44 protein-coding genes and 1 pseudogene are annotated in these 55,774 nt (G+C 65.6%); 30 read left to right on the top strand and 15 right to left on the bottom strand.

The features are described from left to right. Positions 1-224: 224 nt before the first annotated feature. The 4 genes from HPC46_RS25195 to HPC46_RS25180 all read right to left on the bottom strand — a co-directional run bounded on the left by HPC46_RS25195 (position 225) and on the right by HPC46_RS25180 (position 5,222). Entirely contained in the window at positions 225-2,414 is a 2,190-nt protein-coding gene (locus HPC46_RS25195) for a carboxymuconolactone decarboxylase family protein (protein ID WP_179474920.1), read from the bottom strand. Positions 2,415-3,451: 1,037 nt separating this feature from the next. After that, on the bottom strand, positions 3,452-3,958 hold the full coding sequence (locus HPC46_RS25190; RefSeq protein WP_407665562.1) for a CAP domain-containing protein: 507 nt from the start codon (positions 3,956-3,958) through the stop codon (positions 3,452-3,454). Positions 3,959-4,019: 61 nt separating this feature from the next. Next, a complete protein-coding gene (locus HPC46_RS25185) occupies positions 4,020-4,475 on the bottom strand; it encodes an Rv1363c family protein (RefSeq protein WP_179474918.1) in 456 nt (151 codons plus the stop codon). 159 nt (positions 4,476-4,634) lie between these two features. Next, a complete protein-coding gene (locus HPC46_RS25180) occupies positions 4,635-5,222 on the bottom strand; it encodes an Rv1363c family protein (protein ID WP_179474917.1) in 588 nt (195 codons plus the stop codon). A 425-nt stretch (positions 5,223-5,647) separates the two neighbouring features. Here HPC46_RS25180 and HPC46_RS25175 point away from each other — a divergent pair, with 425 nt between their 5' ends. From HPC46_RS25175 to HPC46_RS25135, 9 genes are all read left to right on the top strand, one after another. Continuing rightward, positions 5,648-6,385 (top strand): MlaE family ABC transporter permease, encoded by a 738-nt coding sequence (locus HPC46_RS25175; protein ID WP_218894644.1) that lies wholly within the window; start codon positions 5,648-5,650, stop codon positions 6,383-6,385. Continuing rightward, positions 6,382-7,242, top strand: a complete 861-nt coding sequence (locus tag HPC46_RS25170; RefSeq protein ID WP_407665561.1) for an ABC transporter permease — start codon at positions 6,382-6,384, stop codon at positions 7,240-7,242. The genes HPC46_RS25175 and HPC46_RS25170 overlap by 4 nt, the downstream gene beginning before the upstream one ends. A 6-nt stretch (positions 7,243-7,248) precedes the next feature. Beyond that, positions 7,249-8,691 (top strand): MCE family protein, encoded by a 1,443-nt coding sequence (locus HPC46_RS25165; protein WP_179474915.1) that lies wholly within the window; start codon positions 7,249-7,251, stop codon positions 8,689-8,691. 46 nt (positions 8,692-8,737) lie between these two features. Beyond that, positions 8,738-9,766, top strand: coding sequence for a virulence factor Mce family protein (locus tag HPC46_RS25160; RefSeq protein ID WP_179474914.1), 1,029 nt, complete (start codon positions 8,738-8,740; stop codon positions 9,764-9,766). Further along, positions 9,763-11,091 carry an MCE family protein gene (locus HPC46_RS25155; protein ID WP_179474913.1) on the top strand — a complete coding sequence of 443 codons (1,329 nt, stop codon included), beginning with the start codon at positions 9,763-9,765 and terminating at the stop codon, positions 11,089-11,091. The genes HPC46_RS25160 and HPC46_RS25155 overlap by 4 nt, the downstream gene beginning before the upstream one ends. Then, the gene (locus HPC46_RS25150; RefSeq protein ID WP_179474912.1) at positions 11,088-12,395 is read left to right on the top strand and encodes an MCE family protein; all 1,308 of its coding nucleotides are present in this window, start codon (positions 11,088-11,090) and stop codon (positions 12,393-12,395) included. The genes HPC46_RS25155 and HPC46_RS25150 overlap by 4 nt, the downstream gene beginning before the upstream one ends. Before the next feature lie 38 nt (positions 12,396-12,433). Then, positions 12,434-13,525, top strand: coding sequence for an MCE family protein (locus tag HPC46_RS25145; protein ID WP_179474922.1), 1,092 nt, complete (start codon positions 12,434-12,436; stop codon positions 13,523-13,525). Between the two features lies 1 nt (position 13,526). Continuing rightward, positions 13,527-15,005: an MCE family protein gene (locus HPC46_RS25140; RefSeq protein ID WP_179474911.1), complete on the top strand. Its 1,479-nt coding sequence runs from the start codon at positions 13,527-13,529 to the stop codon at positions 15,003-15,005. 122 nt (positions 15,006-15,127) lie between these two features. Continuing rightward, positions 15,128-15,970 (top strand): haloalkane dehalogenase, encoded by an 843-nt coding sequence (locus HPC46_RS25135; protein ID WP_218894639.1) that lies wholly within the window; start codon positions 15,128-15,130, stop codon positions 15,968-15,970. Positions 15,971-15,988: 18 nt separating this feature from the next. Here HPC46_RS25135 and HPC46_RS25130 read toward each other — a convergent pair whose 3' ends face one another. Beyond that, the gene (locus tag HPC46_RS25130; protein WP_179474909.1) at positions 15,989-17,353 is read right to left on the bottom strand and encodes a wax ester/triacylglycerol synthase domain-containing protein; all 1,365 of its coding nucleotides are present in this window, start codon (positions 17,351-17,353) and stop codon (positions 15,989-15,991) included. A 219-nt stretch (positions 17,354-17,572) separates the two neighbouring features. Here HPC46_RS25130 and HPC46_RS25125 point away from each other — a divergent pair, with 219 nt between their 5' ends. Next, complete coding sequence (locus HPC46_RS25125) at positions 17,573-18,841, top strand: alpha/beta hydrolase (protein WP_179474908.1); 1,269 nt, start codon at positions 17,573-17,575, stop codon at positions 18,839-18,841. Here the strand turns inward: HPC46_RS25125 and HPC46_RS25120 are convergent. The 4 genes from HPC46_RS25120 to HPC46_RS25105 are packed head-to-tail and all read right to left on the bottom strand — an operon-like array spanning position 18,831 to position 24,268. Further along, positions 18,831-20,477, bottom strand: coding sequence for an oligopeptide ABC transporter substrate-binding protein OppA (locus tag HPC46_RS25120; RefSeq protein ID WP_407665563.1), 1,647 nt, complete (start codon positions 20,475-20,477; stop codon positions 18,831-18,833). The two genes, HPC46_RS25125 and HPC46_RS25120, sit on opposite strands and share 11 nt — an antisense overlap. A 49-nt stretch (positions 20,478-20,526) precedes the next feature. After that, a complete protein-coding gene (locus HPC46_RS25115; protein WP_179474906.1) occupies positions 20,527-22,368 on the bottom strand; it encodes an oligopeptide ABC transporter ATP-binding protein OppD in 1,842 nt (613 codons plus the stop codon). Beyond that, entirely contained in the window at positions 22,365-23,294 is a 930-nt protein-coding gene (locus tag HPC46_RS25110; RefSeq protein ID WP_179474905.1) for an oligopeptide ABC transporter permease OppC, read from the bottom strand. Before HPC46_RS25110 ends, HPC46_RS25115 begins: the two co-directional genes overlap by 4 nt. Then, positions 23,291-24,268 (bottom strand): oligopeptide ABC transporter permease OppB, encoded by a 978-nt coding sequence (locus HPC46_RS25105; protein ID WP_179474904.1) that lies wholly within the window; start codon positions 24,266-24,268, stop codon positions 23,291-23,293. The genes HPC46_RS25110 and HPC46_RS25105 overlap by 4 nt, the downstream gene beginning before the upstream one ends. 112 nt (positions 24,269-24,380) lie before the next feature. Between HPC46_RS25105 and HPC46_RS25100 the strand changes: the two genes are divergently transcribed. The 11 genes and pseudogenes from HPC46_RS25100 (at position 24,381) to HPC46_RS25050 (ending at position 33,655) form a co-directional block, all read left to right on the top strand. Beyond that, entirely contained in the window at positions 24,381-24,569 is a 189-nt protein-coding gene (locus tag HPC46_RS25100; RefSeq protein WP_179474903.1) for a hypothetical protein, read from the top strand. A 140-nt stretch (positions 24,570-24,709) separates the two neighbouring features. Further along, positions 24,710-24,955 (top strand): hypothetical protein, encoded by a 246-nt coding sequence (locus HPC46_RS25095; RefSeq protein ID WP_179474902.1) that lies wholly within the window; start codon positions 24,710-24,712, stop codon positions 24,953-24,955. An 83-nt stretch (positions 24,956-25,038) separates the two neighbouring features. Further along, a pseudogene (locus tag HPC46_RS25090) lies at positions 25,039-25,368 on the top strand (beta-class carbonic anhydrase); the annotation flags it as partial. A gap of 132 nt (positions 25,369-25,500) precedes the next feature. Continuing rightward, on the top strand, positions 25,501-26,430 hold the full coding sequence (gene cysD, locus HPC46_RS25085) for a sulfate adenylyltransferase subunit CysD (RefSeq protein ID WP_179474901.1): 930 nt from the start codon (positions 25,501-25,503) through the stop codon (positions 26,428-26,430). Continuing rightward, the gene (gene cysC, locus HPC46_RS25080; RefSeq protein WP_179474900.1) at positions 26,430-28,280 is read left to right on the top strand and encodes a sulfate adenylyltransferase subunit CysN; all 1,851 of its coding nucleotides are present in this window, start codon (positions 26,430-26,432) and stop codon (positions 28,278-28,280) included. Before cysD ends, cysC begins: the two co-directional genes overlap by 1 nt. Then, positions 28,277-29,005 carry a 3'(2'),5'-bisphosphate nucleotidase CysQ gene (locus tag HPC46_RS25075; RefSeq protein WP_179474899.1) on the top strand — a complete coding sequence of 243 codons (729 nt, stop codon included), beginning with the start codon at positions 28,277-28,279 and terminating at the stop codon, positions 29,003-29,005. The genes cysC and HPC46_RS25075 overlap by 4 nt, the downstream gene beginning before the upstream one ends. 89 nt (positions 29,006-29,094) lie before the next feature. Continuing rightward, positions 29,095-29,646, top strand: a complete 552-nt coding sequence (locus HPC46_RS25070; RefSeq protein ID WP_179474898.1) for a cupin domain-containing protein — start codon at positions 29,095-29,097, stop codon at positions 29,644-29,646. 110 nt (positions 29,647-29,756) lie between these two features. After that, the gene (locus tag HPC46_RS25065; protein ID WP_179474897.1) at positions 29,757-30,356 is read left to right on the top strand and encodes a cysteine hydrolase family protein; all 600 of its coding nucleotides are present in this window, start codon (positions 29,757-29,759) and stop codon (positions 30,354-30,356) included. Positions 30,357-30,744: 388 nt separating this feature from the next. Continuing rightward, positions 30,745-31,866 carry a hypothetical protein gene (locus tag HPC46_RS25060; RefSeq protein WP_179474896.1) on the top strand — a complete coding sequence of 374 codons (1,122 nt, stop codon included), beginning with the start codon at positions 30,745-30,747 and terminating at the stop codon, positions 31,864-31,866. A gap of 173 nt (positions 31,867-32,039) precedes the next feature. Further along, positions 32,040-33,122, top strand: coding sequence for a hypothetical protein (locus HPC46_RS25055; RefSeq protein WP_179474895.1), 1,083 nt, complete (start codon positions 32,040-32,042; stop codon positions 33,120-33,122). 59 nt (positions 33,123-33,181) lie between these two features. Beyond that, the gene (locus tag HPC46_RS25050) at positions 33,182-33,655 is read left to right on the top strand and encodes an Rrf2 family transcriptional regulator (RefSeq protein WP_179474894.1); all 474 of its coding nucleotides are present in this window, start codon (positions 33,182-33,184) and stop codon (positions 33,653-33,655) included. On the opposite strand, the gene HPC46_RS25045 is transcribed toward HPC46_RS25050, so the two are convergent. Further along, complete coding sequence (locus tag HPC46_RS25045) at positions 33,652-34,044, bottom strand: VOC family protein (RefSeq protein ID WP_179474893.1); 393 nt, start codon at positions 34,042-34,044, stop codon at positions 33,652-33,654. The genes HPC46_RS25050 and HPC46_RS25045 overlap by 4 nt on opposite strands. 92 nt (positions 34,045-34,136) lie before the next feature. On the opposite strand from HPC46_RS25045, the gene HPC46_RS25040 reads away from it, so the two are divergent. The 4 genes from HPC46_RS25040 to HPC46_RS25025 all read left to right on the top strand — a co-directional run bounded on the left by HPC46_RS25040 (position 34,137) and on the right by HPC46_RS25025 (position 38,131). Then, entirely contained in the window at positions 34,137-35,261 is a 1,125-nt protein-coding gene (locus tag HPC46_RS25040) for a TDT family transporter (protein WP_233716660.1), read from the top strand. 124 nt (positions 35,262-35,385) lie between these two features. Next, positions 35,386-36,273 carry an LLM class flavin-dependent oxidoreductase gene (locus HPC46_RS25035; RefSeq protein WP_233716662.1) on the top strand — a complete coding sequence of 296 codons (888 nt, stop codon included), beginning with the start codon at positions 35,386-35,388 and terminating at the stop codon, positions 36,271-36,273. A 9-nt stretch (positions 36,274-36,282) separates the two neighbouring features. Continuing rightward, the gene (locus tag HPC46_RS25030; protein WP_179474891.1) at positions 36,283-37,452 is read left to right on the top strand and encodes an alpha-hydroxy-acid oxidizing protein; all 1,170 of its coding nucleotides are present in this window, start codon (positions 36,283-36,285) and stop codon (positions 37,450-37,452) included. Between the two features lie 4 nt (positions 37,453-37,456). Further along, a complete protein-coding gene (locus HPC46_RS25025) occupies positions 37,457-38,131 on the top strand; it encodes a pyridoxamine 5'-phosphate oxidase family protein (protein ID WP_179474890.1) in 675 nt (224 codons plus the stop codon). Here HPC46_RS25025 and HPC46_RS25020 read toward each other — a convergent pair. From HPC46_RS25020 to HPC46_RS25000, 5 genes are all read right to left on the bottom strand, one after another. Next, positions 38,079-39,524 carry an MFS transporter gene (locus HPC46_RS25020; RefSeq protein ID WP_179474889.1) on the bottom strand — a complete coding sequence of 482 codons (1,446 nt, stop codon included), beginning with the start codon at positions 39,522-39,524 and terminating at the stop codon, positions 38,079-38,081. The genes HPC46_RS25025 and HPC46_RS25020 overlap by 53 nt on opposite strands. A gap of 28 nt (positions 39,525-39,552) precedes the next feature. Next, positions 39,553-39,702 (bottom strand): hypothetical protein, encoded by a 150-nt coding sequence (locus HPC46_RS25015; protein WP_179474888.1) that lies wholly within the window; start codon positions 39,700-39,702, stop codon positions 39,553-39,555. Positions 39,703-39,716: 14 nt separating this feature from the next. Beyond that, positions 39,717-40,010: a hypothetical protein gene (locus HPC46_RS25010; RefSeq protein WP_179474887.1), complete on the bottom strand. Its 294-nt coding sequence runs from the start codon at positions 40,008-40,010 to the stop codon at positions 39,717-39,719. 60 nt (positions 40,011-40,070) lie between these two features. Continuing rightward, positions 40,071-40,301: a hypothetical protein gene (locus tag HPC46_RS25005; protein WP_179474886.1), complete on the bottom strand. Its 231-nt coding sequence runs from the start codon at positions 40,299-40,301 to the stop codon at positions 40,071-40,073. Between the two features lie 114 nt (positions 40,302-40,415). Then, on the bottom strand, positions 40,416-41,738 hold the full coding sequence (locus HPC46_RS25000; RefSeq protein ID WP_179474885.1) for a flavin monoamine oxidase family protein: 1,323 nt from the start codon (positions 41,736-41,738) through the stop codon (positions 40,416-40,418). A 101-nt stretch (positions 41,739-41,839) separates the two neighbouring features. On the opposite strand from HPC46_RS25000, the gene HPC46_RS24995 reads away from it, so the two are divergent. The 5 genes from HPC46_RS24995 to HPC46_RS24975 all read left to right on the top strand — a co-directional run. Next, a complete protein-coding gene (locus HPC46_RS24995; protein ID WP_179474884.1) occupies positions 41,840-42,733 on the top strand; it encodes an ion transporter in 894 nt (297 codons plus the stop codon). 224 nt (positions 42,734-42,957) lie between these two features. Beyond that, on the top strand, positions 42,958-43,317 hold the full coding sequence (locus HPC46_RS24990; protein ID WP_179474883.1) for a hemophore-related protein: 360 nt from the start codon (positions 42,958-42,960) through the stop codon (positions 43,315-43,317). Positions 43,318-43,655: 338 nt separating this feature from the next. Next, positions 43,656-45,266: a PfaD family polyunsaturated fatty acid/polyketide biosynthesis protein gene (locus HPC46_RS24985; RefSeq protein ID WP_179474882.1), complete on the top strand. Its 1,611-nt coding sequence runs from the start codon at positions 43,656-43,658 to the stop codon at positions 45,264-45,266. 8 nt (positions 45,267-45,274) lie between these two features. Then, positions 45,275-51,718: a type I polyketide synthase gene (locus tag HPC46_RS24980; RefSeq protein WP_179474881.1), complete on the top strand. Its 6,444-nt coding sequence runs from the start codon at positions 45,275-45,277 to the stop codon at positions 51,716-51,718. Then, positions 51,715-55,774, top strand: a 4,060-nt coding sequence (locus tag HPC46_RS24975) for a beta-ketoacyl synthase N-terminal-like domain-containing protein (protein WP_325096763.1), incomplete at its 3' end; no start/stop codon positions are given. The genes HPC46_RS24980 and HPC46_RS24975, both read left to right, overlap by 4 nt.

Raw genomic sequence — 55,774 nt, 5'->3', positions numbered from 1 at the left:
ATTCCTTTGCTCGAGTGACTTTCGCGGGTCTCTCGAAGAATCACGCGATGACCTTCATTCATCCGGCTACGACACGCCGGTACCGCTGATCAGGTCCGACTCGTACACCACTCTGCTGGACGCAACCTACTGGCAACGGCATTGGTCACCGCGACCATGCCAAAGGTGCCCCGTTCCGCGGTCGATCGAGCGGGAAACGGGGCACCAGTGGGTGGTGCGCGCGGCTATACCGTCACAGCAGCGGGTATTTCCGAAGGAGCCGGGACTTCGAATGCGTTCAGCAACGCCGAGGCGCCGAGGTAAACGCCGGCCAGGTTGACCAGATCGACGACACCCTTTTGTCCGAACGCCGCCTCGGCGGCATGGTAGGTGTCGGCACTGACATAGTGGGTCGAGACGAGTTCCTGTACGAATTGCGCGGCGACCAGCTCACCTCCGGTCAGCCCGACCGGTGCCTCACCGGCAGCCAACGCATCGATCGCTTCCTGGGGAAGGCCGTACAGGGCCGCCACCTTCTCGTGCGCGTACAGCTCGTATGACGACCCCCATTCTCCACCGACCGACAGGATCACGACCTCTCGGACCCTGGCACTCAAGGTCGACGACGCGAAGCTGTTGCCGACGTTGAACAACGCCCCGCCGATGGTCGGGTTGTAGAGGTAGGCATTGAGCGGTCCGATGACCTGGCCCTCCGGACTGACGAGCTCGATGCCGGTGACCGCCTGTGTCGGCACGGCAATCGCTTTGATCTGGGCGTCCAGCGCCAGCTGTGCCGGAGTTGCGCTGTCCAAATCGAGCAACGGCAGCCGACCGCCCAGGTCGCCGCCGTCGGGCACGACCGGGGCATCCGGGGTGACCGGCACTGGCGCACCTGACGGCTCAGGCCCTTGCGCTTGAAATGCGTTCAGGGTCGCCGAGACGCCCAGGTACACGCCCGCCAGGTTGACCATATCGACGACACCGGTCTCCCCGAACGCGGCCACAGCGTCGTCGTAAAGGTCATCGCTGACGTGATAGGTCGACACGAGTTGTTGTACGAATTGGGCTGCGATCAAATCATTCCCAGTCAGTCCCACCGGTGCTTGACCGCTCGCCAATGAGTCGATCGCGTCCGCCGGAACACCGTAGAGGGCCGCGACCAACTCATGTGCGTAGAGCTCATAGCCCGAACCCCACTGTCCGCCGGTCGACAGGATGATGATCTCGCGGACTCTCGGGTTCAGTGACGACGACGAGAACGTGTTGCCGACGTCGAAGAGTGCCTTGCCGGTCACCGGGTTGTAAAGGTACGCATTGAGCGGCCCGATGAGCTCACCCTGCGCATCGAGGAGTTGGATGCCCGTGGCCGCCTGGGTCGGAATGGCGATGGCCTTCATCAAGGCGTCGAGGTCAAGCTGTGCGACAGTTCCGGTGTACGGATCGAAATACGGCAGCCGACCGCTCAGACCACCGGCACCACCGTCGCCACCCGTGGTGCCGACAGCACGGCCGTCACCGTTGGCGCCGTCAGCCCCGCTGGCCAACAAACTGGAGCCACCCTTGCCTCCAAGGCCGGCTCCACCGGCCGCGCCGCCGGCACCGCCGGCACCGCCGTCGGCAGCGCTGTCGGTGAGGGCGCCGCTTTCCAAGGTGATCACGCTCGCGCCGCCGGTTCCGCCATAGCCGCCCGCCCCGCCGGCACCGGCGGCTCCGCCGTTGCCGCCGTTGCCGCCATAACCCAACAGGCCCAACGCCGTACCGCCGGCACCGCCCGCACCGCCATTACCGCCGGCCCCGCCCGCGCCTCCCGGGCCACCATCCTCATTGCTGAGTAGCGCCGCGTCAGCGCCGACGGCGCCAACACCACCACTCCCGCCAGCACCGCCGTCGCCGCCGGCGCCACCGTGGCCGAACAACGCGAAAGCCCTACCACCGTCACCGCCGGCACCGCCTGCCGAACCGGCACCACCGTCGCCGTCGCTCTCACCGGTGGTGCCCGCTGCGCCGGTCACACCGGCGCCGCCGTCACCACCATCGCCACCATTGCCCCCTAGCAGGCCGCCGTTACCGCCCGTTCCGCCCGCAGCGCCCGAGCCGCCGACCCCTCCGACGCCACCGGTGCCGAACAGCAGGCCGCTGGCGCCGCCGTTGCCGCCGGCGACCCCAGTCACGGTGCTGGACCAGCCGTCTCCACCATCACCCGACAGCCAGCCGCCGCTCGAGCCGTCCGGGTGGGCCTCCGTGCCGTCCGCGCCATCACAGACCAATCCACAGCGCCCGCCATAGGTGAACGCCGAGTTGACCATCGCCGTCACCTGCTGGGCGATGAACGCAGGGTTGCGATTCGCCGTTCTGCGAGAGATGTCACGAGTAGCGATCAGCAGTGCGTCGACCACGGGACCGGTTGGAGCCGACGGCGTCGACGGTCTCGTCACCACGCGTGGGGTTGATGCCAGCGCCGGAGACGAGGCATCGGATGCCGTCGCAGTGACCGAGGATGCAGGCGATCCTGAGCCGCGAGTCCGGACCGTCGCACGCAGGTCTGTTCGATGATGGGCCACGGATGAGGTGTTCCGCCGAGTTGCGGGTGTCGAGCCCGAATGCCGCGTGGATACGGCAGAGCGTGCACTGCCCGACGGTGAACTCTTCGACGAATCGGAGCTGTTGTCCGAGGAGTCGGCCGCAGCGATACCGGCGCCTGTCGTCAGTGCCATCCCCAAACCGAACGCGACTGCGCCTACGCGAAGCCACTTCACCCAACTCTCGGCGTGATGCAGACGCCCGGCAACCGGAACGGGCGCGCTGTGCTCGGGTGCTTCGGCGAAACCGACGATCGCCGTTATGGTCGGGCTCGCGATGTTCGCAGCTATCGCTGGAGTGGGTTGAGCCCCTTCCATTCTGGTGCAGGATCGATCTGTGGAGCGGCGCAGTGGCGCAGAGCTTGTAGTAATGGGTCTCACTCCTCGCTGGGGATTCCATGACATCGGAAATGTTGCTTCGGTCACAACAAGCCGGCGTTGCTGTTTATAGACGCCGTGGCGGTCAACGGTCAACGAGCTGAGAGCGGCTACCCGGGTGTTGGTTATGCCCGTATCGGCATCGCCTTGAAAATCGGTTACTATCAGCACGTTTCAAGATGTCGCCGTCAGTGCAAACTGGTATCGAGCGCACCTCTATAGCCAAGGTTCGTACGGCAGTGGCACACCACATAGCTTCAGAAGCGCTGTGCGACAGTCTTCGTCGCGCGAGACGCACCAGAGACGTCGGCAAAAAGATTCTTCCTGAACCGGATTCGGTGCTAGCGGCGGTCTCCACCAGTATCACAGGTCCGAGGCAGCTTGGCGTGTGATGCATTCCAGAACGACGGGTGAGCCACGTGCACCTGTGTGCTCAATGCGTGCCGCCGACCGCCTGGAGCTGGCGGGGCAACGCCGGCCCTACGGGGAATCGCGCCGTGAGTCAGCCTGATCCGTCATCTTCCGGTGGATCCGGTGTCGGGCGCTTCGGGCTGTCCGTACACCGCCACGACCACGGTGCGGTCCAGGCTGTTCTCCGACCACACGCCGATCTCCGTGTTGGCGCAGTTCTGGATGATCGCCATGTAGTCGGGGTTGTAGTACCACTGGCTGATGAGTTCCGTACCGCTGAACGCGAGCGCGTGGTTGATCGCCAGAGTCTGGGCGGCCTTGCCGCGGAAACCAGCTGCGGAGGCCCGGTCCTGCGGCGATGATCCGTCCGACCCGATGTCTGCGTCAAGTGATCTGTTGTTGAGGACGTCGATCGTGTGCCATTGTGCGGCCAGTTGCAGTCGGGGATTGATCGTGAGTTTGGTGCGACAGCCCGCTCGATACTGGAGGACGTGAACCATTTTTGCCACGCTCCTGTTGAGGCTGATGTTGTCGGCTCGGGCAGGAGTAGGGCTGAACAACACTGCCGCGGTCCAGATTATCGCCGTCAGCACTGCCAAGGTTTGAGCCAAGGAACCCCATTGTCGGAGGGTGCGGCCCGCTGATTCGTGCATGTCCAACCTGCCTGGTCTGTCAACGAATTGGTGCGAAGTCGGAGATCAGCCATTGACCATCGACCTTGTCCAAGGTCACGCGAACGCTGGAAGCCGATTGGGTCGGAGCTTCGCCGCCGAACGTGATCGTCTGGTCGACGAAAACCAGTACTACTGAGCGATTCTGATTGATCGACACCAGCGAGGCAGCGGGCACGGCGGCCGTCGAAACGATCTGCTTTTGCTGGGCGCCGGGGATGACCACTTCATCAATGAGCGAGCGGTAGGCCTCGCGGAATGTACCGGTGAGCCGGGTCTCGGCAGCACGCAGGTCGGTGTCCGCCGTTTCTGAGCGGTATGACAGCAGCGATACTGTGACCTCGGCAGCGGTGCGGACCGATTCGGTTCTGGCGGAATTCATTTCCCCTTCAGTGGCCAGATTCCATCTCAGCCAGGCTGCGCAGAGCGTCAGTATCAGTGCGATGGCAGGCAACATGAACCGCACCACCGGGATCGCAGGGAGCCACCGGTACCCCTCGGCGCTGGGGGAGGGCTCGGTCGCAGGCGTCGCGGCTGGGCTATCACCGGCCGCTATGTCCAGGACACTACGGCTCGTCCTTTCGCGCCGGTGCGTGAGCTTCATGGGAATGACCTCTCAGGAAATGAAAGCAACATCGGACAGCTTGACGTCATTGCCGACCTTCTCGACCGCAAGTCGCATTCGCCATAGCCGCGCTGGCGAATCGACGCCTGCTAGTGATGTTTTCACTGAGACCGCAACCAGGACGTCGGCGCGATTCCCATGGACAGATTCGAGGCCGGCTTCTGCGATGGTTCCCTCGGTGTTGGACTGTGTGCGCTTGACGGTGTCGACAAAGCTCTGGGAGCGCTCTCGGAAGTCGGCCAAAAATGGTCCGGTGGATGAATCGATCAGGTGCTTGACGTCGGCTTCGACCTCGGCGTGTTTCACAGTCGTCAGCATGATCGCGCTTTGCCGGCCGGCTTCCAGAAAGTGCGCGCGTGCATCGTCGCGGCCGTAGGCCGCATGCGCTCGAATGCCCAGCCCCGCGGTCAATGCACTCAACAAGATGACCGCGGTCAACCCGAAGATGAGCAGGTCGCGGTGGCGGCGTGGGGTCGGCGTGGCGGGTGATTGCACATGATCGGGGCCGAAGGGGTTGTCGACGTGCTCGTCGACACCTTCGTCGTCATTGAGGCGTGCCGCGGGGTTCGTGACGTTCATGACGACATGCCGGACGGTGGCCGGTCGGATCGCGATGGACAGGTACCTGCGGCAAGGATGTGGTTTGCCCGGTGTCGTGTGCGGTGTATCGCGCGTCTCAAGAGCATATCGCAGTTGGTCTCGTCCGAGTGTTTGCTATTTCTGAACTAGCTTTGTCTATTCGGTGCCCGGAGTGCGGTCAACATCCGATTTTTCAGATAGCCGAACCGCGACGCGGCGTGGCCGCGTTCGTTCGGGCCAAACATGGCTGCTGACGTGCCAATACGCACCATCTGAAATGTGGTCGGTTGCAACACGTTGTAGGTGGAAAGCGATGATGCCTTAGCACGGGGCGCCGAAGCGCCGGCATCTGCGTGTCGCCCAGATGTCGTTGCTCAAGCCAAAGGAGGCAGGCGGTGTCCACCGTGGACGCACTTGCGAAACCCATGCGTGCTGTGGGCGGTTTCTTTGCCACGGCGGTGGACACCATCGTCCTGGCTCCTCAGCCGCCGTTCGCCTGGCGCGAGTTCCTCTTTCAGATGTGGTTCGTTGCACGGGTATCGATATTTCCGACGATCATGCTGTCGATTCCGTTCACTGTGCTGTCGGTCTTCATCTTCAACATCCTGTTGGTTGAATTCGGCGCGGCGGATTTCTCCGGGGCCGGTGCCGCATTCGGGGCGGTGACCCAAATCGGACCTTTGGTGACTGTGCTCGTCGTCGCCGGCGCGGCGGCGACTGCGATGTGCGCAGACTTGGGCGCCCGCACCATCCGCGAAGAACTTGATGCGATGCGCGTGATGGGCATCAATCCGATCCAAGCGCTTGTGGTGCCCCGCGTGCTGGCAACGGTCATCGTGGCGCTGCTACTGAATTCCGTTGTCTCGGTGGTCGGAATTGTGGGGGGATTCTTCTTCTCGGTATACGTTCAGCACGTCACGCCCGGGGCGTTCGTCGCCAGCATGACTCTATTCACCGGGATGCCGGAGATCCTGATCTCGCTGGCCAAAGCCGCGATGTTCGGCCTCGTCGCCGCCCTAATCGGTTGCTACAAGGGCATTTCGGTGGGTGGTGGTCCAGCAGGCGTCGGCACAGCCGTCAACGAGACGGTGGTCTTCGCCTTCATGGCCCTGTTCGTGATCAACGTGGTTATCACCGCGATTGGTGTGAAGGCGACGATGTGAGTCAGACGCGAAGTATCCCGAGTACGCGAGCGCCCCGGTTCCGCCGCGCCGTCCACGGCCTCATCGACGGCTGGAACCGGATCGGTGTCCAGACTCAGTTCTACGGCAGGACCATTCGGTCCACTGGCGACGCGCTGGTCCACTACCGCACCGAGGTCGCCACCCAGATCGCTCAGATGAGTCTGGGTACCGGAGCCTTGGCCGTTGTTGGCGGCACCGTCGTGATCGTTGCCTTCCTGACGATGTCGGCCGGCGCGATCATTGCCGTGCAGGGCTACAACCAGCTCGCCGGAGTAGGTGTCGAGGCGCTCACCGGCTTCGCTTCTGCCTACATCAACGTTCGGATCATCGCGCCGCTGGTAACGGGTATCGGGCTCGCGGCAACCATCGGAGCCGGAGCCACCGCACAGCTCGGGGCCATGCGCATCGCCGAGGAGATCGACGCGCTCGAGGTGATGGGGGTGCGTTCTGTGGCATATCTGGCCTCCACCCGGGTACTGGCTGGACTCATCGTCGTGATCCCGCTTTACTGTGTGGCCGTCCTGATGTCGTTCATCGCGGCACGGGTGGGCACCACCTTCATCTATGGCCAGTCGACCGGTGTTTATGACCACTACTTCAACACCTTCCTCAATCCGGTTGATCTTCTGTGGTCGTTTGTGCAGGCGATGGCGATGGCGTTGACGGTCATGGTGATCCACACCTATTACGGGTTCACCGCGTCTGGCGGTCCCGCGGGTGTGGGGGAGGCAGTCGGTCGGGCCGTACGCGCGTCGTTGATCGTCGTCGTCTTGGTGACGCTGGTGATCTCACTGGCCGTCTACGGGCAGACCGGCAATTTCAACCTCTCGGGATAGCCGACTATGTCTCGCAATAATGAATCGCGTATCCACCCCGCCTGGTGGACAGCAGCGCTGCTCCTCGGCGTCGTCCTCATAGCCGTGCTGACTGCTGCGAGTTTCAATGGTTGGTTCTCGCCATCGGTTCCGGTCACATTGGCCGCTGATCGTTCGGGTCTGGTCATGGAGCCGGGTGCGCGGGTGAAGATGCGTGGACTGGAGGTTGGCCGGGTCGCCAGTGTCAACAACAGCGGCGGCGTGACGTCGCTCAACCTGAAGATCTATCCCGATTACATCAAGGACATCCCCGCCAACGTGGGGGCCGAGATCGATTCCACGACAGTGTTCGGCGCAAAGTTCGTCGACTTGGTCTACCCCGAAAGCCCTACATCACAACGTATTAGGGCTGGCCAGGTGCTGCACTCACGCAACGTGACGACCGAGGTGAACACCGTGTTCGACAACCTGGTCGGATTGCTCGACAAGGTGGATCCCGCCAAGCTCAACGCGATCCTGTCGGCGTTGGGAGAAGGCTTCCGAGGGCAGGGGCGGGCTATCGGGGAGGCAACCAGCGCCGCCAACGAAGTGCTCTTAGCGGTGAATCCGCGCAGCGAGACGGTACGTTCCGACTGGCAGGCGCTGACGGGGTTCAGTGACGCGTACGGTGCTGCTGCCGGCGACATCCTTGCGGCGGTTGACTCGTTCAACACAACCGCGGTCACGCTGACGGACCAATCGGCCGCCTTGGACTCGTTGTTGATCAACGTGATCGGACTGGCCCGCACCGGAACATCGCTGATCGGATCGAGCAAGGACAGCCTGGTCCATGACGTCGACGCACTCGAGCCGACGACAGCATTGCTGATGAAGTACCACGGTAACCTGACCTGCACGCTGTTGGGCGCCAAGTGGTTTCTCGACAACGGAGGTTCCAAAGGGGTTGGCGGCAACGGCTATTCCCTCATCCTGGATGCAGGATTGACATGGGGTCAAGACGGCTACCACTACCCCGACAACCTGCCCATCGTGGGCGCCAAGGGCGGGCCCGGTGGTAAGCCGGGTTGCGGATCGCTGCCGGATGTCTCCGAACAGTTCCCGGTGCGCCAACTGGTGACCAACACGGGTTGGGGAACCGGCAACGACATCCGGATCAATCCTGGTATCGGATTCCCAGGATGGGCGAACTATTTCCCGGTCACTCGCGCGGCGCCGCAGCCGCCCAGTGTTCGCAACAGCGGGCCGTCGGCTCCGGGGCCCATCCCGTACCCGGGTGCGCCACCCAACGGTGCGCAGCTATATGCGCCTGATGGCACTCCGCTCTGGCCGGGGCTGCCGCCGGCGCCGCCACCGGGTGCACCGCGGGATCCCGGACCCGCGCCGGGGTCGGAGCCATTCGTTCCGCCGTTTCCGGCCCAGACGCAGCCAACGCCGGTGCCGACCGGCCCGCCCGTCGCTCCCGGGTCCTAATGGCCGACCCACACAGGACCAACGCGCACACAGGACAGAGGCCAGGATGAAAGACCGTCTCGTAGCTACCCTTTGGCGGCTCGGTGCGTTCGTCACCGTATGTCTGTTTGGCTTGTTCGTGTTGATCGCGGTCTTCGCGCAATTGCGTTTCGACCCCCAATACACCTTCAGTGCCGTGTTCACCAACGTCGGCGGGCTCAAGGGCGGCGATTTCGTCCGGATCGCCGGCGTGGAAGTCGGCAAAGTCAAGAAGCTTGTGATCAAACCCGACGCGTCAGTGGCGGTCACGTTCGGTATCGACGACTCTGTTCTGCTCACTGAAAGCAGCCGGGCGGCGGTCAGGTACGACAACCTTTATGGCGACCGCTACCTTGCGCTCGAACAAGGGCACGGCGACGGGGAGCCCCTCAAAGCAGGCGCGACGATTCCGCTCGGCCGGACCTCACCGGCGCTGGATCTCGACACCTTGATCGGCGGTTTCCGGCCGCTATTCCGGGCGCTGGATCCCGACCAGGTGAATGCCCTGTCCTTCCAGCTGATTCAGGCGTTCCAGGGCCAGGGCGAGACGATCGGCTCCCTCCTGGCGCAGACCTCGGGCCTGACCAACACACTGGCTGATCGCGATCAGCTCATCGGTGACGTCATCACCAATTTGAATACGGTCTTCACTTCGCTCGGCGACAGCAACAAGGACTTTGCCCAGGCCATCGACAAGATTGCTTCGCTTACCGACGCCTTGGCTGATCGCCGGGAGGACATCAGCAATTCGGTGGCCTACGCCAACGCCGCATCAGGCTCTGTTGCCGATTTTCTTGCCCGCTCACGACCGGCGCTGCAGAAGATCGTCCACGAGACGGACCGCACATCGACGATCGTGATGAACGACCACGACTACGTCGACAACCTGATCAACACGCTCCCCGATGCCTATAAGGCGCTCGGCCGGCAGGGGCTCTACGGTGACTGGTTCGCCTTCTACATCTGTGAGGCGATCATCAAAGTGAATGGCAAAGGCGGCCAGCCGGTTTACATCAAGGCTGCATCTCAAACGACTGGTAGGTGTACTCCGCGATGAGGCCCATGAGCGAACGTAATCCCCTGATCGTCGGTCTCGTCGGCTCCGGGATAACCGGCGCCATACTGCTTGGGGCGCTGAACTACGACAAACTTCCGTTCATCGCCAGCACCAAAGACTATTCGGCCTACTTCGCGGACGCCGCCGGACTACGGCCCGACGCACCGGTGGAGGTGGCCGGCGTGCGGGTGGGGCAGGTAGAGGGTATCGGGCTGGACGGCACACGGGTATTCGTGAAGTTCACTGTCGACAAGGGGGTTCTGCTCGGCGACCGAACCGAGGCCGCAATCAAGACGAAGACTCTGTTGGGCGCCAAGTACGTCGAGGTAAGTCCGCGAGGTCAGGGCCAACTGTCCGGATCGATTCCCTTGGAGCGGACCACTTCTCCCTACCAGCTGGCCGACGCTCTCGGTGACCTGTCGGCGACGATCAGCGGACTCGACACCAAACAGTTGTCCGAGTCACTGGCCACGCTTGCACAGACCTTCTCCGACACGCCGCCCGAATTGCGCTTGGCGGTCGAGGGCGTGTCCCGTTTTTCCGAGACGCTCGACGAGCGTGATCAACAGCTGAGGTCACTGCTGGCCAACGTCGGTAAGGTGTCCGGTGTTCTCGCCGCGCGAAGCGACCAGATCGTCGGCCTGATCAACAACACAGACGCCATTCTGGGGCAGTTGCGGTCGCAAAGCACTGCCCTTGACCAGATCTCGGGCAACATCTCAGCTCTCAGTAAGCAGCTGAAGGGCTTCATCGACGACAATCGCAAAGAATTCAAGCCCGCACTGGACAAGCTCAACGGGGTCTTGGCCATACTCGACAATCGCAAGGCCAAGCTGCAGGAGTCGATCACGCGGCTCAACGCCTACTCGATGTCGCTGGGTGAATCGATCTCCGGTGGCCCGTTCTTCAAGGGCTACATCTCCAATCTGCCACCAGGGCAGTTCATTCAGCCCTTCATCGATGCCGCATTCTCTGACTTGGGCCTCGACCCGAATGTCCTCGCGCCATCGCAGCTGTCTGATCCACCGACTGGGCAACCAGCGACGCCAGCTCTGCCCGTCCCGTTCCCGCGCACCGGGCAGGGGGGAGAACCCCGGATGACGTTGCCCGACGCCATCACCGGAAATCCCGGCGATCCTCGATATCCCTACCGCGAACCGCCGGCGGCTCCGCCGCCCGGCGGGCCGCCGCCGGGGCCGCCTGCGGCGCCGGGCGGCATTCAACCTCCCCCTACGCACCCGCCGGTTTTGGTGCCCGCCCCTGGAGAAGTGCCGTTGGAAACACCTTCGCCTGGCAGCCAACCCACACCTGGAGGCGGGCAGTGACCAAACGCAAGCTTGTGGTGAGTCTGGCCGTGGTGCTGGTGTCGGTACTGACCGGCGGGATCGTCATTGCCGTGCGTGGCGCCGAGTCGGTCAAGAGAACTCACATCACGGCCTATTTCACCAATAGCACTGGCATCTTTGTCGGCGATGATGTCCGAATTCTCGGTGTCCGGGTGGGGGAGGTGGAGAGCATCGAGGCCCAACCCGAACAGGTCAAGATGACGTTCTGGGTCGAAGACGAGTACAAGGTTCCCGCCGATGCAAAAGCAGTGATCTTGTCACCGTCGTTGGTGTCCGCACGAGCCATTCAGTTGGTGCCGGCCTATGACGGAGGGCCCGTCATGCAGAATCAGGCTGTCATCCCAATGCGGCGGACCGCGGTGCCGGTGGAGTGGGACGATCTGCGGGCTCAGCTGAGCAAGCTTGTCGACACCCTGCAACCCACTGAACCCGGCGGCGTCAGCACGGTCGGTTCCTTCGTCAACACGGCCGCCGACAATCTCCGCGGTCAGGGTGCAGACATTCACAACACCATTACTAAACTGGCACAAGCTACTTCAGTTCTTGGTGACCACAGCGGCGATGTGTTCGGCACGATCAACAATTTGTCGCTCGTTGTGTCGGCGCTGCAGGACAGTCGCGACGTGATGCGCCAGCTCAACCGGAATCTTGCGGGCACCACCGCGTTGTTGGCCAACCAGCCAGACGAGGTCGGCCAAGCGATTGCCGACATGGATTCCGCGATCGACGACGTGGTGGGTTTCACTGCCGAGAATCGTGAACCGATCGGCATCGCATCGGACAAGCTGGCGTCAATCAGTGCGGCGCTGCGTGAAAGCACCGACGATCTGAAACAGACGCTGCACACCGCGCCGACACTGCTGGCCAATTTCACCAACATGTACCCGCCGGCGGTTGGCGGTTTCTCGGGCATATTCAGTCTCAACAACTTCGCCAACCCGATCCAATTCCTCTGTGGTGCTATCGAAGCCGCATCCCGCCTGGGTGCTGAACAGGCGGCGAAGCTGTGTGTTCAGTACCTCGCGCCGATCGTGAAGAACCGGCAGTACAACTTCCCACCGATCGGCTTCAACCCGGTCGTCGGGGCGATGGCGCGCCCCAACGAGATCACGTATAGCGAAGACTGGTTGCGACCCGACTACATTCCACCCTCCGGTCAGGCGCCCAGCGCTGTTCCGCCGATGCCGAGCACGGGCCCGCTTCCCGCCGAAGCCCCAGCGGAGCCGGTAAGCGGTGCAACCAACCTGCAAGACATGCTGATGCCAGCCGGAGGTGGATCGTGACTGCTCAAAGGGTCGCCACCATCACGGCCCTGATCGGCATGATCGCCACGTGCATCACCGGATGTGGGTGGAGGGGTGCCAACTCGATGTCGCTGCCCGGCACACAGGGTGGCGGCGCCGGGGCGTACACGATTCAGGCCCAGTTTTCGGATGTTGTTAATATCCAACAGAATTCGCGTGTCCGGGTCGGTGATGTGAACGTGGGGACCGTGACCAAGGTCGAGCGTCAGGGCTGGCACGCGCTGCTCACTATGACCATCAATGGCGACGTCGTCCTTCCGGCCAACGCGACGGCGACCATCGGCCAGACCAGCCTGCTGGGGTCACTGCACGTCGAACTGGCGCCTCCCAGAGGAGTTGCGCCTGAAGGGAAACTCCACAATGGCTCGCTCATCCCGCTGGCGGCCGGCCGTGCGTACCCGACCACCGAACAGACGCTGGCTAGCCTTTCCCTGTTGCTCAACGGCGGTGGATTGGGGCAGATCCAAGACATCACCCAGGCCTTGAGCACCGGATTCGCCGGGCGCGAGGCGGACCTGAGAAGCCTGATAGAGCAGCTCAATATCTTCATCGGCAACGTCGAGGACCAAACCCAGGACATTATCGCCGCAGTCGACAGTGTCAACGAACTGGCAAGCCAGATCGCCGACCAGAAGCCGGTTGTGGACAAGGCGCTCAAGACCATCCCGCGTGCCTTGGAGGTACTCAACGATCAACGCCAGAACCTGGTTGATGCTCTCGACGAACTCGGAAAGTTCAGCGCGCTGACGGCCGACACCGTCAACCAGACCAAGGAGAAGCTGGCCAGCGAACTCGAGGATCTCGGACCCGTGTTGGAAGCGCTGGCCAATGCTGGACCCGCGCTGACCCGTTCGTTGAGTTACCTGTCGACCTTCCCCTTCGTCAAGGAAAACGTCACGAACTTCTTCCGCGGCGACTACGTCAATCTCACAGGGGTTTTCGACCTCACTCTGAGCCGCATCGACGCCGGGTTCTTCACTGGCACGCGGTGGGAAGGCGACCTGACCGAACTGGAGATGCAGTGGGGCCGCACACTCAACCAGATGCCCAGCCCGGCCACCGTCGGGAACCCATTGACCGTGCCCTACCTAGCCGATCAGGGGCGTTGACGTGAGGCTCAGCAGACGAATCAAGATCCAGCTGTTCACCGTCGGGTTGATCTCGCTGGTCGCAGGTCTGGTAATGGCCGTCGGCTATATCGGACTGCCGACCATGATCTTCGGGATCGGCCGCTACGACGTGACGATGCAGCTGGCCGCCACCGGCGGCCTCTACAAGACCAGCAACGTGACCTATCGCGGCCAAGAGGTCGGCCGGGTCACCGATGTTCGGATGACCAACAGCGGTGTCGAGGCGGTGCTGTCACTGAATTCCAGTGTTCGAATCCCATCCGATCTTGACGCCCAGGTGCACAGCCGGACGGCGATTGGTGAGCAGTACGTCGACCTGATTCCCCGACCTGACCCCGGAAAAGCGGTCCTGAAGAACGGCGATGTGATACCGGTTGACCGGACATCGATTCCGCCGGACATCAATACGCTGCTCGATAAGACGAATGCGGGCCTGGCGGCCATCCCTCGCGACAATCTCAAGACCGTGATCGACGAGGGTGCTACAGCGGTCGGTGGTCTCGGACCCGAGATCTTGCGCATCGTCAAGGGGTCGACTGCGCTGGCCATCGACGCGGAGAAGAACCTACCCGGATTGACCAACCTGATCGATCAGTCCAAGCCGATCCTGGACACCCAGGTTGACACTTCGAATCAGATCGCCGCGTGGGCCGCGCACGTCACAGCCATCACCAGTCAAGTCCAGCAGCAGGACACCGCGTTTCGCGGAGTGTTGCAGGATGGGGCGACAGCGACCGACGAGGGTAGGCGGCTGTTCGAACGGGTGCAGCCGACATTGCCGATCCTGCTGGCGAACCTGACCAGTGTCGCCGACGTCGCAGTGGTTTACCACGCCGGCGTTGAACAGCTACTTGTTCTGCTGCCGCAGGCCATCGCCGTCCTCGCCAGCGCCCTTGTACCAAACCTGGGCAACACCAGTGCGTATGCAAGTGTATTCACCACATTCGATCTGAACATCAATCTGCCGCCGCCATGCCTCACCGGTTTCCTGCCGCCGAGTCAGCAACGGTCCTCGATGTTCGAGGACTATCCGGACCGGCCCAACGGAGAGCTCTACTGCCGGGTTCCTCAGGATTCGCCATTCAACGTCCGCGGAGCGCGGAATCTACCGTGCCCGACCAAGCCCGGTAAGCGTGCGCCCACTGCGAAGATGTGCGAGAGCGATGAGCAGTACGTGCCGCTCAACGATGGCTACAACTGGAAGGGCGACCCGAACGCCACCACGTCGGGACAGGGTATCCCGCAGACACCTTCCGGGCCGACGTCCGTTCCTAAGGGGGCCGTGGTGCCTCCACCCGCCCAGAACGAACCTGCGCGGCCGCCGATAGCCGTGGCGCAGTATGACCCGAGCACTGGGGCTTACGTGGCGCCCGACGGCCAGGTCTACACCCAGGAAAACCTGGTTCAAGGGGGCGAGCCGGAGAACTGGCAATCGATGTTGCTGCCCCCGGCGAACTGAGCGAAAGGCTGTTTCATGGTTGGAAGCGTTGGCGTGCATTGTCGGGTTGACCGGCCTCGGGGGCGCGGGATACAGGGGGTGCCGGGATGACAGATGCATCGACAGCAGGGCAGCCCGAGCCCGTGAAACAGACTGTCGCCGTCCTGGACTCCGTTATGTCGTATCGGGAAATGGGCGAGGGCGATCCGGTGCTGTTCCTGCACGGCAATCCGATGAGTTCGTATCTGTGGCGAAACATCATGCCCTGGGTCCAAGACCTGGGACGGTGTATAGCCCCGGACTTGATCGGGATGGGGGACTCCGGTCGTCTCGACGAAGACCGATACCGTTACCGCACGCATCGACGCTACCTGGATGCGTTCTGTGCCGAACTGGCGATCGAGGATCGGGTGGTCATTGTCGGCCACGACTGGGGTGGTGCGCTCGGATTCGATTGGGCGCATAGGCATCCCAACGCCGTAAAGGGAATCGCCTACGGCGAGACCCTCGTGCATCCCACGGTAGGCGATGCCCCGGCGGAGCGAGCGGAACTCGTCCGGTTTGCCCGGTCCGACGCGGGCGAAGCCGCAATTCTGCACGGTGACTTCCTGCTCGACATCTTCCTACGGGAGAGCGTGCTCAGACCGCTGGATGCTGAGGCCGAACGGCAGTATCGGAGTGTCTGGGCCGAATCGGGCGAATCACGCCGACCGATTCTGACCTGGCTGCGGGAGGTACCGAGTTACGGAGAGCCGCACGACGTGTACCAAGCAATCGACAGTTACGCGCAGTGGATGGCGACCTCTCCGGTTCCGAAACTGTTGATCGTCACCTCGCAGGGACAGCTGACCGGGCCGAACCTCGAATTCTGCCGTGCCTGGCCGAATCAGACTGAAGTGACGGTCGATGCCAAGCACTTCTTCCAAGAAGATGCTCCCGAAGCGGTCGGCCGCGCGTTGCGGGAGTGGCTCCAACTGTTGTCCTGAGAGACTCGGCCCCGCTCGTCAGTCCGCCAGCGCCAGCACTTCGTCGAAACTGTCGGCCAGACAGTCGTAGAACTCGTCGAAGTCCGGGATCGCGCCGGAATCGACGTCGATGCCCAGCGCGCAGGTGTCCACGTACGTCAGCAGGGTGACGTTGACCGCCGCGCCGACGGTGGGACCGAACGCGTACTGCGCGCGCACCGCCGCGCCACCCAGATAGACGGGTACCGGCACGCCCGGTACGTCGCTGCAGAGGAAGTCGACGTGACGCAGGACCGACCCGATATACCAGCGCGGCATCATATTGAGGGCCGCGGCGATCAATTGCGTGTAGGGGAGCGACTTTTCGTGACGCACCCGGCCGGTGCACTCGTGGATACTGTGGATCCGCCGGGCCGGATCGGTGATGCCGGCCGGAACGTCGAAGCGCATCAGGGTTATCCGGTTACCGCCCGCCCCGTCGTCGTCGGTGCGGAGGCTGATCGGCATGGTCAGATGTAGATCGAAAACCCCGACACCATGTTTGTCGTGGTAGCGGCGCAGCCCGCCGGCCACTCCGGCGACGAAGGCGTCGTTGAGTGCACCGCCGCTCCGATGGGCGGCTTCCCGCATCCGCGGCATCGGCACGTCGAGGATGCCCAGTCGGCGGTTCAGCGTGCGGTCCCTCATCAGCGGGGAACCCGGCCTGTTCACCGGGCGGATCGTCCGGTAGACCGACGCGGCCAGTTCACCTACCGACTCGACGGTCTGCAGAGGCCGCCGAATAGTGTTGAACAACAACCGCGGAGCGATCTTGGCCGATTCGCTGACCACCGTGCCGAACAGGTTGGCGTTGTAGCGAACGACATCGCGATAACCCGCCAGCGGCCGGCGGGCGGGAACGGCTGCCGCGACCGGTAACGCGTCGGTGGCCTGATGCTGCTCGCTCAGGTCGAAGATCCGCATCGCGATCTGCACGCCACCGACACCGTCGGTCAGGGCGTGGTGGAATTTGCAGAGCACGGCCGCACCGCCGTCGGCGAGACCGTCGACCAGGGTGACTTCCCACATCGGCCGGGCCCGGTCGAAGTCGGCCATCGCGGCGACCCGGGCCATTTCGAGCACGCCGTCGAGGGTGCCCGGCTCGGGCGCCGACACCCGGCGCATGTGATAGTCCAGGTCGAAGTCGGGGGCGTCCTCCCAGCGCGGCGGAGCCGGCGGCGGAGAGTTCACCACCCGCTGGCGGAACATCGGCAGTTCGCGGCTGACCAGGTCGAACCGCTCCCGGACGGCACTCCAGTCCGGAGACCGGTCGAGAAGGATCATCGTCACCACTGTGGATCTCAGCCGCGGATCGGCCTCCATCGCCCAGGTGAACGCATCTGTGCTGCGCATGAATTCGGTCATGAGGTACTCCCGCCATGAACCTACGACGCGGCGGTATCGGTGAACACGTTCCACGACCAGGTGGGGACTTTGTCCCCTAACACTGAGGACCATTGCGATTTCGGCGCGGAAACCGACGCTCAGCAACGGTTTTCGCGCCGAAATCGCGCAAATAGGGGAGGGGCGCATTCCATTCCCGCTTCGGGCGAGGCAGAATCGACGCATGGTGGGCCGGCCGCGATGACGTTGAACGAGAAGCGGCGCCGCGCCCACGAAAAGCTCGCGGCCCTGCCCGGCGTACGTCCGGTTCGCCGTCCCGTCACACCGGGTGGTCCTGACGAATTCGATCTGTACTACGTACGTACCGGGCGCAAGACCAAACATCCGCTGGTCATCATCCCCGGCGGCCCCGGCGCCGCCTCGATCGCGCTCTACCGGGGGCTACGCCGCCGTGCCGCGGCCGAGGGCCTCGACGTGATCATGATCGAGCACCGCGGTATCGGGATGTCGCGGCACGACGACCTCGGCGCAGACCTTCCGCCGGAGGCGCTGACCATCGAACAGGTCGTCGACGATGTCGCTGCCGTGCTCGATGACGCACAGGTCGACAGCGCCATCATCTACGGCACGTCCTACGGCACCTACATCGCCGCCGGCGTCGGCGTGCGTCACCCGGCCAGGGTGCACGCGATGGTCCTGGATTCCCCGCTGCTCGCCGGTGACGACATCGACGTGGTGCGGCGCAATATCCGCAGTGTGTTGTGGCACGGTCAGCGCGACACCGAGGAAGTCGCCGACAAGGTCCGCCGGCTGGTGGACGAGGGTGTGATGAACCCGGCTGCCGCCCAACTCGCCGCAACGGTGTACGGGTTCGGCGGAGCCAGGCTGCTGGACCGCCAGCTGGACCTTCTGTTGCACGGCCGCCCCCTGCTGTGGACGGCGATGGGCCGGTTCGGTGAGTTGATGGTGGGCCGAAAGGCTCCGTACCGTAACGAGACCGATCTGGTCGAGCGGATTGCATTCCGCGAGCTCAACTACGCGGCAGACCCGGACGGTTTGCCACTGGACCCCGCCGTCGCGATGCGCAGTCTCGCGACCGGTGAGGCCGACACGTTCGAAGCCGAACCGTTCGACCTGGTTGCCGAGATGCCGAAATTCAGCTGGCCCACCGTGGTGATCTCGGGGGGCCGGGACCTGATCACGCCGCCCGCGGTCGCCGAGCGGGTCGCTGAGCTCATTCCGGCCTCGGTGCTGGTGCGGTTGCCGACCACCGGTCACAGCGTGCTCGACACCAAGGAACGGGCGGCGCTGAGGATCGCCGAGGCGGTCGCCATCGGCCGGATCGATACCCTTCGGTCGCAGGAGACCTCACTCGACGCCATGCCCAGTGTCCCCGCAGTGCGGTTGATGGTGTCGGCGCTGGCGGTGGCGGCGCGCGTCGAGGCCATCCTGCCCGCGGCGCTCCCGCGGGTGGTCGCCCGGACTATTCCGAAGCCGATTACTTCATGAATCCTATTGCGGTGTAGTTCAAGTCGCCCAACCCAGCCGGACCGTAGTTGGCCAGATTGCTGCGCACCGCGACATTCCCCGCCGACTGAAACAGCGGCAGGCTGAACACCTCGCCGAAGATCAGCTTGTCGACGTCATTGGCCAGGCCGCGGGCTTTGTCCGGGTCGAGCTCGTTGAGCACCTGCTCGACCTTGGCGTCGATCTCGGGGCTGCTGATCTTGCCGAAGTTGCTTTCGGCGCCGGTGGTGTAGATCTGGTTGAGGCAGCACAGCGCGAAAGCATCTGCCACCCAGGAGAATTGGGCGATGTCAAAATCGCCGGGGATGATGTAGTTGGTGAAGAACCCGTTGCCGGGTTTGGCGTCGATCTGCAGGTTGACCCCGATCTGGGCCAGGCTGTTCTGCGCGACGAGCGCGACCTGCCGGGTGGTCTGCGCGTCGTAGAGCACGTCGCGGATGACGAGCTGCCTGCCGTCCTTCTCCCGGAACTGCCCGTTGAGCCGCCAGCCCAGGGCGTCGAGTTCCTGCTTGGCCTTCTCGGGGTCGTAGGCCACGACCTGGCTGTTGTCCTGATAGCCCTTCTGGCCCGCGACGAAGACGTGGTTGTTCAACGGGACGGGCTTGTCGACCAAACCTCGTTGGGTCACATCGGCAATGGCCTGCCGGTCGATGCCCTTGGCGACGGCCAGCCGCAGTGCCTTGTCCGACAGGATCGACCCGGGCGCGCCGTTGAAGGTCAAGTGATACCAGCTCAGTCCCGGTGTCCGCCGGATCGAGACGCCTTCCGTGCGCCGTGCGATCGTCAGTTCGTCCAGCGAAACGAGACCGGTGGCGTCGATCGTGTTGTTCTGCAGCGCAGGGAGTCTCGCCGCGTCGTCGAGCACGAGGAAGGTGAACGAGTCCAGCCGTGGCGGCGTACCCCACCACTTCGGATTGCGGGTCAGCACGATGCGCTGGGCGGTGCGGTCCAGGGAAGACACCAGGAACGGACCCGCGGACGGCCCGGGACCGCCCAGCTGACCCTTGTTGAACACGTCGGGGTTGGCTGTCATGCTCTTGGGCAACAGCATCGTGTTGCCCGCGAACATGCCGCGCCATTCGGCGTAGTGCTTGGCGAAGGTGACGACGGCCTGGCGGTCGTCCACGCCCTTGGTCACGGACGCGACCCGGTCGCTGCCGTTGGGCGAGGCGATCGCGAATGCCTTGTCCTTGCCGCTGGTCGCATTGATCTGAGAGGCAATGTCCTCCCAGGTGATGGGGGTCCCGTCGGACCAGACGGCCTTGGGATTGATCGTGTAGGTGACGACTTGAGGGTCGGTGCCGGTCAACTCGACGTTGGTGAAGTAGTCGGTGTTGACCTTCATCGAGCCGTCGGCGGCGATGGCGAACGCGCGTGGCATGGTCGGGCGCAGCATCGCGGCGGTATCGGCCTCGTTGCCGTCGATGTTGAGGGTGTTCCAGTTCGACGGGAACGACGTCAGCGCCAACCGGAGGTTTCCGCCGTCGCGCAAGGTGGCCGGGTCCTGGGGATTGATGTCGCTGGTCGCGCCGACTTCGGCATTGCCGCCCGCGGACGGGACCTCGCGCTTGCTGCTCGAACACCCCGCCACCACCAGACTTGTCACGACGGCCAGCACTGCAATTCGGCCGGCGTGCCGGCGGATCAATCGGGTCACGCCACTGATGCTAACGGCGAGTGGGATCCGGTTGCGGGATAGCGGCCAGCAACTTCCGGGTGTACTCGTGCTTCGGGTGAGCGAAGATGTCGTCCGCATCGCCGTACTCGACCATCGCGCCCCGGTGCATCACGACCACGCGATGGGCGAGGTGCTTGACCACCGACAGGTCGTGCGAGACGAACAGATACGAGAGGTCGAATTCGCGCTGCAGGTCCAGCAGCAGGTTGATGATGCCGGCCTGGATGGACACGTCGAGCGCGGACACCGGCTCGTCGAGGGCGAGGATCTTGGGCTGCAGCGCCAATGCGCGGGCGATGCCGATCCGCTGCTTCTGGCCGCCGGAGAACTCGCCCGGATAGCGGCTGGCGTCAGCGCGCCGCAAACCGACGGTCTCCAGCAGTTCGGCGACCCGTCCGTCGATGCTCGTCTTGTCGAAGCCGTTGGCGCTCAACGGTTCCGCCAGCAACTCGAAGACCGGTAGCCGGGGATCCAGCGAGGCTACCGGATCCTGGAACACCACCTGCAGATCCCGGCGTAGTTCGCGCCGGCGTGCCGAGGTGAGCGTGGCGACGTCATTGCCGAGCACCTCGATGGAGCCGGACTGTGGCGCGGACAGCTCCAGGATCTCGTGCAGCGTGGTCGACTTGCCCGATCCGGATTCCCCGACGATCCCCAGCGTCTGGCCCCGGGGCAGCTCGAAGGACAGGCCGTCGACGGCGCGGACCTCGCCGATCTGGCGGCGGAACACCACGCCCTTGGTCAGCTTGTAGGTCTTGACCAGGTTCTGCACCCGGATGGCCACCTCGGAGGCGGCAGTGTTGTCGACTGGCACCGGCTGGGTGGACACCCCATAAATTTCCGCCGCGGCTCGGCCCTTGACCTGGTCGGTGCGGATGCAAGCCGCGGCGTGCGCGGGCCCGACGGTCAGCAATTCCGGCTCCGCGGTTCGGCAGTCGTCGATGGCCAGCGGGCAGCGCGGTGCGAACGGGCACCCCGGTCCGAGGTTCACCAGGGAGGGCGGTGCACCGGGAATGGGCACCAGCCGGGTGCCCTGGGGGGAGTCGAGGCGGGGCACTGATCCCAACAGCCCTGCGGTATACGGCATCTGGCGGTCGCGGTACAGGTCGCCGACTCCGGCGACCTCGACCGCGCGACCGGCGTACATCACCAGCGCGCGGTCGGCGAATTCAGCCACCACACCCAGGTCATGGGTGATGATCAGCACGCCGGCACCGGTGACGTCGCGAGCGGTCTTGAGCACTTCGAGAATCTGGGCCTGCACGGTCACATCGAGCGCGGTCGTCGGCTCATCACAGATCAACAGGTCGGGGTCGTTGGCGATCGCGATCGCGATGACGACGCGCTGACGTTCGCCGCCGGACAGTTCGTGCGGGAAGGCCCGCGCCCGCTGCCCGGGCTGGGCGATACCGACGAGCTCGAGCAGTTCGACGGCGCGCGTGCGCGCGGCCTGCTTGCCGATGTCGCGGTCGTGCACGGTGATGGCCTCGGCGATCTGGTCGCCCACGGTGTACACCGGCGTCAGCGCGGACATCGGGTCCTGGAACACCGTGCCGATGCGCAGGCCCCGGATCTTGGACATGTCGGCGTCGGACAGCCCGAGCAGTTCTTGCCCGGCCAGTCGCACCGACCCGGAAACGGCGGCGTACTCGGGCAGCAGACCGATGACCGCCATCGCCGCCGCCGACTTGCCCGAGCCGGATTCGCCGACCATCGCGACGACCTCGCGCGGCCGGATGTGATAACTCAGGCCACGCACCGCGGTGAGGTCATCGGTGGCGGTCGGGAAGGTGACGGAGAGGTCCGTGACTTCCAGCAGTGGCTCGCTCATGACTTCGTGTTCTTCCTGCGGCCGCGGCGCAGGTTGGCGCTGCCCGGGTCGAGGGCGTCGCGAAGTCCGTCACCGGTGAGGTTGGCGCACACCAGGATCAGCACCAGCACCCCGGCCGGGAACAGGAACACCCACGGGAACGTCGTCGCCGACTTGGTGCCGTCGGCGATCAGGGTGCCCAGCGAAACATCGGGCGGCTGGATGCCGAAACCCAGGAAGCTCAAGCCGGTTTCGGCAAGGATCGCGACCGCGACGTTCAGGGCGGCGTCGATGATCAGGATCGACGCGACGTTCGGGATGATGTGCCGGATGATGATGCGTGAGCTCGGCACACCCATATACCGTGCCGCCTTGACGAATTCGCGCTCCCGCAGGCTCATCGTCAGACCCCGCACCATCCGGGAACTCACCATCCAGCTGAACCCGGCGAGCAGCACGATGAGCAGCGCGACGTTGGCGGACCCCTTGGTGATCGGCGTGAGAATCGCGATCAGGATAAAGCTCGGCACCACCAGCAGCAGGTCCACCACCCACATCAGGGTGCGGTCGCGCCAGCCGCCGAAGTAGCCGGCGATCGAGCCGACGGTGGCGGCGATCCCCGTCGAGATCACCGCCACGCACACGCCGATCAGCATCGACTTCTGCATGCCGCGCAGAATCTGGGCGAAGAGGTCCTGACCGATGGCGTTGGTACCGAACCAGTGGTCGGTGCTGGGCGGGTCTTGCAGCGCGTAGAAATCCAGATCGGTGTAGGACCACGGCAACAGCGGTGGCAGTGCGTAGCAGCCGATGAAGAGCACAGCCAGCACGATCAGGGAGACCATCGCCGCCCGGTTGCGCGCGAACCGGCGCAGCACCAGGGTGCGACGGGAGGCGAACTCCTCGATCTTGACCCCGGAGCGGGCGCTGCTGTCCGTTTCGGTCATGTCACCCTCACCCTGGGATCGAGGATCGCGTAGATGACGTCGGACAGCAGGCCGGCGAGTAGCACGACGGCACCGGAGAACACGGTGATCGCCGCGACGATATTGGTGTCCTGGGTGGCGATGCCCGCAACCACCCACTCACCCATGCCGTGCCACCCGAAGATCTTCTCCACGAACACCGCCCCGGTGACCAAACCCGCGACGCCGTAGGCGAACAGCGTCGCCATCGGGATCAGGGCGGTGCGAAGTCCGTGCTTGAACAACGCCTGGCGCCGGGTGAGTCCCTTGGCCCGTGCGGTGCGAATGAAGTCCTGACCGAGGACATCGAGCATCGCATTGCGTTGGTAGCGGCTGTAACCCGCGATCGCGCCGAGCGCCAGGGTGACGCTGGGCAGGATCAGATGCTGCAGCCTGTCGATGAACTGATTCCACGGACCGCCGACGGCATCGGGACTCGTCTCGCCCGTGTACTCGAAAATCTGAAGTCCCAGAATGGAATTCACCTTGAGTGCAGCCAGGATCGCCAGGTTGGCGATCACGAACGTCGGCGTGCTGATCACCAGAAGCGACAGCAGCGTTATCACCCGGTCGGATAGTCGGTACTGGCGAATCGCACCCCAGGCGCCGATCACCACGCCGATCACGGTGCCCAGCACCGAGCCGATGACCAGCAGCCGCAGGCTCACTCCGATGCGGCGCCCCAGTTCGTCGGAGACGGGCTGACCGGTGACCGTCGTGCCGAAGTCGCCCCGCACCGCACCGCCCACCCAGTGGGCGTAGCGCAGCGGTATCGGCTTGTCGAGATCGAGCTCGGCGGCCTTGGCGTCGATGACGGCCTGCGGTGGTCGGGGATTGCGTTGCAGCAGGCTGTTCAACGGGGTGAACGTCAGCGAGGTCAGCGTGAAGGTCAGGAATGACGCCAAGGCGAGCAGCACCAGGTAGTTGAGCAGCCGACGCGCCAGGAATCGCGTCATCGGGCGTTGCTCGCCGCAGGGTGCATGCAGCACAGGGTAGGAGATGACGGAGAGAAATCACGGGAAGACCTCGGCCCGTTTGTCGCCGCCGTGCGCGGATAGTCAGGCGGGCGTGAATGGGATCACGCGCCTGCGCGCGGGCGCGGTACTCGCGTTGACCGTCACGGCGCTGGCCGCATGCACCGACAAGGGCAGCCCGACCGAGCCGACGATCACGAGCCCCAGCCCGACTACGGTGCACACCTCCCCGCCCATGCTGCCGAGTAGCGCGCGCCCGTCACCCAGCATGGAGCCGCGATAACAGGGCCGCTGCCTGCGGTTTTGTCTGCGCGACGGGAACGCCAGGTTTCGGCCCCACAGGTCACGGCTAACCAATTGCCAGCAGATCGGCAGGGAAGCCGGTCTGTGGAACACCGACCGAGACCGATTGGAAGTGTCGAGATGCTCAACATCAAAACGCTGTCCGCCGTGGTCGGCGGCAGTGCGATGGTAGCCATGGCGGCGTTGGCCATGGGAGTGACCGAGCCGGGCGGCGCCATGGTGGTGTCGGACCCGGGCACGTTCACCTCGCCGGTGACCTCGGAGATGACGACGGGGGAGACGACAACTACGTCGACCGGGGAGCCGACCCGGGCGCCGGAGGTCGCGACCCCGCCGGTGACCGCCGAACCTCCTGAGGCGCCCTGAGTTGCGATTTCGGCGCGCTTTCGTTCGCTCAGCGGCGGTTAGCGCGCCGAAATCGCTTTGATTGGTAGGGGTGGCAGTGGCGGCTGCCCTTGCCGCCGAGCAAGCACGTCGCCGTTGTCGCGTGCATGGACGCCCGCCTCGACGTGTACCGGATCCTGGGCCTCAAAGATGGTGAGGCACATGTCATCCGGAACGCCGGCGGGGTGATCACCGATGACGCATTCAAACGCGACATCCAGGCCGAGACCGGCATCAAGCCGCAGTGGGCGGCCGAGGCGTTCGGGGATGTCGACGAAGACGTCCGCCAGTCGCTACGGCGCATCGAGAACAGCCCGTTCGTCACCAAGCATGAGTCGCTGCGTGGTTTCGTCTTCGATGTCGCGACGGGCAAGCTTGCCGAAGTTGTCCTCTAGCGGTTTCAAATAAACTGTTTGACCTGCAGTTCTTCCCTCTGCGCCCAACCCTTGACTTAGCAGGCGTTGCTCGCTAGATTCCAGGTTAGGTTTGTAATTCTGGTCAATCCTACCAAGTTTACGAGGAAATCCATGGCAAGTCCGGTGGTCGAAAGCCCCGCGCCGGGGCAATACGAGCTGAGCCACTTGCGGTCGCTCGAGGCCGAGGCAATCCACATCATCCGCGAGGTCGCGGCCGAGTTCGAACGGCCGGTGCTGCTGTTCTCCGGCGGCAAAGACTCGATCGTGATGCTGCACCTGGCGATCAAGGCCTTCGCCCCCGGGCGCCTGCCGTTCCCGGTCATGCACGTCGACACGGGGCACAACTTCGACGAGGTGATCTCCACCCGCGACGCGCTGGTCGAGAAGTACGGACTGCGACTGGTGGTCGCCAGCGTGGAGGAAGACATCGAAGCCGGCCGCGTGGTGGACAACGGGCCGTCGCGCAACCCGCTGCAGACGGTCACACTTCTTCGCGGCATCCGGGAGAACAAGTTCGACGCCGCCTTCGGTGGTGCCCGCCGCGACGAGGAGAAGGCCCGCGCCAAGGAGCGCGTCTTCAGCTTCCGCGACGAGTTCGGTCAGTGGGACCCCAAGGCTCAGCGGCCCGAGCTGTGGAACCTCTACAACGGACGCCATCGCAAGGGCGAGCACATCCGCGTCTTCCCGTTGTCGAACTGGACCGAGTACGACATCTGGGCCTACATCGGCGCCGAAGAGATCACGCTGCCGGCGATCTACTACTCGCACACCCGCCCGGTGTTCCAGCGTGACGGAATGCTGCTGGCCGTCCACGAATTCATGCAACCGAATCCCGACGAGAAAGTCTTCGAGACCGCGGTGCGGTTCCGCACCGTCGGTGACGTGACGTGCACCGGCTGCGTGGAATCTACAGCTTCCACCGTCGAAGAGGTGATCGCCGAGACCGCGGTGTCGCGGCTGACCGAACGCGGCGCCACCCGCGCCGACGACCGAATCTCCGAAGCCGGTATGGAAGACCGCAAGCGGGAGGGCTACTTCTGATGGCAACGCTTCTGAGAATTGCGACCGCCGGATCTGTCGATGACGGTAAGTCGACTCTGATCGGCCGGTTGCTCTACGACTCCAAGGCCGTGATGGAAGACCAGCTGGCCGCCGTCGAGCGCACGTCGCGCGAACGCGGCAACGACTACACCGACCTCGCGCTGGTGACCGACGGGCTGCGCTCCGAGCGCGAGCAGGGCATCACCATCGATGTCGCCTACCGCTATTTCGCAACGGCCAAGCGGAAATTCATCATTGCCGACACCCCGGGCCACCTCCAGTACACCCGCAACATGGTCACCGGCACGTCGACCGCGCAACTGGTGATCGTGCTCGTCGACGCCCGCCACGGGCTGCTCGAACAGTCCCGCCGGCACGCCTTCCTGGCCTCCCTGCTCGGCGTGCAGCACATCGTGCTGGCTGTGAACAAGATGGACCTCATTGATTGGGACCGTGAGCGTTTCGAGTGGATCCGCGAGGAGTTCCACGCGTTCGCCGCCCGTCTGGACATCCATGACGTCACCACCATCCCGATGTCGGCGCTCAACGGCGACAACGTGGTGACCAAGTCCGACAAGGCGCCCTGGTATGACGGTCCGCCGCTGCTGAGCCACCTCGAGGACGTCTACATCGCCGGCGATCGCAACCTCGTCGATGTGCGTTTCCCGGTGCAGTACGTGATCCGGCCGCAGACGAAAGAGCATGCCGACCACCGCAGCTACGCGGGCACCATCGCCAGCGGTGTGATGCGCCCCGGTGACGAAATCGTCGTGCTGCCCAGCGGAAAGACCAGTCGTATCACGACGATCGACGGTCCGACCGGCCCGGTCTCCGAAGCGTTTCCGCCCATGGCGGTCTCGATCAGCCTTGCCGACGATATCGATATCTCCCGCGGTGACCTGCTGGCCAGGCCACAGAATCAGCCAACGCCCACGCAGGAATTCGATGCCACGGTGTGCTGGATGGCCGACGACTCCGCGCTGGAGCCAGGCCGCGACTACATCATCAAGCAGACCACTCGCACGACGCGGGCCCGGGTCGGCGCTCTGGACTATCGCCTGGACGTCAATACCCTGCACCGGGACAAGAGCGCAACAGCGTTGAAACTCAACGAACTCGGCCGCGTGACCCTGCGCACCCAGGTGCCGTTGCTGCTTGACGAGTACACCCGCAACGCCGCCACCGGGTCGTTCATCCTCATCGATCCCGACACCAACGTGACCGTCGCCGCGGGCATGGTCCGCGATACGGCGCCGTCCGCGGCCCGTACCGCGTCGCCGAACACGGTGCGCCACCAGTCGCTGGTGGATGCCGGGGACCGGCTGACCAAGGGCCGAACGCTGTGGTTCACCGGCCTGTCGGGCTCCGGCAAGTCGTCGGTGGCGGTGCTGGTGGAGCAGAAGCTTCTGGAACATGGTTGCCCTGCTTACATTCTCGATGGTGACAACCTGCGCCACGGGCTCAACGCCGACCTGGGCTTCTCGATGGCCGACCGGGCCGAGAACCTGCGCCGGCTGGCCCACATCGCCACCCTGATGGCCGACGCCGGCCTGACGATCCTGGTGCCTGCCATCAGTCCGCTGGAGGAGCACCGCGAACTGGCCCGCAAGGTGCACGCCGATCAGGGGGTGGAGTTCTTCGAGATCTTCGTGGACACCCCGCTCGAGGACTGCGAACGGCGGGATCCCAAGGGGCTCTACGCCAAGGCGCGGGCCGGGGAGATCACCCACTTCACCGGGATCGACAGCCCCTATCAGCGGCCGAAGAATCCTGATCTGCGGCTGACCCCGGACCGCGAATGCGACGAGCTGGCCCAGCAGGTCATCGACTTGTTGGAGCGTGAGCGGTGAGCGACCACGACCTGGCTGCCGAGCTGGCCACCCAGGCGGGCAAGCTGCTGCTCGACGTGCGTGCCGAACTGGCCGAGGCGACAGGGGCGGAGCGAAAGGCCGCTGGCGACAAGCGCTCTCACGACTATTTGATGGAGGCGCTGGCCAAGGCGCGGCCCGGCGACGCCGTGCTCTCCGAGGAAGGCGCCGACGATCCGGTCCGGCTGCGCAGCCGGCGAGTGTGGATCGTGGATCCGCTCGACGGCACCCGGGAGTTCTCCGAACTCGATCGCGACGACTGGGCCGTGCACGTGGCGTTGTGGGAGGACGGCGAACTGATCGCCGGTGCCGTTGCGCTGCCGGCGCAGAACGTCACCCTGGCCACCCCGACGGTGGCTGCGCCGCCGCAGGCACCGGCCGCTGCGCGCATCGTGGTGTCACGAACGCGGCCGCCCGCGGTCGCGCTCCAGGTGCGGGATGCGTTGAACGGCGTGCTGGTCGAAATGGGCTCTGCCGGGGCAAAAGTCGCGGCAGTGGTGCAAGGCCTCGCCGATGTATACGTACATGCGGGCGGGCAGTACGAATGGGATTCGGCCGCTCCGGTCGCCGTCGCTCGTGCCGCCGGGTTGCACACATCGCGGATCGACGGATCGCCGCTGCAGTACAACCGGCCCGACCCACTGCTCCCCGATGTCGTGGTATGTCGGCCGGAATATGCCGAGGCGGTGCTGGCCGTAACCCGCTGACGGCCAGCTGTTGAACTCGCTGAGGTACCCCGATAACGTCTATACGCCGGGACGGCTGTCGCGTCGGCTCGGCCCCGCAGGGAGACCTCATGCAGACACCATTTCGGCGAATCGTCACCGGCCACGACGACGCGGGGAGGGCGATCATCGTCTCCGACGAGCCGCCCCCGCGCACTGTTCAGATCGGTGGTGAGAATGGTGCGACGTTCTATGAAATCTGGAACACGCGCGAGACGCCGGTGCTGATCGACCGCCGGTCGGGTGAACCCGAGGAGAGCGCTCTGACTCTGGCTCCGCCCAAGGGCGGCACCAGGATTCGGGTCATCGACTTCCCGCCGGAGGGCGACGAAGTCCGTCAGCTCAGTGAGGAAGAGGCGCGAGCCCGCTTCAGCGAGATCGGTGGTGCGGACGCGTCGACCGAAGGCGGACCGCACCCCTTGATGCATCGCACCGAAACCGTCGACTACGGAATTGTTCTGGAAGGCGAGCTCACGTTGATCGTCGACGACGACGAGACGACGGTACGGGCCGGTGACATCGTCATTCAACGGGGGACCAACCACGCCTGGGCCAACCGATCCGGAGCCCGCTGCCGCATCGCGTTCATCCTGATCGACGGTGAGTTCACCGACGGTCTGTAGCTATCGCAGCGTCGAAGGAGACGGAGTCACCTTCATGATCGGCGGCTACTGTCTGATCGCGACGGTCTTGAATTGCTGTGACGTACCGGCACCTGAGGGGAGCACCGACCATGAGTGAACTCAACACCCTGCGCGCGATGGCGGGCCTTCCGCTGCAACCGCCGAGCCTGGCGGCCTCGACGCTCATCCTGGTGGACTGCCAGAACACGTACACGCGCGGCGTGATGGAACTCGAGGGCGTGCAGGGCGCACTGGACGAGGCTGCCGCACTGTTGGACCGGGCCCGGTCGGCCGGCATCCCGATAGTCCACATCCAGCACGACGACGGGCCCGGATCGCTGTACGACGTCAATGGCGAGAGCGGTGCGATCGTGTCACGGGTCGCGCCCCGCGACGGTGAGCCGGTCGTGGTCAAGAACTACCCGAACTCGTTCGTCGACACCCCACTGGACGAACACCTCAAATCGGTGGGTGCTCAGAATCTGGTCCTCGCCGGATTCATGACGCATATGTGCATCAACTCCACGGCCAGGGGAGCGTTCAATCTCGGGTACGCGCCCACGGTGGTTGCTGGCGCTACCGCAACGCGAGCGTTGCCAGGTGTCGATGGCGGTGCCATCCCGGCGGCAACGCTGCAGGGGGCGAGCCTCGCGGCCCTGGCCGATCTGTTCGCCGTCGTGGTGCCGGATACAGCCGCCATCCCAGACTGAGGCCCGAACTCCGGCCTTAGCTGAGAAATAAGCCCCCGGAACCTGAGAAAAACGGGCGTCAGTGGACGGTTGGCAATGGCCTGAAACGCCGTAAGTGCTGTCGATAGCGAACACACAAAACTTTGCTGAGTAGGCCGATTGCTACGGTTGTCGCATGTAGATGGCAGTAGCAGAGTTCACCGGTGGTTCACCGTAGGGAAATTTGACCAGGTCGAAAAAAGGAATTTGTAGCAAAAACGTCAATAACCGTTTTCTCTCAGGTTCGTCTCAGGTATGTTCAGCTATGTCAGTGTTGACCCCATGCCCGGGAGGGATTGAAATGCAAATTTCCATACGCTCACAGCTCATTGCGGGAACTGCCGCTGTTGTTGGCGCCAGTGCCATCGCAATGACACCCGTAACCCAGGCCAATCTCGCCTTGCCGGATCTGCAGCTGCCGTCCGCCGCCCACGTGTCCTTGGCGGGCTTCGACAGCCCGCTGTCCGAGCTTCTCGGTACGGTCAGCAACTTCAACCAGTGGATGTTGAGCGCCGACAACACGACTGCTGGCTACACCGACCTCGGCGGGCTCGTCAGTGCCGGCGGCGTCACAATCGCCAAGGCCGGCTATCAGTTCAACGCGGTCGGTCTGCTCCCACAGGTGATCAATGACCGCCTGCCGATCATCACCCAACTGGGGTACAACGGGGCAGCATCTCTCGAGAGCACGATGAACGCCGTCACGACGATGGCATTGATCGCCAGTGAAGCGGTCTGGAACCTGCCGGGCGCGTTCGTCACGGCCACCCAGCAGGCGCTGTCCGGCGACATCCCCGGCGCCATCGCCACGTTGCAGAACGCGATTGTGACCCCCTTCGTCGATGCCGCCTCGGTCGCGCTGGCCAGCGGCAGCTACATGCTCGACAACGCGGTCGCCAGGGGTACCGCCCTGCTCGATGCGGTTCCCGCCCTGGTCAACCTTGTTGTGCAGGGCTCTGTCGGACAGGCCCAGGTGCTCGCCGGCTCGTTCAGCGCCGTCGTGCAGAACGTGATCACGGGGATCACGAACGGCAATGCGGAGGAGACGTGGAACGCAGCGGTCGACGGATTCCTGGGGAAGAACGGCGTTCCGGGCACGATCCTCAACCTGACCGTCGGCGCCGGCGTGCAGGTCGACGCGGCCACCGTTGTGCCGAGTGTCCGCGGCATGATTCAGGCCGCTGTCCACGGTGTCGCCGACGCCCTGTCGCAGACCGGATCGGCGCCGCCGGTCCCACCGCCTGCGTCGGCGGTCCAGAGCCCGTCGGCGTCGGCGCTGCGCGTCGCGGCCGTGCAGGAATCGTCGCCCGCTGATGAGGGCGGAGCCGGCGCCAGCAACGGAAGCCCCGGCAGTGGCAACGGTGCCTCCGCCGGTGACAACTCGGGCGGTACTCACGCCAAGAGTGAGTCGACGAAGTCCGGCGCCAAGCACGGCGTCGGCGGTTCCAAGAGGGCGGCTGCCAAGGCTTCGGCAGACAAGTCCGCGGACTGAATTCATTGCATTGGCAAGGTGCCCCTCCTTTTGTCAAAGGAGGGACACCTTGCTTTTCGTTTGCGTCAAATTGTGCGAATTAAATGTCCCAAAATTGGGGCTCCTCTCTTAGCTTCTTCTCAGGTATTCTTAAGCCGGCAATAGGCCTGGAATCGCCAGGAGGTGAGCACACCGTGCGGCGGGGATTTGGCGCGATTTTCACCACGGGGGCGGCGCTCGTAGGCGCCACCATCGTCGTTGCCAACCCGGTTTCGGCACCGCCGTCGGACGTTCGCGTCCCCCCGGTGAAGCTCTCGATGGACAGCACGGCGTCCAGCGCGGCGCTCGATCAGGCTCTGCTCGAAACGATCGCGAAGAATCCCGCCGAGACAACGCCGGCGAACCTGTTCAAGAAGTCGGTGGCCGGCGTGGTCACCAACGTGACCCTGCTCAGCGGGCGAGCGGTCGAGGGAGCACTGCGGGTCCGGCCTGTCGTGGACGGAACGCCCGCCCCGATGCCCCCGCCGCCGGTGCCGTCGACGGCCGTCGTCGATCTGCTCGGCGGCAGGCAGGTGAACGTCTCGGCGGCGAAAGTTCCGGCCGCACCCGTCGAAGATCCCGCGCTGCAACACACTGTGTCCTCGGTCGCCGACTATGTGGGCTATGTGAGCGTGCGGGCGGTCGAGGCCACCGATGCGGCCGGGACCATCGGCGCGGCCGAACCCAAACAGATCGCCGACACCCTGGCCCAGCTGACGCATGGTGACGTCAACTCCTCGATCACCACGGCCCTGCGCACGGCGGTCGCGCCGGTCGGCCCACCGTCGATGGTCGTCAAGGCGATCCGCGCCGGAGTCCGTCAGCAGCTGACCGAGCTCGCCGATCGCATCCGGCGCTCCCTGCCGACCCCGCCGAGGATCAGTCCGCTCATCCGGCCGTCAAACACCAAGCGTCCGATGTCGCTTCGCGCCACCCTGGGCCACCGCCGCGCAGCCGCGACACCCCCTACTTCTGCTGCCGTCGCCGCTTCGTCCGACCAGACCGACCGGGACCAGCAGAAGCCGACGACCGTCAACGGCGCCACCGATCTGAGCGACGGCAACAAGGCCGTCCCCGCCACGAAGGCGGCGCAGCCACAGCTGCGGCAGCGCGCCGAGGCGTCGCTCAACCAGGCACGCAGCTCGCTGGAGCGCCTCGGCGACGTCTTGCGCAAGGCCCTGCCTGCGCCGCCCACTCTGCCGAAGCTGCCTCGGCCGCACCGGGCGCACCGGCGCTAGACAGGCGCATCGGCGTCAGGCAGGCCGACTGCCCAGGCGTCAGTGGCAGAATTCGCGGCATGCGGATGTCAGCGAAGGCGGAGTACGCCGTCCGCGCGATGATCCAGCTCGCCTCCGTCGACACCGGTGCGCTGGTCAAGACCGAGGATCTGGCCAAGGCACAGGGCATCCCCGCGCAGTTCTTGGTCGACATCTTGTCCGACCTGCGCACCGACCGGCTGGTACGCAGCCACCGCGGCCGCGATGGCGGCTACGAGCTGGGCCGCCCGGCCGCGGACATCAGCATCGCCGACGTGCTGCGGTGCATCGACGGGCCGTTGGCGAGCGTGCGTGACATCGGGCTTGGGGACTTGCCCTACAGCGGGCCGACGGCGGCGCTGACCGATGTGTGGCGGGCGCTGCGGGCCAGTATGCGTTCGGTGCTCGAGGAGACCAGCGTGGCCGATGTGGCCAGTGGGCAACTGCCCGACCACGTCGCCGATCTGGCGAACGACTACCTCCGGCAGGAGAACCGGCGAGGGCACAACGGCTAACCGGCGCCCGACCCGTACGGCCGGGTGATGATCTCCAGGTAGTGGCCCGCCGGGTCGCGGAAGTAGACGCCGCGACCGCCGTCGTTGTGGTTGATCTTGCCGGGCCGGGCGGCACGGGGATCGGCCCAATGCGGCAGCTCTCGATCGGAGATCTTGCGATAGATCGCGTCGAAGTCGTCCTCGGACACCAGGAAGGCGTAGTGCTGCGGGTGAATTGGTTCCTCGGCGGGCACGTCGGTGAAATCCAGGCTCAGCCCGTGCTCGAGGGTGACGACGAGGAAATGTCCGAAAGGCACGGCATCCGGTAGCCCGAACAGCTCCGTCAGGAAGTGGGCGGACTGCTGCTTGTCATGTGCGGCGACGATGGTGTGATTCAGCTCGATTGCCATTATCTTTGCCAGACAAGCACTTTCGATTGCCCCCTGCAATGGAGCGGCGCCACGCCGGTCGGAGTCGCTGTATGCCGTACCGTCTCTGGCTTATGGCGACAGCGCAATCCCGTGTCGAGATGCTCGGCAATATCGGACCCAACTGGTTCGCATCCGTCAATGGTACCGGAATCGTCGCGACGGCGGGTGCGACGCTGCCGGTCCACATGTGGGGGCTGCGCGGCTTCGCCGAAGTGGTCTGGGTGATCGCCGCGGTGCTGCTGGTCATCCTGATCGCACTGGTGGGCGCGCACTGGTTGCGGCACCCGACGGTCGCGCGCACCCATGCCCGCAATCCCCAGATGGCGCACTTCTACGGGGCTGCGCCGATGGCGCTGATGACCGTCGGCGGCGGCGCCGTGCTGATCGGTCGCGACCTCATCGGCGAACACCTCGCGGTCGACCTGAGCTGGGTGCTGTGGACCGCAGGCACCGTCGGGGGCCTGTTCACCGCGGTGAGCATCCCGTTCCTGATGTTCACCCAGCACAACGTCGAGCCCGACGCGGCGTTCGGGGGCTGGCTGATGCCGATCGTCCCGCCGATGGTCTCAGCGGCCAATGGTGCGTTGCTCATCTCGCACATGGCGCCGGGCACCGGGCGCACCACGATGCTCTACGGCTGCTACGCGATGTTCGGGCTGTCGTTGGTGGCCGCGTTGATCATCATCACGCTGATCTGGAGCAGGCTCGCGCTCTACGGAACGTCGGGTACCGCCAGGGTGCCCACGCTATGGATCGTGCTCGGACCAGTCGGCCAATCTATTACCGCTGCAGGGCTTCTCGGCCTCAACGCGGCGCGGACCGTCCCGCAGGAGTTGGCTGAGAACATGAACGCCTTCGCGATCATCTTCGGAGTGCCGATGTGGGGCTTCGCGGTGCTGTGGATCGCGCTGGCCACCTCGTTGACGGTCCGCACCCTGCGCCGCGGTATGCCGTTCGCGCTGACCTGGTGGAGCCTGACCTTCCCGGTCGGCACCTTCGTCACGGGCACCACGCAGCTGGCTGTGCACACCCAACTGCCTGCGTTCAAGGTGGCCGCCGTGATCGCCTATGTCGGGTTGCTGAGCACCTGGCTGCTGGTCGCGGTCCGCACCGCCCGAGGCAGCGTGCGCGGCAATCTGCTGAACCCGCCGCCCGCAGCCGGGCCGATCAAGGCACGCAAGGATCCGGCGAAGTAGCTCCCCAGGGCCAAACCGACGATCCGCCGCGAAAGTTCGAGGAGTGACCGGCAAAACGTCGAGCTCGCGGCGAACGGGGTGTGCCAGAATCGCGATCGTGCACATTGGGATGACCCTGCCGGTGATGGAACCGGACGTCGACGCAAAGATCCTCAAGCAGTGGGCCCAGACGATCGACGGGGGGCCGTTCTCGTCGCTGTGCTGGGGTGAGCGGATCGCCTTCGGCAACCCGGACTCGCTGACCCTGCTGGGCGCGCTGTCCGGATGGACCGAGCGGGTGCCACTGGTGGCCACTGTCATCGTTCCGCAGCTGCACAATCCGGTGATGCTGGCCAAGGCGCTGGCCACCGGCGACCTGCTGTGCGGCGGTCGGCTGACGGTCGGCCTCGGGGTGGGCGGCCGCCACGAGGACTACCGCTCCGCGGGCGTCGACCCCAAGACGCAGACCATCCGCGAGATGGCCGAGCGGGTGGCGGTCATGAAGCAGGTCTGGGCTGGGGAGAAGGTCACCGAATCGGTGCTGCCGGTGGGTCCGGCGCCCGCCCGCAGCGGCGGACCTCGGCTGCTGGTCGGCACCACCGGGCCCAAGACCCTGCGCAGTGCGGCACAGTGGGCCGACGGGATCACCGGGATCTCGCTGGACCTCGACGTCGACAAGCAGAACGAGTTGTTCGACGTGGCCCGCGGTGCATGGGCTGAGGCGGGGAAGCCCAAACCCCATCTCGCGACATCGTTTTGGTTCGCCATCGGCGAGGGCGAGGCGCCCCGCGCACAGGTCACCAAGCACCTGCTGCACTACATGAACTGGATTCCGCGAGAGTACGTCGAGGCGATGGCGCCGACCACCGGCTGGGCGGGCACCGACGAGGAACTGGTCGCGGTGTTGCGCGCCTTCGCCGCGATCGGGACCAGTGAACTGCACCTGATCCCGACCAGTACCGATATCGGTCAGCTGCGCCGAGTCGCGGATCTCGTCGGCGAAGTGTCGGCCGAAACCGGAGTTTCGGCGTAAGAATGAGTCATGTCCCAGCCCTACGGTAACTATCAGCTCGAGATCTATTTTCAAGGCCTCACCGGTGTGCTGCCCAGCCTGCCGATGTCGTTCGCAGAGCTGGAAGCCCGTGCTGCCCAAGCTCTTTCACCCTCGATATGGTCCTACGTGGCCGGCGGAGCCGGCGATGAGCGCACCCAGCGTGCCAACGTCACCGCCTTCGAGCAGTGGGGTTTGATTCCGCGGATGCTGGTCGGCGCCACCGAGCGAGACCTGTCCGTGGAACTGTGGGGACGACGTTGGGCCGCCCCGGTGTTCATGGCGCCGATCGGAGTGATCGGTTTGTGCACCATCGACCAGCACGGTGATCTGGCCGCCGCGCGCGCGGCGGCGGCCACCGGCGTGCCGATGTGCGTCTCAACGCTGACGATGGACCCTCTCGAGGATGTCGCCGCCCAATTCGGCGACACCCCAGGTCTTTTCCAGCTGTACACCCCGGTCGATCGCGATATGGCCGAGAGCTTCGTACGCCGCGCCGAGGTGGCCGGGTACAGCGGAATCGTGGTGACCCTGGACACCTGGGTGCCCGGGTGGCGGCCGCGTGACCTCGCGACCGCCAACTTCCCGCAATTACGCGGGAAGTGCCTGGCCAACTACATCAGCGATCCGATGTTCCGAACGAAGGTCGAAGGGGATATCGACGCCGACCCGCGCAACGCCGTGATGGCCTGGGTCAGCAATTTCGGAAATTCGTTGACCTGGAACGACTTACCCTGGCTGCGGTCCCTGACGTCATTGCCATTGATCCTCAAGGGAATCTGTCACCCCGACGACGCCCGGCGTGCGATCGACGCCGGCGTCGACGGCATCTACTGCTCCAACCACGGTGGGCGGCAAGCCAATGGCGGGCTGCCGGCGCTCGACTGCCTGCCCGATGTGGTGGCCGCCGCCGGTGATGTGCCGGTGCTGTTCGACTCCGGCGTGCGTTCCGGCGCCGACATCGTCAAGGCGCTGGCGATGGGCGCCAAGGCGGTCGGCATCGGTCGGCCCTACGCATACGGGGCCGCCCTGGCCGGCGCCGACGGCATCGTGCATGTGCTGCGGTCGATGCTGGCCGAGGCCGACCTGATCATGGCCATCGACGGCTACCCGACGCGGGCCGATCTGACCCCCGGTTCGTTGCGGCCCGTGCGACAGTAGGCGTATGTCGCAACCATCCACGACCGTCAGCCGCCTTGCGGAGAAGCAGAACACCTCGCGCGCCCGGCTCGACGAGCTTCTCGACGCGACGCCGCTGGCGACGATCGCGTTGATCCGCGACGGGCACCCGGTGGTCTTCCCGACCGGCATCGCCCGCATCGACGACGAACTCGTGATCCACGGATCGACGGGGTCGCCGTGGATGCGGCAGCTGGCCGATGGCGCCGCCGCTGCGGTTTGCGTCACCGCACTCGACGGAGTTCTGGTGGCGCGCAGTGGATTCGAATCCTCATTCCAGTTCCGCAGCGCGGTTCTGTTCGGGACCTTCGAGCCGGTCCCGGAGGCCGAGAAGGTCGGTTACCTCGAGACGTTGACCGACACGTTCATCCCCGGCCGGGTGGCCGAGCTGCGGGCCAGCTCGCGCAAGGAACTCGCCGCCACGATGGCGCTACGCATGCCGATCACGGGCGACAACTGGTCGCTCAAGATCGGTGACGGGTGGCCCGAGGATGACGACGACGACGTCGCCGCCGGGGCGTGGGCCGGGATTGTGCCGTTGACCACCGTCTACGGCGAGCCCAGGCGCGCACCGGACTGCGATCCCGCCACGCCGGTGCCGCCCTCGGTCAATGCGATGGTGGGAGAGCTGTCGAACCGCCGGGGGAGACAGCTTCGCTGACAAGCGGTTTCGGCCGCAGCACGATGCTGAACACCAGCGCGATGACGCCGATGGCCACGACCGACCAGAACGCGTGCTGGAACGTGGAATCCGTACCGGAGCCGACGATGGGCCCGGCCCACGCAAATCCCAACGAGAAGCCGATGCCGTAACTGGCATTGGCAAGTCCCGGCAGCGCGCCGGGTGCCTCGTCGGAGGCCTGCAGCACACCCAACGACATCAGCGGTGTGTGTATGACTGCCGAGCAGGTGATTCCGTAGACCACCATGAGTGCCACGATCGCCCATTTGTTGTCGGCGAACACGGCCATCAGCGCGACCACCACGATGGTGGACGCGATTCCGCCACGCAGCACCGTGACGAACCCGACGCGGACGGCGAGCCGGCCGACGAACGGCGAGGCAAGTACCTGGACGACGGCAGCAGGGGTCAAGAACAACAGCGCCGTCATCGTTGCGTTGAGCCCGAAGCCGGAATCAGGATCTTCGGCCAGGCTGGGAATGACGAAAGCCTGCACCACCATGAACGACCCCACGATCAGGATCGTGACGATGATCAGCGGCCAGGCTTCCCGAGATCGCATGTGCGCGAGCGCGATGACGGGATGCTCGACGCGGTTGTTGGAAACGATCAGCGCCACGAAGGCCACGGCGGTCACGGCCAGCCAGACCAGGGTGGGCGTCGATGTCCACCCGCCATGGCCGCCCTCGGACATGAACATCGTGAGGCCGCCGACCGACGATGCGATGAAGACCGCACCGATCCAGTCCATCCGGCCGTCGGAGCGAGAACCCGGTTCGCCTGATTTGTCTGAGGGAACCCACTTCCACGCGAATGCCACGGCAATCAAGCCGACGACGGTGGTGAGGAGGAAGATCGAGCGGTAGCCCCACACGTCGGTCATGATGCCGGCGAGAAACGCATCCCCGCCGGCTATTCCGCCGTTGATGGAAGCCATCAACCCGCAGCACACGCCGAAAGTCGCGCCGCTGACCCGGGCCCGCAGAATCATGAACCCAAGGCCGTAGGTGATATTCGAGGCGCCCTGCAGGAACCGGCCGACGACGACGAGCGGCAGCGAGCTGCTCAGGCACAGCACCGTGCCGAGAACGCAGATGACGAGGATGCCGATCAGGACGCGCTTGCGCCCGATGTAGTCACTCCATCGGATCAGGACGACGTTCGCGATCGCGCCGGCCAGATAGAACGGTGCCGACATGGCCACGAACGCCCCGGCGCCGAGAGTTTCGTTGATGTCGCGGACGGCCGGCGACAACATGGTGGCGTTCAAGGAGAACGACATCACCGAGAAAATCAGGGCCGTCACCAGAAGGACGATCTGCCGGCGGGACAACGTGTCGGTGTCGAGGGACGGCTGACTCACGGGATGCATCGTATGTGACCAGCGCTGATCTCGGGGGTCAGTGACGCCGCCATCCGCCAAGCAGGGTGCGCCAGAACTTTCGGTACGCCTCGGGGAACACGGTGTCCTCGGTGGTGCGCGGGGGCGCCGGTTTTTTCGCCGGCTCGTCGGGACCGTCGTACTCGGGGGAGCCGTCGTGTTCGGCCACGGTGTCGAGGCCCGTCAGCGCCGGCCCGGCCCAAGGGGACCGGGGCCGATCGGACCGGGACCGACTGGACCGGGGCCGACTGGGCCGGGCCCCAACGGACCCACTCCGGCGGGGCCGACGTAACAGCACGGATTGATGTAGACGTTCACGTCGTCGTAGTACTCGCACTGATTGGTTTCCCAGTTGAAGTACATCCCGGCCCCGCAGCCGTCGTCGGCTGAACTTGTTGGTGCCCCGGTGATTCCGGCCACCGGAACCGAGGCGACCAGCACGGCGTAGGAGACGATGCGCGCGATTCGATTCCGCATGTGCCCTCTTCCGCCGATAGGTATCTCACCGTATCGGACAACGACGGCGCCGTCAGGCAGTTAGGCGCGCTGCCGTGTGCTCGGGTGATGAGCCACCGCCGACAGCCATTCCGCGCTGATCGTCAGATCGTCGAGCTGGCGGTCGATCCCGTCGACGCGATTGGACATGTCGCGCAATTGTCTGGCCAACTCAGCCCGCTGCATGACCAGTTTCGCGCGCATCCGCTCGAGCATCGCCAAGAGGGCCTGCGCTTCCGAGCGAGTCGGGGTGTTGGCGGTGGTAGCTGACATCGCCGCCTCCTTCGGAGAGAAATTGGTGTACCCCCAGGTTGCGCCCACCAGAGGGAGTAGTGCCAGCGGTTTGGGACACCGGCAGGCTGTTCGCAGCCCGCGCCGAGAATTGAACTAGCCCAGGATCCGGTCGGCTTCCCGCTGCCCGCTCAAGTAGGCGCCGTGGACGGTGCCGAACCACTCGGGATTGGTCGCCTCGCCGGCGAACAGGAGGCGCTCGCCGACCGGTTCGCCGAGCGCGTGCATGTCGTCAGGGCTCGAGCCGACGGCGATGAAACTGTACGAGCCGAGGGCGTATTTATCTGTGCCCCAACGTGTCACGATCGATCCGGTCGGTTTGGGAGCCGCAATGGCGGTGATCAGTTCGTCGACGGCATCCTCGTCCGACATCGATTCGCGCGACCACGCCGCCTCCCCGCCGCGCAGGCCGACCAATATCGGCTTGTCGGCGAATACCAGACCGTTGACCAGGTCGGTGACCGGCTGATTCCTGCCGACCAGCCCGATCATCGGGGTGGTCTCCGGCCAGAACGGTTTGTCGAAGGCGACGACAACCTTGTTCAGCAGCCCGAACCCGAGGCGCTCGATGGCGTTGCGTTTGGCCTCCGGAAGCGGCGGGTCGAATGCGATGGCACCCGCCTTGAGCACACCCAGCGGGACGGTGACGATGACCCGGTCGGCGGTGATGGGCCCCGCCGAGGTGTCGAGGCGAACCTGCGTTCCGCCGTGTGCAATCCGCGTCACCTCGGTGCGTTGGCGGATGTCGAGTCCCTTCGCGAGGTGCTGCGACAGCTGTATGTAGCCGCCGGGGAGGATGACGTCAGGCCCCTGGAACTGTTCCTCGCTGCCCAGCCAGCGCAGCGACAACTGGTCGGGGTCGGCCGCGTACTCGCCGGCGATCCGGGACGTCACGTTCCACGCGACGAGCGGATCGTTCATATCTGCGACGCCGACCAGTCCTTCGCCGACCGACTCGTCGGAGGGCGCGTCGCCACTGAGATCATCGAGCTTCGCCACAATCCGGTGCCACTCGTCGACCGATGCTGCGGCTGCCTTCGGGTCGACGGTCCCGTTGCGGCCGACCAGGATGAAGTCCTCGAAATCCGTTGGGACAGTTTTCGCGCCGACATCGTGGGCGAGCGTGCTGATCGGGTTGTTCTCGGTGCCGTGGATCCAGGACGCGCCGATATCGATCGGCACACCCAACGACGTGTCGGTAAGGGTTCGTCCGCCGATGCGATCACGGGCTTCGAGCACGGTGACCTTCACCCCCGCGTCGGCCAGCCGGCGAGCCGCCGCCAATCCCGAGAAGCCGGCACCGACGACGACGACGTGATCGCTGACCTTCTCATCCGCGCCGCTGCATCCCGGCACCAGCGGCGCCGCCGCGAGCGCACCGATACCCAGCATGAACCCGCGCCGCCCGACCGCACGCATGGCGGTAAAGCTATCCCGCCGCTGCGGCGATCAGGCCCAATTCGCGCGATGTCCGCGCCGTTCACCACGTGAAATTCGCCGACCTTTGCTATGCACTAACCGTGCAATCCACGCCACCGGGGCCTCAGCTGCAGCCGTCGACGCCACCACCGGTACCCCTCGTCGTCGAACGCTGCCGACGGCTGATCGCCAATCCGGTCTTCGAAACCGCGATCGTGATCGTCATTGTGATCAACGCCACAATGCTGGGTCTGGAGACCTTCGATTCCGTCGCGGCCGGATACCACGGCGTTTTCGATGTGGCCTACAACGTCATCCTCGCGGTGTATGTAATCGAGTTGCTGATTCGATTCACCGCGGCCCGATGGAGTGTCCGCGAGTTCGCGAAGACCCACTGGAACGTCTTCGACTTCATCGTGATCGCCGTGTCGTTCATCCCGGGCCTGCGGGCGACCGCGATGTTGTTGCGGCTCGTGCGGCTGGCGCGGATCGTGCGCATCATCCGGTTCCTGCCCGACCTGCATGTGGTCATCGGTGCGATCGCCAGAAGCATCCCAGGGGTGGCCTCGCTGGCGGCGGCGACCGCGCTGTTGATCTACATCTACGGGATGCTCGGCTGGGTCCTGTTCGCCGCTCACGACCCTGAGCACTACGGGAACATCGGGCGGGCGATGCTGACGATGTACATCATGCTGACGTTGGAAAACCTGCCCGACAACGTCGCCATGGGCTTAGAGGTGTCGCCCTGGTCGGTGCTGTTCTTCATCAGCTACACCGTCATGCTGAGCTTCCTGGTCTTCAACCTCTTCATCGGTATCGTGCTGAACTCCATGGAGGAAGCCCGGGCCGTCGATCGGCAGAGGCACGAAACCGACGATCTGCTGCAGCGGTTGCGTGCGGCGCGGGAAGCGCTCGAGGACGCCGAACGTGAGCTGCAGCGCTCACACCGCGACGATCAGGGGCCAGCTACAGGACCGGTGACCGGCTCCCGGTAGCGGGTCGCCGAGTCACCGCAACGCGACGTGGTCCGGCACTTATGTTGCTCCGCCGTTGCCCTCAGATTGGCGACGGCAACGGCACAGGTGAGCGCTGATCGGGTGGTGGAACCTGAGCATTACATATATAAGGAAAGCGTTTCGGCCACCGTGTGGAGTCGCTGTGGTTAACTAGCCGTCGCTACGGCTACACGCGTTTCTGGCAAACGAAAGGGCGCCCGCCCATGAAATCAGCACGGTGCTTACGAACTGTTGTCGCAACCGCCGGCTTGTCGGCGGTGATGTCTCTGGCGATGGCGGGGTCCGCGTCGGCCGACCCCGTCACGGAAGCGCTGGCTAACACGACCTGTAGCTATCCACAGGTGACGGCCGCTCTCAACGCGGAGGCTCCGGCCCTGGCTCAGCAGCTCAATGGCCGCCCTGATATGCAAGCCAATATCCAGCAGTTCCTGGCCATGCCGGTGGACCAACGGCAGCGGCAGTTGGCGCAGCAGCAAGCAGTGAACCCACAGTTGCAAGCGATGATCTATGCGCAGATCGGGCCACAGATTACGCAGGTCGCCAACACCTGCATGAATTACTGACCCTGCGTTTGGCCGGATTCCGAACTGGCTGACACGGCCCCGCCAGCGGGGGCAACCGCACACCGTAAACATGGTTATGGTCTTTGTTCCGACCTTTGAACGGCTCGGGCATGCCGGTCTTCCGCCGGCGAAATGGGCCGCCGGGAAATTTGCTGAAGCGTCAATCACGGCTGTTGTGGAAGTGACCGAAAAACGACCCTCCGAGTGTCATTTCGGCAACGGCGGCGACGGGCACCAGCGTACGATCCTCACAGAGTTACCGCCGGGTAGGCCGCCGGGCGCATGAACGTGTTCTAAAACCGGGATTTGTCGCGCGCGTAAAGCTAGAGTCGCTCCTCATGCAGGCCACCTTGGCTAACTCTCATCCGACGAATGGCGCCTCTGTAGCGCTGCTTGATCGACCCGACGTCGGCGAGGCGCTGACGGCAATCCGCAGGCCTGTTGCCGTCGTGAATTCGGCGCAGGGGCCGCGCGCCGTCCTTCTCGACAGCGCCGGGCAACTAACGCCGGAGCTCTTGAGTCAAGAAGTGCTTGCCGTCCTGCCGCCGATCTACCCCGAGTGGCTCGGCGACCGCAGTTTCGCCGCCACGCATGGCGTGCGATTCCCGTATGTCGTCGGCGAGATGGCTCGAGGGATCGCGACGCCGCAGATGACCATCGAAGCGGTGCGCGCCGGCGTGATGGGTTTCTACGGCAGCGCCGGGCTCGACCTGGCGACCGTCGAAGCCGGCGTGTTGGAGATCCAGGCCTCGCTCGGACGGGACTCCGCCGGCTGGGGCGCCAACCTGATTCACAACGTCCAGAGCGACGGCGTCGAGTTGGCGACCGTCGACCTGTTCCACCGTCTCGGTGTCCGTTACGTTTCCGCGTCGGCGTTCATGCGCCTGACGCCTGCGGTGGTCCTCTACGCCGCCAAGGGTCTGCGACGGGATGCGACCGGACACATCGTGCGGGCCGGGCACATCTTCGCGAAGGTCTCTCGCGATGAGGTCGCCCGCCAGTTCCTCTCGCCCGCTCCCGAAGCGATGTTGAGCGCCCTGGTCGCCGAGGGCAGGCTCACCGCCGAGGAAGCTGCGCTGGCCAGCGGAATCCCGATCGCCGAAGACATCACCGCCGAAGCGGATTCGGGCGGGCACACCGATAACCGTGCATTGACCGTGCTGCTGCCACGGTTGATCAGCCTGCGTGACGAGATCGCGGCCGCCTATGGCTACTCGGTCCTGCCCCGGGTCGGTGCGGCAGGCGGCCTGGGCACACCTGCCGCCGTCGCGGCGGCGTTCGCCGCGGGCGCAGCGTATGTATTGACCGGTTCGGTCAACCAGTCGGCAGTCGAGAGCGGCTTGTCACCGGATGCCCGAACGCTGTTGGGGCTGGCCGAATCCACCGACGTGGCGATGGCACCTGCCGCCGACATGTTCGAGATGGGCGTGACCGTGCAGGTCCTCAAGCGGGGCACCATGTTCGCGCAACGCGGGCACCGACTGGCCGACTTCTATCGCCGCTACTCCTCGCTGGAAGAGGCGCCGGCCGAGGAGTTGGCGAATCTCGAAAAGACAGTCCTCGGACGCAGTGTCGCCGACATCTGGGCGGACACCGAGGCATTCTTCGCCAAGAGCGATCCACGGCAGGTGGAACGCGCCGCGGCGGACCCCAGACATCGCATGGCCCTGGTATTCCGCTGGTACCTGTTCACAGGTTCGCAGTGGGCGCGCGACGGCAACATCGAGCGCCGCGCTGACTACCAGATCTGGTGTGGCCCGGCGATGGGCGCCTTCAACCAATGGGTACGGGGAAGCTTCCTCGAACCCGTGGAGGCACGTACGGTTCGGCAGATCGCGCTCAATCTCCTCGAGGGCGCTGCGACCGTGACTCGAGCCGGGCAGCTTCGCGCTTCGGGCGTCGCGATGCCGCCTTCCGCCTTTGATTTCCGTCCACGTCCACTCGGATAAGGGTTACCTTGACTGACAACACGCACCAGCCCATTGCCACTCCGATCGCGGTGGTCGCCATGTCGGCGATCTACCCGGGCGAGTCGGGGCTCACCGGTTTCTGGCGCACCATCACCGCTGGCCGTGACGCCATCAGCGAGGTACCGCCCTCGCACTGGCTGATCGAGGACTACTTCGACGCCGACCCCAAGGCGCCGGACAAGACGTATTGCAAGCGCGGCGGCTTCATCGACCCGGTGAACTTCGATCCGGTGCAATTCGGGTTGCCGCCCAACGCTTTACCGTCGACGGATACCGGGCAGATCCTCGCCTTGATCGCAGCCAGGCAGCTGCTCGATCAGGTGCAGGGTGAAGGCCGCGAAGTCGATCTGGACCGGGTCGACGTGGTTCTCGGCGTCGCATCGACGACCGAACTCGTGGTGCAGATGGGTTCGCGCATGCAGCGGCCGATCTGGCGTAAAGCGATGCTGGAGAACGGCTTGGCCGAGGACGAGGCCGACGAGATCTGCCAGGACATCGCCGATCACTACGTGCCGTGGCAGGAAAGCACGTTCCCTGGTCTGCTCGGCAATGTCATCGCCGGCCGTGTGGCCAACCGCCTGAACCTCGGCGGCGCCAACTTCGTCACCGACGCCGCCTGCGCGAGTTCGCTTTCGGCGCTGCAGTCGGCATTGCACAGGCTGTATCTGCACGAGTCGGATGTGGTGCTGACCGGCGGTGTCGACGCACTCAACGACGTGATGATGTTCATGTGTTTCTCCAAGACGCCGGCGTTCTCGGCGACCGGTGACTGCCGACCGTTCTCGGCCGGTGCTGATGGCACGATCATCGGCGAGGGTGTGGGCATGGTGGCCCTCAAGCGCCTCGCCGACGCCGAGCGTGACGGCGACCAGATCCACGCGGTGATCCGTGGTTTGGGCTCGTCGTCTGACGGCCGGGCATCCAGCGTGTACGCGCCGCGTTCGGAGGGGCAGGCCAAGGCCTTGCGCCGCGCCTACGAGCGCGCCGGCTACGACCCGTCGACGGTCGAACTCGTCGAAGCCCACGGCACCGCGACCAAGGCGGGTGACGTTGCCGAGTTCGCCGGACTGAAGTCGGTGTTCACCGACAGCTCGGCGCGTATCGCGATCGGATCGGTCAAATCCCAGATCGGCCACACCAAGGCCGCAGCGGGTGCCGCTGGACTCATCAAAGCCGTTCTCGCGCTGCAGCATTCAACCCTGCCAGGCACCCTGAAGGTGGATCGTCCCAACCCGGCGATGGGAATTGAGGATTCGCCGTTCTACGTCAACTCGCAGACCCGGCCCTGGGTGCGCAAGAGTGACCAGCCGCGGCGCGCGTCGGTCAGCTCATTCGGTTTCGGCGGCAGCAACTTCCACGTCACTCTGGAGGAGTATCAGGGCGAGCACCGCGCCAAGCGGCTGCGGGCGCTGCCCAGCGAGCTCGTGGTGCTGAGTGCGCAGTCTGAGGCCGATCTGCAGAACCGGGCCGCGGAAATCGTCACCGCGGCGCGTTCCGGCGAGAGTCTGGCTCGCATCGCGTTCGAGGCCGCCGAAGAATTCGACGCCTCGCAACCCGCTCGCGCCGGTCTGGTCGCCACAGATGCCGAATCGCTTGCCGCAGTGGCCGGTCGGCTGCGCAGCGCGCTTGCGGACGGCAAGGCCGCTGAGCTCAAGGACGCCAACATCGCCGTCGGCTTCGGGCCGGCCCGCGAAGGCAAGACGGCATTCCTGTTCCCGGGCCAGGGCAGCCAGTACGTCGGAATGGGCAGCGACCTCGCGCTCAGCTTCCCCGAAGCACTCGCCGTGTGGGACGGTCTCGAGGGTGACCTGACCGATCTCCCCGGTGTGGTGTTCCCGGAGCCGGTTTTCGACCCAGCCGCGGTGGATGCGCAGAAGAAAGAGCTCACCGCGATGGCCAACGCTCAGCCGGCCATCGCTGCCACCAGCCTCGCGCAACTCGCGCTGCTCGACGTGCTCGGTGTGAGTGCGACTGCGGCGGCCGGTCACAGCTTCGGCGAGGTCACCGCGCTCGCGGCGGCGGGCGTGCTGCCCACCGAGAGCCTGGTCGAGACGGCCCGGACCCGCGGCACGCTGATGAACGAGGCCGGCCAGGGCAAGGACGGCGCGATGCTGGCCGTCACGGCGACCGCCGACGACGTGCGGGCGCTGCTGGCTACCCAGCCGGAGTCGGGATCGTTGGTCATCGCCAACGACAATGCACCTACCCAGGTGGTCTTGGCCGGTTACGAGACCGATATCGAGTGGGCGCAGACGGCGGCAAAAGCGAAGGGCTGGACAGCCGTTCGCCTGCCGGTGGCCTCGGCGTTCCACTCCGAGATCGTGGCTGCGAGCTCCGCGCCGTTGACCGCCTACCTGAAGACGCTGAAGATCGGACAGCCCAACTTCCCAGTTTATGCGAACGCCACCGCGCAGGTTTACAGCGAGGACGTCGCGGTGCAACTCGGCGATCAGGTTCGTCAGGTGGTGCGGTTCCGCGAGATGATCGAGGCGATGGCCCGCGACGGGGTCACGCGGTTCATCGAAGTCGGTCCGAGCCGGGTGCTCACCGGTCTGGTCGGCAAGATCCTGGGCGACTCTGCGCACTTCGCGGTCGCTCTCGATGATCCGAAGGCCGACGGCTTGCGTGGTTGGCATCGCGGCCTGGCCGCGCTGGCGGCCGACGGCGTCGCGCTGGATCTGGTCGCGCTGTTCGATCACTACGCCGAGCCGGTGAAGTTCGTTCCGGCGCCGAAGCATGTCGTCAAGGTCGGGGGAGCGAACCTCGGCAAGCCGTATCCGCCGGCGGACGGCAAGGTTTCGATCACAGCAAAGCGCACTCGGACAAGCGTGCAGAGCGTACCGCCGGTAGTGACCAAGGCACCCGCACCCGCCCCGGCGGTTCAGCGGATGGAGGCGCCCGTCGTTCACCCGCCGGTCGCGCAGGCACCGGCCCCGATCGCGCAGCAGCAGGCACCGGTCGCAGCGCGGCAGGTGGAGATCCAGGCCGAGGTCATCGAGGCCCCGCTGTCCGGTGATGTCTGGAGCATCATCGACAGCATCCAGAAGGAGACCGCCGAGCAGCACCAGCGGTACATGGATGTGGTGACACAAAGCCACCAGGCATTCCTGGACATGTCCACGCAGATGATGGCGCAGATCGTGGGCGAGCCGGCGACGGTGACCCACAGCCCGAGGGCATTGACAAGCATTGCACCACAGTCCATTACGGTGCCAATTGCCGCCGCTCCGGTGGTCGCACCGCCGGTGGCGGCCGCCCCGGTTGCGCCTGCTCCGATCGCCGCACCGGCTCCCGCCGCGGTGGCCGCCGCTGCGGTGGTCGCACCTGCACCTGTCGTTGCAGCCGCACCGGCTGCGCCCTCGGTGGCGGCGGGTGATGTTGTGTTGTCGATTGTGTCGGAGAAGACGGGTTATCCGGTTGACATGCTCGGGTTGGGCATGGAGATGGAGGCTGAGCTCGGGATCGATTCGATCAAGCAGGTCGAGATTTTGGCGGCGTTGCAGGCGAAGTTCCCTGGTGCTCCGGAGATTCCGGCGTCTGAGTTGTCCGGGTTGCGGACGTTGCAGGATGTGGTGGACACGATTGCCGACTTCGCTGGGCCGGTGTCTGCGCCCGCGGCGGTAGCTGCGCCTGTCGCTGCCGGTCCGTCGGTGGCGGCGGGTGATGTTGTGTTGTCGATTGTGTCGGAGAAGACGGGTTATCCGGTTGACATGCTCGGGTTGGGCATGGAGATGGAGGCTGAGCTCGGGATCGATTCGATCAAGCAGGTCGAGATTTTGGCGGCGTTGCAGGCGAAGTTCCCTGGTGCTCCGGAGATTCCGGCCTCGGAGCTGGCGAACCTGCGCACCCTGCAAGACGTCGTCGACACCGTCTCCGGCTTCGCTGCTCCAGCGGCACCTGCGGCGGTAGCAACATCTGCTGCGCCGGGGCTGCCGGCGGGTGATGTTGTGTTGTCGATTGTGTCGGAGAAGACGGGTTATCCGGTTGACATGCTCGGGTTGGGCATGGAGATGGAGGCTGAGCTCGGGATCGATTCGATCAAGCAGGTCGAGATTTTGGCGGCGTTGCAGGCGAAGTTCCCTGGTGCTCCGGAGATTCCGGCCTCGGAGCTGGCGAACCTGCGCACCCTGCAAGACGTCGTCGACACCGTCTCCGGCTTCGCCGCCGGCGGCACCACCGCTCAGGCCGCGACAGTGCAGCATGCGGCACCGGTGCCCTCGGCAACAGTCGGACTGTCGTGCACCGAGGCGGAGTTGCGGGCCGCACCGCCCAGCGGGCTGGCGATGGCCGGTCTGCGCGACGGGATTTTCATCACCCGGGAAGACCCCGACTTCGCCGATGCGCTGGTGGGTGCATTGAATGCCCGTGGGCTGCAGGCGCAAGCCGTCGACGAGGCGCCCGCCCAGGCGGGTGCCGTCATCAGCCTGGCGGCATTGGCTCCGGCGCGCACCCCCGACGACTGCGTTGCGATGCACGTCCGGGCATTCCATGCCGCGCGCAGCGTGGCCAAGAGCACCGCGCCGACGCGACTCTTCGTCACTGTGCAGTCGACGGGTGCCCGTTTCGTCGCCGCTGACGTACCGGTCGGTGTCGCCAGCCTGGTCAAGACCGCAGGCTGGGAGTGGCCGAACGCATCGGTGCGGGCCGTCGACATGGAGACTCTCGATGCCGAACGGCTCGCGGCCGAGCTACTGGAAGGCGGCAGCGGTATCGAGGTCGCCCTGCGCGCTGACGGAACCCGGCTGGTCGCCGTCGACGACATCGAATCCTCGGTCGGTGAGGGCGAGACGATCAGCGTCTCTTCGGGCGGCGTTGTCATCGTCACCGGTGGCGCACGCGGCGTGACGGCCGAGTCGGCGCTCGCATTGGCCAGACAGCACGGCCTGCGGCTCGCCCTGCTGGGCCGCACGCCGCTGCGTGAGGTCTCTGCCGACGAGCCGTCCGGAACCACCGCCGCCGAAATCGCCACTGCGCTGGCGGCATCGGCGCGGGCCCGCGGCGAGCAGCTGAGCCTGCCGCAGGCCCGAGCGCAGGCCGAGAGCCTGCTGGCCGAGCGGGAAGTCCGCGCCACGTTGTCCACTGCCGAGAAGCAGGGAACGCCGGCGCGATACTTCGCGGCGAGCATCACCGATGAAACCGCGCTGCGCGGTGTGCTGGACGAGGTCCGGCAGAACTTCGGGCCGATCGTCGGTGTTGTCCACGGTGCCGGTGTGCTGGCCGACAAGCGACTCGAGGACCTCGACGACGACGCGTTCGTCAAGGTGTTCACCACGAAACTGGTTGGTGCCGAAGCGCTTCTGGACGCCACGTCAACCGACGAGCTCCGGTTCATCTCGCTGTTCTCCTCGATCGCGGCACGGGCCGGAAACCCCGGGCAGTCCGCGTACGCATCGGCCAACGCCGCACTGGAGGCCATTGCGGCCCGCGAGTCCGCACGCCGCAACGGCGAGTGCGTGGTGCGCGCGTTCGGCTGGGGTCCGTGGGACGGCGGGATGGTCGACGCGACGCTGAAGAGCCGGTTCCTCGCCGGCGGTGTGGGTGTCATCCCCATCGCCGAGGGTGCCCAATTCTTCGCCGAGCACGCGTTGTGCCGCTCGTCGGCGACCGCCGTCGTGGTCGCCGCACCCGCAGAGCCGCGCCTGCGTGCGACCCGCCTGGACTGGGAGGTATCGGCCGAAAACCTGCCGGTGCTGACCGACCACCAGGTCCGCGGCAAGGTGGTGGTGCCGGTGGTGATCGCGCTCGACGCGATGCTGCGCGCCGCGCGCGGGCTGGTTGCCGACGCATGCCCGGTGGTTCGTGACTTCCAGGTGCTGTCCGGGGTGACCTTCGCCGAAGGCGAACGGCCATCCCTCACCATCGATTTCGAGCCGGCCGACTCGTCGTCGTACACCGTGTCCATCGTCGACGGTGACGGCCGGGCGCGTTACCGCGCGACCGTGGACACCGCTGCCGTCGCGGCGCCGGAACTGTCGGTCCCGCAGGTGTCGGGGTCGGCGTGGCCGCTGAGCGTCGGCGACGCATACGCGGGGCCGCTGTTCCACGGGCCGCAGTTCGAGGTGATCTCCCAGCTCGACACCTTCGGAAGCGCCGGAGGGGCAGCGACTCTCAAGAGTCTGGGCGAGCTGGGCTGGCCGCAGGATGGGTGGGCGATCGACGCCGCCAGCATCGACGGCGGTCTGCAGCTGGGCATCGTGTGGGCGAGTGCACAGGGACGTCCGCTGGTGCTGCCGATCCGGATCGCGCGTGTTGTCCAGCACCGGGCGTTCGGCGACGGCAGTATCGGGCGCTGCCGATTGGCCGCGCATCCGGTCAACGACAAGCGGGTCGACTTCGATATCGCGTACGAAACCGCCGACGGTGCGCTCGTTGCAACGCTGGAAGGTGTGGAGTTCTACGCTGCGGGCAGCGCCGCGGATACGTCGGCGTGAGCGGGTTCGAACCCGTCGCGATCGTCGGACGTAGTTGTGTACTGCCGGGTGCAGCCACGCCGGAGGAGCTGTTCGACGCATCCCTGGCCGGACGCTGCCTGCTGACGCCGACCCCCCGCGACCAATGGCGTGGGGTCGATCCCGGAAAGCTGCTGGCCAGCGACAAACAAGGCCTGCGGGTTTCGTCGGCGACCGGCGGTTATGTCCAGGCGTCGTTCGACTTGACCCAATTCGCCGCGCGGATACCGGATTTCGACCGGCTCGATCCGATCGTCGCGTGGCTCGCCCAATGCGCACAGCAGGCGCTGGGCGGTCCGCTGGCGGCACCGGGGACGGGTCTGATCGTCGGCAACCTGTCGTATCCGAGCACCATGGGCACCGAGTTCGTCGAGGCTGTCTGGACCGGCGTTGGCAACGACGATCCGCGGAACCGCTTCTCGTCGGGGCTACCGGTGCACCTGATCGCCGGGGCGATGGAGATGAACGGCCCGGTCTACGCGCTCGACGCGGCATGCGCATCATCGCTCTACGCCATCAAACTCGCGTGCGACGCCCTGCACGACCGTGACGCCGACCTGATGCTCGCCGGCGGCGTCAACGGTTCCGACGACCTGTTCCTGCACCTGGGTTTCACCTCGCTGCAAGCCCTCAGCCCGTCGGGCCGGTCCCGGCCTTTCCACGCCGAGGCCGATGGCCTGGTGCCTTCGCAGGGCGCCGCCTTGGTTGCGCTGAAGCGCCTCGACGACGCCGAACGCGATGGTGACCGCATCCACGGCGTGATCTTGGGCGTGGGGCTCTCGAACGACGGACGACAGAGCGGCTTCCTGGCACCGGCGGTCGGCGGTCAGACCCGCGCCATGACATCGGCGCTCGAACAGGCAGGCCTGACACCGGCCGATATCGACTATGTGGACTGCCACGCCACCGGCACACCACTGGGCGATGCCACCGAGTTGCAGAGCATCGCGGCGGCATACGGCGACGTCCCGCTGAAACTGGGTGCGCTGAAAGGCAATCTGGGCCACACCATCACCGTGTCCGGTGCGGCGAGCCTGGTGAATGTGCTGTCCGCCATGCACGCGTCGACCATTCCGCCGACGTTGTGCGAGAAGCCGACCGACAAGCTCGGCGATACCCCGTTCACGTTGGTGACCGCCCCCACGCCGTGGGAAGGTGAGGTCAAGCGCGCCGCCGTCAGCAATTTCGGGTTCGGCGGCAACAACGCACACCTCATCGTCGAGAATTACCGGGGGCCAAGGCCTTCGGTGCCGCGCCGCGAGCTGCCCACCGATGACATCGTCGTCTGCGGGATCGGTGTGGTCACCGGTGACGCGCGTGACGCCGCGGCGTTCCGTCGCCGGGTGCTGGGTCCCGACGCGCAAGCCACCCCGCTCGACGTCGTCGAGCTCGATCTCGCGGGACTGGGCTTTCCGCCGAATGAGCTCGCCGGAAGCCTCAGTCAGCAGACCGTGATGTTGGCCGCCGCCGGGGAGGCGCTGCACAACGTGACCACGGATCCGGAGCGGACCGGCGTCTTCGTCGGCATGGGCTGCGATGCCACGATTGCGCGGCAACGGTTGCGGGTGCTCAACGCCGACAATGACCAATGGTTGGACGCCAATTCCGAAGCCGCCCCGAAGCTGACCGCCGACGGTGTCATCGGAACCATGCCGAACATCCCCGCGAACCGTATCCACGCGCAGCGTGACTTCCGCGGGTTCGGCTTCACCGTCTCCACCGAGGAACTGTCCGCAGTCACCGCGCTGCAAATCGGCATCCGGGCGCTGCGCCACCGCGAACTCGACACCGTGGTCGCCGGCGCGGTCGACATGTGTTGTGAGCCGGCACATTCGCGAGCCGCAGACGCACTCGATGCGGACACGAGCGTGGCGCACGGCGACGCGGCCGTGGCGTTCGTCCTCAAGCGACGCGCTGACGCAGAAGCCGCCGGCGACGAGATCATCGCGGTCATCGACACCGACGATGAGCCTGTTCCGACGGATCCGAACTTCGCGGAGGCGCGGATCGGCCGCACGCATGCGGCCAGCGCGGCCGTGGAGATCGCGGCCCGTGTCGAAGCGGTCCGGGCCCGGGTGCGGGTGGATCAGGCCGGTGCGCAGCCCGCACCGGGTGGCACCACCGCGGCGGTGTGGGTGGAGGCGCTCGGCGGGCACGCCGACGGCATCACCGTATCCGCGGCCGGCGCGCCGAAGCCGTTGGCTGTCAGCGTCGTTCCGGTTTCGGAGCGTTATGCCGGCGACAGCCGGGCCGATCTGCTCAGCCGGCTGCAACGTGGCGAACCGGGCGGAAGCGGGCCGGTGCGGTGTTCGCTGGTCGGTGACGGCCAGGCCACGCTCGACGCGCTGCGGCAACAGGCCGTGCAACGGCTGGAACGGGGCGAGGCGCCGGTCGTTCCCGGCATTGCGTACGCCGAAGCCCCGATAACCGGCGAGCTGGCCTTCACATTCACCGGCGCGGCCGCGGCCTACCCGGGGGCCGGACGCGATCTGCTGTTCGCATGGCCCGAGATCGGTGACGCCCTCACCCAACGGTTCTCCGGCGTCGGTGATCTGGCGCGTGCCCTGCACGGTGCCGGGATCACCACCCTGGATCCACGTACCCAGCTCACCGGTTGCGCCGTGGTCTGTCAGTCGCACGCCGAGTTCTCGCGGACTGTGCTCGGCCTCAAACCTGCTGCCGCTATCGGTCTTTCGTCGGGCGAGACGAACTCGCTGATGGCTTTTGGGGTGTGGAGCGACCTGGAGCCAATGCTGGATGAGATCGAGGCATCCGGGATGTACGGCGATGAGCTGACCGGTGAATGCCGGGTCGCGGCGGCCGACTGGGGGCTGGGCGATCAACCGGCTCCGTGGGAGTGCTGGCGGATCACCGCTCCCCGGGCGCAGGTCGATGCGGCACTGGCTGTCGAGCCGCACGCCTATATGACGATTGTTCAAGCACCGGACGATTGTGTGATCGGCGGTGATCCCGCGGCGTGCCGGCGGGTGATCGACGCCGTCGACGGTGCCACCGCGATACCGCTCGGTCTGGACATGGTCATCCACTGCGAAGCGATGGCACCGTTCGCCGATACCTGGCGCAACATCCACACCCGGGAGACACACGAGGTACCGGACGTCCGGTTCTACACCAACGCGGTCAACCGGGCCTATGTGCCGACCCGGGAGGCGGCCGCCGAGGCGATCACCCGGCAAGCCCTCGAACCGATCGACTTTCCCGCGACGATTCTGCAGGCGTGGGAGGACGGCGTGCGCGTCTTCGTCGAGCACGGGCCCCGTGCCATCCTGACGGGAGCCGTCGCGAAGATCCTCGGTGATCGCCCGCATCTCGCGGTCGCCCTGGACGCCCAAGAACGCCGCGGACTGCGGGCATTGGCTGAAAGTGTCTGCAAGCTATGGGTTCACGGGTTGCCGGTGGACATCGACGCCTTCGATGAGCGCATCCAGCAGCTGCGTGAGCAGGGCCGGTCGCCGTCGGCGACCATCCGCAAGCTGACGTTGGCCGCTCATTGGCCGGATATCGTCTCAGCCCCCGCGGCGCCCAAGACCGTTTCGGCGCCGCAGCCGTCCGCGAATGTACCGACGCCGGTGGCGTCCAAGAATGGAAGCACGCCCATGCCGCAAGTGGACCACGGAACCGTACAAGTCATGCCGCCCGCGCCGGCGCAGCCCGCGCCGCTGGTCGTCGCCCAGGACGTCGCCGTGCGATCCGCACCGACGACAACCCCGGTGGTCACCAGACCCGTCGCCTCTGCAGCACCGGCGGCCGTCAGCGATCAGACCTCCGCGGCACTGAATCTGGTTGCGGCGGTGAGCGATGCGCACACGGCGTTCCTCGAGCGTCAAGCCGAAGCGCACACGTCGTTCCTGAAATCCCGGGGCGATCTTCTCGCCCTGGTATCGGGACGGCGCGGATCGGTGCGCACGGTCGCGGCCGGCGCCCCGGCGATATCGGCCCCCGCACCTGCTCCGGTGGCCCCGGCGCCGGCTCCGGCGATGCCCGCCCCCGCACCGATGCCGCCGCCAGTACCGCCAC

Origin of the sequence: Mycolicibacterium vinylchloridicum (assembly GCF_013404075.1) — a bacterium.
Taxonomy (GTDB): domain Bacteria; phylum Actinomycetota; class Actinomycetes; order Mycobacteriales; family Mycobacteriaceae; genus Mycobacterium; species Mycobacterium vinylchloridicum.
The sequence above is the reverse complement of the archived record's forward strand: the minus strand, read 5'-3'. Positions and strand labels throughout refer to the sequence as shown.

What these genes read in the sequence shown, in the direction of transcription:
- HPC46_RS25185 (WP_179474918.1), bottom strand. Translation starts at nt 4,475, where the DNA reads ATGTTGCCTGCCATCGCACTGATACTGACGCTCTGCGCAGCCTGGCTG.
- HPC46_RS25180 (WP_179474917.1), bottom strand. Translation starts at nt 5,222, where the DNA reads ATGAACGTCACGAACCCCGCGGCACGCCTCAATGACGACGAAGGTGTC.
- HPC46_RS25175 (WP_218894644.1), top strand. Translation starts at nt 5,648, where the DNA reads ATGCGTGCTGTGGGCGGTTTCTTTGCCACGGCGGTGGACACCATCGTC.
- HPC46_RS25165 (WP_179474915.1), top strand. Translation starts at nt 7,249, where the DNA reads ATGTCTCGCAATAATGAATCGCGTATCCACCCCGCCTGGTGGACAGCA.
- HPC46_RS25160 (WP_179474914.1), top strand. Translation starts at nt 8,738, where the DNA reads ATGAAAGACCGTCTCGTAGCTACCCTTTGGCGGCTCGGTGCGTTCGTC.
- HPC46_RS25155 (WP_179474913.1), top strand. Translation starts at nt 9,763, where the DNA reads ATGAGGCCCATGAGCGAACGTAATCCCCTGATCGTCGGTCTCGTCGGC.
- HPC46_RS25145 (WP_179474922.1), top strand. Translation starts at nt 12,434, where the DNA reads ATGATCGCCACGTGCATCACCGGATGTGGGTGGAGGGGTGCCAACTCG.
- HPC46_RS25130 (WP_179474909.1), bottom strand. Translation starts at nt 17,353, where the DNA reads ATGACCGAATTCATGCGCAGCACAGATGCGTTCACCTGGGCGATGGAG.
- HPC46_RS25125 (WP_179474908.1), top strand. Translation starts at nt 17,573, where the DNA reads ATGACGTTGAACGAGAAGCGGCGCCGCGCCCACGAAAAGCTCGCGGCC.
- HPC46_RS25115 (WP_179474906.1), bottom strand. Translation starts at nt 22,368, where the DNA reads ATGAGCGAGCCACTGCTGGAAGTCACGGACCTCTCCGTCACCTTCCCG.
- HPC46_RS25110 (WP_179474905.1), bottom strand. Translation starts at nt 23,294, where the DNA reads ATGACCGAAACGGACAGCAGCGCCCGCTCCGGGGTCAAGATCGAGGAG.
- HPC46_RS25105 (WP_179474904.1), bottom strand. Translation starts at nt 24,268, where the DNA reads ATGACGCGATTCCTGGCGCGTCGGCTGCTCAACTACCTGGTGCTGCTC.
- HPC46_RS25095 (WP_179474902.1), top strand. Translation starts at nt 24,710, where the DNA reads ATGCTCAACATCAAAACGCTGTCCGCCGTGGTCGGCGGCAGTGCGATG.
- cysD (WP_179474901.1), top strand. Translation starts at nt 25,501, where the DNA reads ATGGCAAGTCCGGTGGTCGAAAGCCCCGCGCCGGGGCAATACGAGCTG.
- cysC (WP_179474900.1), top strand. Translation starts at nt 26,430, where the DNA reads ATGGCAACGCTTCTGAGAATTGCGACCGCCGGATCTGTCGATGACGGT.
- HPC46_RS25070 (WP_179474898.1), top strand. Translation starts at nt 29,095, where the DNA reads ATGCAGACACCATTTCGGCGAATCGTCACCGGCCACGACGACGCGGGG.
- HPC46_RS25065 (WP_179474897.1), top strand. Translation starts at nt 29,757, where the DNA reads ATGAGTGAACTCAACACCCTGCGCGCGATGGCGGGCCTTCCGCTGCAA.
- HPC46_RS25060 (WP_179474896.1), top strand. Translation starts at nt 30,745, where the DNA reads ATGACACCCGTAACCCAGGCCAATCTCGCCTTGCCGGATCTGCAGCTG.
- HPC46_RS25050 (WP_179474894.1), top strand. Translation starts at nt 33,182, where the DNA reads ATGCGGATGTCAGCGAAGGCGGAGTACGCCGTCCGCGCGATGATCCAG.
- HPC46_RS25045 (WP_179474893.1), bottom strand. Translation starts at nt 34,044, where the DNA reads ATGGCAATCGAGCTGAATCACACCATCGTCGCCGCACATGACAAGCAG.
- HPC46_RS25040 (WP_233716660.1), top strand. Translation starts at nt 34,137, where the DNA reads ATGGCGACAGCGCAATCCCGTGTCGAGATGCTCGGCAATATCGGACCC.
- HPC46_RS25035 (WP_233716662.1), top strand. Translation starts at nt 35,386, where the DNA reads ATGGAACCGGACGTCGACGCAAAGATCCTCAAGCAGTGGGCCCAGACG.
- HPC46_RS25030 (WP_179474891.1), top strand. Translation starts at nt 36,283, where the DNA reads ATGTCCCAGCCCTACGGTAACTATCAGCTCGAGATCTATTTTCAAGGC.
- HPC46_RS25025 (WP_179474890.1), top strand. Translation starts at nt 37,457, where the DNA reads ATGTCGCAACCATCCACGACCGTCAGCCGCCTTGCGGAGAAGCAGAAC.
- HPC46_RS25020 (WP_179474889.1), bottom strand. Translation starts at nt 39,524, where the DNA reads ATGCATCCCGTGAGTCAGCCGTCCCTCGACACCGACACGTTGTCCCGC.
- HPC46_RS25010 (WP_179474887.1), bottom strand. Translation starts at nt 40,010, where the DNA reads ATGCGGAATCGAATCGCGCGCATCGTCTCCTACGCCGTGCTGGTCGCC.
- HPC46_RS25005 (WP_179474886.1), bottom strand. Translation starts at nt 40,301, where the DNA reads ATGTCAGCTACCACCGCCAACACCCCGACTCGCTCGGAAGCGCAGGCC.
- HPC46_RS25000 (WP_179474885.1), bottom strand. Translation starts at nt 41,738, where the DNA reads ATGCGTGCGGTCGGGCGGCGCGGGTTCATGCTGGGTATCGGTGCGCTC.
- HPC46_RS24990 (WP_179474883.1), top strand. Translation starts at nt 42,958, where the DNA reads ATGAAATCAGCACGGTGCTTACGAACTGTTGTCGCAACCGCCGGCTTG.
- HPC46_RS24985 (WP_179474882.1), top strand. Translation starts at nt 43,656, where the DNA reads ATGCAGGCCACCTTGGCTAACTCTCATCCGACGAATGGCGCCTCTGTA.